The 57,671-nt window shown below is 60.1% G+C and carries 51 protein-coding genes, 2 tRNA genes and 1 pseudogene (1 of these 54 running past the window's edge); 34 read left to right on the top strand and 20 right to left on the bottom strand.

Features of this window, described 5'->3' with window-relative positions; all coding sequences use genetic code 11:
* Positions 1-770 carry the 3' end of a peptide ABC transporter substrate-binding protein gene (locus tag OXG98_02290; GenBank protein ID MCY3770843.1) on the top strand. 940 nt of this gene lie to the left of the window's left edge, so the window shows 770 of its 1,710 coding nt (coding positions 941-1,710); its start codon lies off the left edge, out of view; the stop codon is at positions 768-770.
* A 21-nt stretch (positions 771-791) separates the two neighbouring features.
* Complete coding sequence (locus OXG98_02285) at positions 792-2,174, top strand: MBL fold metallo-hydrolase (GenBank protein ID MCY3770842.1); 1,383 nt, start codon at positions 792-794, stop codon at positions 2,172-2,174.
* A gap of 5 nt (positions 2,175-2,179) precedes the next feature.
* Here OXG98_02285 and rnz read toward each other — a convergent pair whose 3' ends face one another.
* The 7 genes from rnz to OXG98_02250 all read right to left on the bottom strand — a co-directional run bounded on the left by rnz (position 2,180) and on the right by OXG98_02250 (position 9,612).
* A complete protein-coding gene (gene rnz, locus OXG98_02280) occupies positions 2,180-3,097 on the bottom strand; it encodes a ribonuclease Z (protein MCY3770841.1) in 918 nt (305 codons plus the stop codon).
* Positions 3,098-3,230: 133 nt separating this feature from the next.
* Positions 3,231-4,082, bottom strand: a complete 852-nt coding sequence (locus OXG98_02275) for a bile acid:sodium symporter family protein (protein ID MCY3770840.1) — start codon at positions 4,080-4,082, stop codon at positions 3,231-3,233.
* A 141-nt stretch (positions 4,083-4,223) separates the two neighbouring features.
* Positions 4,224-5,078 (bottom strand): dihydropteroate synthase, encoded by an 855-nt coding sequence (folP, locus tag OXG98_02270; GenBank protein MCY3770839.1) that lies wholly within the window; start codon positions 5,076-5,078, stop codon positions 4,224-4,226.
* 2 nt (positions 5,079-5,080) lie between these two features.
* Entirely contained in the window at positions 5,081-7,129 is a 2,049-nt protein-coding gene (gene ftsH, locus OXG98_02265) for an ATP-dependent zinc metalloprotease FtsH (protein ID MCY3770838.1), read from the bottom strand.
* Positions 7,130-7,254: 125 nt separating this feature from the next.
* Complete coding sequence (gene hpt / locus OXG98_02260) at positions 7,255-7,770, bottom strand: hypoxanthine phosphoribosyltransferase (protein MCY3770837.1); 516 nt, start codon at positions 7,768-7,770, stop codon at positions 7,255-7,257.
* Positions 7,771-7,777: 7 nt separating this feature from the next.
* Positions 7,778-9,172, bottom strand: a complete 1,395-nt coding sequence (gene tilS / locus OXG98_02255) for a tRNA lysidine(34) synthetase TilS (GenBank protein MCY3770836.1) — start codon at positions 9,170-9,172, stop codon at positions 7,778-7,780.
* Positions 9,173-9,411: 239 nt separating this feature from the next.
* The gene (locus tag OXG98_02250) at positions 9,412-9,612 is read right to left on the bottom strand and encodes a hypothetical protein (GenBank protein ID MCY3770835.1); all 201 of its coding nucleotides are present in this window, start codon (positions 9,610-9,612) and stop codon (positions 9,412-9,414) included.
* Positions 9,613-9,872: 260 nt separating this feature from the next.
* On the opposite strand from OXG98_02250, the gene OXG98_02245 reads away from it, so the two are divergent.
* The 4 genes from OXG98_02245 (at position 9,873) to OXG98_02230 (ending at position 15,092) form a co-directional block, all read left to right on the top strand.
* Positions 9,873-10,466: a hypothetical protein gene (locus OXG98_02245; GenBank protein ID MCY3770834.1), complete on the top strand. Its 594-nt coding sequence runs from the start codon at positions 9,873-9,875 to the stop codon at positions 10,464-10,466.
* Between the two features lie 545 nt (positions 10,467-11,011).
* Entirely contained in the window at positions 11,012-12,181 is a 1,170-nt protein-coding gene (locus OXG98_02240; protein ID MCY3770833.1) for a hypothetical protein, read from the top strand.
* Between the two features lie 38 nt (positions 12,182-12,219).
* On the top strand, positions 12,220-12,621 hold the full coding sequence (locus OXG98_02235) for an energy transducer TonB (GenBank protein ID MCY3770832.1): 402 nt from the start codon (positions 12,220-12,222) through the stop codon (positions 12,619-12,621).
* Positions 12,622-12,677: 56 nt separating this feature from the next.
* On the top strand, positions 12,678-15,092 hold the full coding sequence (locus OXG98_02230) for an ABC transporter permease (GenBank protein ID MCY3770831.1): 2,415 nt from the start codon (positions 12,678-12,680) through the stop codon (positions 15,090-15,092).
* Positions 15,093-15,895: 803 nt separating this feature from the next.
* Here the strand turns inward: OXG98_02230 and OXG98_02225 are convergent.
* The 4 genes from OXG98_02225 to OXG98_02210 all read right to left on the bottom strand — a co-directional run bounded on the left by OXG98_02225 (position 15,896) and on the right by OXG98_02210 (position 18,080).
* A complete protein-coding gene (locus OXG98_02225; GenBank protein MCY3770830.1) occupies positions 15,896-16,096 on the bottom strand; it encodes an AlpA family phage regulatory protein in 201 nt (66 codons plus the stop codon).
* 151 nt (positions 16,097-16,247) lie between these two features.
* Complete coding sequence (locus OXG98_02220) at positions 16,248-16,736, bottom strand: hypothetical protein (GenBank protein ID MCY3770829.1); 489 nt, start codon at positions 16,734-16,736, stop codon at positions 16,248-16,250.
* 250 nt (positions 16,737-16,986) lie between these two features.
* Positions 16,987-17,691: an integrase family protein gene (locus OXG98_02215; GenBank protein MCY3770828.1), complete on the bottom strand. Its 705-nt coding sequence runs from the start codon at positions 17,689-17,691 to the stop codon at positions 16,987-16,989.
* A 315-nt stretch (positions 17,692-18,006) separates the two neighbouring features.
* Positions 18,007-18,080 (bottom strand) — tRNA-Met (locus OXG98_02210).
* Between the two features lie 158 nt (positions 18,081-18,238).
* On the opposite strand from OXG98_02210, the gene OXG98_02205 reads away from it, so the two are divergent.
* The 16 genes and pseudogenes from OXG98_02205 (at position 18,239) to tcmP (ending at position 35,589) form a co-directional block, all read left to right on the top strand.
* The gene (locus OXG98_02205; GenBank protein ID MCY3770827.1) at positions 18,239-19,663 is read left to right on the top strand and encodes an amino acid permease; all 1,425 of its coding nucleotides are present in this window, start codon (positions 18,239-18,241) and stop codon (positions 19,661-19,663) included.
* 8 nt (positions 19,664-19,671) lie between these two features.
* The gene (locus tag OXG98_02200; GenBank protein ID MCY3770826.1) at positions 19,672-20,604 is read left to right on the top strand and encodes a hypothetical protein; all 933 of its coding nucleotides are present in this window, start codon (positions 19,672-19,674) and stop codon (positions 20,602-20,604) included.
* 25 nt (positions 20,605-20,629) lie between these two features.
* Positions 20,630-22,060: an extracellular solute-binding protein gene (locus OXG98_02195; protein MCY3770825.1), complete on the top strand. Its 1,431-nt coding sequence runs from the start codon at positions 20,630-20,632 to the stop codon at positions 22,058-22,060.
* A gap of 111 nt (positions 22,061-22,171) precedes the next feature.
* The gene (locus OXG98_02190) at positions 22,172-23,275 is read left to right on the top strand and encodes an ABC transporter ATP-binding protein (protein ID MCY3770824.1); all 1,104 of its coding nucleotides are present in this window, start codon (positions 22,172-22,174) and stop codon (positions 23,273-23,275) included.
* A gap of 22 nt (positions 23,276-23,297) precedes the next feature.
* The gene (locus OXG98_02185) at positions 23,298-24,998 is read left to right on the top strand and encodes an iron ABC transporter permease (protein MCY3770823.1); all 1,701 of its coding nucleotides are present in this window, start codon (positions 23,298-23,300) and stop codon (positions 24,996-24,998) included.
* Positions 24,999-25,137: 139 nt separating this feature from the next.
* Positions 25,138-25,827: a DUF502 domain-containing protein gene (locus tag OXG98_02180; protein MCY3770822.1), complete on the top strand. Its 690-nt coding sequence runs from the start codon at positions 25,138-25,140 to the stop codon at positions 25,825-25,827.
* A 182-nt stretch (positions 25,828-26,009) separates the two neighbouring features.
* Positions 26,010-27,578 (top strand): diadenylate cyclase CdaA, encoded by a 1,569-nt coding sequence (gene cdaA / locus OXG98_02175; GenBank protein MCY3770821.1) that lies wholly within the window; start codon positions 26,010-26,012, stop codon positions 27,576-27,578.
* A 34-nt stretch (positions 27,579-27,612) separates the two neighbouring features.
* Positions 27,613-28,626, top strand: coding sequence for a serine hydrolase (locus OXG98_02170; GenBank protein MCY3770820.1), 1,014 nt, complete (start codon positions 27,613-27,615; stop codon positions 28,624-28,626).
* 121 nt (positions 28,627-28,747) lie between these two features.
* Positions 28,748-28,963 carry a hypothetical protein gene (locus OXG98_02165; protein ID MCY3770819.1) on the top strand — a complete coding sequence of 72 codons (216 nt, stop codon included), beginning with the start codon at positions 28,748-28,750 and terminating at the stop codon, positions 28,961-28,963.
* Between the two features lie 16 nt (positions 28,964-28,979).
* Positions 28,980-29,669, top strand: a complete 690-nt coding sequence (locus OXG98_02160) for a DUF4159 domain-containing protein (GenBank protein MCY3770818.1) — start codon at positions 28,980-28,982, stop codon at positions 29,667-29,669.
* Between the two features lie 128 nt (positions 29,670-29,797).
* Positions 29,798-30,136: a hypothetical protein gene (locus OXG98_02155; protein ID MCY3770817.1), complete on the top strand. Its 339-nt coding sequence runs from the start codon at positions 29,798-29,800 to the stop codon at positions 30,134-30,136.
* A 245-nt stretch (positions 30,137-30,381) separates the two neighbouring features.
* On the top strand, positions 30,382-31,401 hold the full coding sequence (locus OXG98_02150) for an ABC transporter permease (protein ID MCY3770816.1): 1,020 nt from the start codon (positions 30,382-30,384) through the stop codon (positions 31,399-31,401).
* Between the two features lie 66 nt (positions 31,402-31,467).
* Complete coding sequence (locus tag OXG98_02145) at positions 31,468-32,505, top strand: substrate-binding domain-containing protein (protein ID MCY3770815.1); 1,038 nt, start codon at positions 31,468-31,470, stop codon at positions 32,503-32,505.
* A 74-nt stretch (positions 32,506-32,579) separates the two neighbouring features.
* A complete protein-coding gene (locus tag OXG98_02140) occupies positions 32,580-34,079 on the top strand; it encodes a sugar ABC transporter ATP-binding protein (GenBank protein MCY3770814.1) in 1,500 nt (499 codons plus the stop codon).
* A gap of 198 nt (positions 34,080-34,277) precedes the next feature.
* Positions 34,278-34,995, top strand: a pseudogene (locus OXG98_02135) (phage Gp37/Gp68 family protein).
* A 75-nt stretch (positions 34,996-35,070) separates the two neighbouring features.
* Positions 35,071-35,589: a three-Cys-motif partner protein TcmP gene (tcmP, locus tag OXG98_02130; GenBank protein ID MCY3770813.1), complete on the top strand. Its 519-nt coding sequence runs from the start codon at positions 35,071-35,073 to the stop codon at positions 35,587-35,589.
* Positions 35,590-36,083: 494 nt separating this feature from the next.
* On the opposite strand, the gene OXG98_02125 is transcribed toward tcmP, so the two are convergent.
* The 4 genes from OXG98_02125 to OXG98_02110 are packed head-to-tail and all read right to left on the bottom strand — an operon-like array spanning position 36,084 to position 40,336.
* The gene (locus OXG98_02125; GenBank protein ID MCY3770812.1) at positions 36,084-36,908 is read right to left on the bottom strand and encodes an SDR family NAD(P)-dependent oxidoreductase; all 825 of its coding nucleotides are present in this window, start codon (positions 36,906-36,908) and stop codon (positions 36,084-36,086) included.
* A gap of 13 nt (positions 36,909-36,921) precedes the next feature.
* Positions 36,922-38,673, bottom strand: coding sequence for a peptide ABC transporter substrate-binding protein (locus tag OXG98_02120; protein ID MCY3770811.1), 1,752 nt, complete (start codon positions 38,671-38,673; stop codon positions 36,922-36,924).
* 44 nt (positions 38,674-38,717) lie between these two features.
* On the bottom strand, positions 38,718-39,320 hold the full coding sequence (locus tag OXG98_02115) for an STAS domain-containing protein (GenBank protein MCY3770810.1): 603 nt from the start codon (positions 39,318-39,320) through the stop codon (positions 38,718-38,720).
* Positions 39,320-40,336 carry a SulP family inorganic anion transporter gene (locus OXG98_02110; protein ID MCY3770809.1) on the bottom strand — a complete coding sequence of 339 codons (1,017 nt, stop codon included), beginning with the start codon at positions 40,334-40,336 and terminating at the stop codon, positions 39,320-39,322. Before OXG98_02110 ends, OXG98_02115 begins: the two co-directional genes overlap by 1 nt.
* Before the next feature lie 169 nt (positions 40,337-40,505).
* On the opposite strand from OXG98_02110, the gene OXG98_02105 reads away from it, so the two are divergent.
* From OXG98_02105 to OXG98_02095, 3 genes are read left to right on the top strand one after another with little or no spacing between them, the layout of a single operon-like run.
* On the top strand, positions 40,506-41,219 hold the full coding sequence (locus OXG98_02105) for an SOS response-associated peptidase (GenBank protein MCY3770808.1): 714 nt from the start codon (positions 40,506-40,508) through the stop codon (positions 41,217-41,219).
* 27 nt (positions 41,220-41,246) lie between these two features.
* Positions 41,247-41,729: a hypothetical protein gene (locus OXG98_02100; GenBank protein MCY3770807.1), complete on the top strand. Its 483-nt coding sequence runs from the start codon at positions 41,247-41,249 to the stop codon at positions 41,727-41,729.
* On the top strand, positions 41,726-42,430 hold the full coding sequence (locus OXG98_02095; GenBank protein ID MCY3770806.1) for a helix-hairpin-helix domain-containing protein: 705 nt from the start codon (positions 41,726-41,728) through the stop codon (positions 42,428-42,430). Before OXG98_02100 ends, OXG98_02095 begins: the two co-directional genes overlap by 4 nt.
* Before the next feature lie 34 nt (positions 42,431-42,464).
* Here the strand turns inward: OXG98_02095 and OXG98_02090 are convergent.
* Positions 42,465-42,539: transfer RNA gene (locus OXG98_02090), tRNA-Pro, on the bottom strand.
* A gap of 105 nt (positions 42,540-42,644) precedes the next feature.
* Between OXG98_02090 and OXG98_02085 the strand changes: the two genes are divergently transcribed.
* From OXG98_02085 to OXG98_02065, 5 genes are read left to right on the top strand one after another with little or no spacing between them, the layout of a single operon-like run.
* A complete protein-coding gene (locus OXG98_02085) occupies positions 42,645-43,649 on the top strand; it encodes a mannonate dehydratase (protein ID MCY3770805.1) in 1,005 nt (334 codons plus the stop codon).
* Positions 43,646-43,807, top strand: coding sequence for a hypothetical protein (locus tag OXG98_02080; GenBank protein ID MCY3770804.1), 162 nt, complete (start codon positions 43,646-43,648; stop codon positions 43,805-43,807). The genes OXG98_02085 and OXG98_02080 overlap by 4 nt, the downstream gene beginning before the upstream one ends.
* Positions 43,804-45,870 (top strand): YjhG/YagF family D-xylonate dehydratase, encoded by a 2,067-nt coding sequence (locus tag OXG98_02075; protein ID MCY3770803.1) that lies wholly within the window; start codon positions 43,804-43,806, stop codon positions 45,868-45,870. The genes OXG98_02080 and OXG98_02075 overlap by 4 nt, the downstream gene beginning before the upstream one ends.
* On the top strand, positions 45,860-46,669 hold the full coding sequence (locus OXG98_02070; GenBank protein MCY3770802.1) for an isochorismatase family protein: 810 nt from the start codon (positions 45,860-45,862) through the stop codon (positions 46,667-46,669). Before OXG98_02075 ends, OXG98_02070 begins: the two co-directional genes overlap by 11 nt.
* The gene (locus OXG98_02065) at positions 46,666-47,499 is read left to right on the top strand and encodes an amidohydrolase family protein (GenBank protein MCY3770801.1); all 834 of its coding nucleotides are present in this window, start codon (positions 46,666-46,668) and stop codon (positions 47,497-47,499) included. Before OXG98_02070 ends, OXG98_02065 begins: the two co-directional genes overlap by 4 nt.
* 15 nt (positions 47,500-47,514) lie before the next feature.
* Here the strand turns inward: OXG98_02065 and OXG98_02060 are convergent, their stop codons facing one another.
* Positions 47,515-48,816: a citrate synthase gene (locus OXG98_02060; protein ID MCY3770800.1), complete on the bottom strand. Its 1,302-nt coding sequence runs from the start codon at positions 48,814-48,816 to the stop codon at positions 47,515-47,517.
* A 236-nt stretch (positions 48,817-49,052) separates the two neighbouring features.
* Between OXG98_02060 and OXG98_02055 the strand changes: the two genes are divergently transcribed.
* Positions 49,053-49,883 carry a hypothetical protein gene (locus tag OXG98_02055; GenBank protein MCY3770799.1) on the top strand — a complete coding sequence of 277 codons (831 nt, stop codon included), beginning with the start codon at positions 49,053-49,055 and terminating at the stop codon, positions 49,881-49,883.
* Here OXG98_02055 and ispG read toward each other — a convergent pair.
* The 3 genes from ispG to OXG98_02040 all read right to left on the bottom strand — a co-directional run bounded on the left by ispG (position 49,880) and on the right by OXG98_02040 (position 52,677).
* The gene (gene ispG / locus OXG98_02050) at positions 49,880-51,052 is read right to left on the bottom strand and encodes a (E)-4-hydroxy-3-methylbut-2-enyl-diphosphate synthase (GenBank protein MCY3770798.1); all 1,173 of its coding nucleotides are present in this window, start codon (positions 51,050-51,052) and stop codon (positions 49,880-49,882) included. The two genes, OXG98_02055 and ispG, sit on opposite strands and share 4 nt — an antisense overlap.
* Positions 51,053-51,280: 228 nt before the next feature.
* Positions 51,281-51,967 carry a hypothetical protein gene (locus tag OXG98_02045; GenBank protein MCY3770797.1) on the bottom strand — a complete coding sequence of 229 codons (687 nt, stop codon included), beginning with the start codon at positions 51,965-51,967 and terminating at the stop codon, positions 51,281-51,283.
* A gap of 2 nt (positions 51,968-51,969) precedes the next feature.
* Positions 51,970-52,677 carry an RNA polymerase sigma factor gene (locus OXG98_02040; GenBank protein ID MCY3770796.1) on the bottom strand — a complete coding sequence of 236 codons (708 nt, stop codon included), beginning with the start codon at positions 52,675-52,677 and terminating at the stop codon, positions 51,970-51,972.
* A gap of 706 nt (positions 52,678-53,383) precedes the next feature.
* On the opposite strand from OXG98_02040, the gene OXG98_02035 reads away from it, so the two are divergent.
* From OXG98_02035 to OXG98_02025, 3 genes are all read left to right on the top strand, one after another.
* Positions 53,384-54,565, top strand: coding sequence for an oxygenase MpaB family protein (locus OXG98_02035; protein MCY3770795.1), 1,182 nt, complete (start codon positions 53,384-53,386; stop codon positions 54,563-54,565).
* Between the two features lie 15 nt (positions 54,566-54,580).
* The gene (locus tag OXG98_02030) at positions 54,581-56,860 is read left to right on the top strand and encodes an MMPL family transporter (protein ID MCY3770794.1); all 2,280 of its coding nucleotides are present in this window, start codon (positions 54,581-54,583) and stop codon (positions 56,858-56,860) included.
* Positions 56,857-57,671 (top strand): outer membrane lipoprotein-sorting protein (locus OXG98_02025; GenBank protein MCY3770793.1); only part of this gene is annotated, 815 nt, incomplete at its 3' end. The genes OXG98_02030 and OXG98_02025, both read left to right, overlap by 4 nt.

The raw sequence follows: 57,671 nt of genomic DNA, 5'->3' as shown, positions 1-57,671 counted from the left end.
ATTTCTGGACCCATTACCTGTTTTTCGACACTAAGAAACCTCCGTTCAATGACCGGAGAATACGCCTGGCCATCAGTCTCGCGATCGACCGGGCCGCGATCTGTCGCTCCGCGCTCAAGGGCTTTGCCATACCCGGCTACACCATGCTGCCGCCCGGGTTTCCGGCTTACTCCGGCAATGCCTACGCGGAAAGCCAGCGATTCGATCCGGAGCATGCCCGGCGACTCCTCGCGGAGGCCGGTTATCCGGATGGCCGCGGATTTCCCGCACTGGACATGTGGCTGCGTAACGAGATTGCCATGCACCGGGACGCGGCCGAGGGACTGCAGGCGATGCTGAGACGCAACCTCAACATGAAAGTCGAAGTGCGCAACGTGGAGAACAAGGTCTTCATGGACGGTCTGAACAACCATACGCTTACCTTCGGGCTGGTACCCTACGAGTTCGACTTCGTGGATCCGAGCAATCTGCTGGGGCTCTGGCGGTCCAACGGCCGGCACAACTGGAACAATGCCGCCTTCGATGCTCTGATGACCGCGGCTGACGCCGAGGTAAGAGACCCGGACCGTCGTGTTGCCCTGTACAGAAAAGCGGAACGGCTCCTGGTGGAGGACGTGGCCGGCGTGTTCCTGTGGCACAGGCAGCGGGCACAGGTCTGGAAGCCCTACCTGAAAGGCTCGGCGCTGGAACCGAACGCATCGGGGTACCGGACGTGGCGGGGAGACCAGGTGATGAGTTCTTCGATTACTTTGTACGTCGCGGAACCTTGACGGGGTTTCAAGGAGCCGATCATGATACTCAAGCAATACTATCTGGGGTGCCTGGCCCATGCGTCCTATTTCCTCGGGGACGAGGCAACGGGCACTGCGGCCATCGTGGACCCGCAGCGCGACGTCGATCAGTACATCGAAGAGGCCGAAGCCCGGAACATGACGATCGGCCACGTCTTCCTGACCCACTTCCACGCCGATTTTGCCGCGGGTCACCTGGAGCTGAGGGATCGCACCGGCGGCGCGATCCACCTGGGCGCGCGGGCCGAGGCGAGCTACGCCTTCGAGCCCATGCGGGACGGCGAGGGCATGAACCTGGGGACAATCCGGCTGAAGTTCCTTGAGACCCCCGGACACTCCCCCGAATCCGTCTGCATCCTGGTGTATGACCCGGAAGCGGAAACCACGCCTTTTGCCGCGCTGACCGGGGACACCCTCTTCATCGGCGATGTGGGCCGCCCGGATCTGCGGGCTTCGGTCGGCTGGAAGGCCGAGGACCTGGCCGCCCTGTTATTCGAGTCGCTGCACGACAAACTGCTCCCGGAGACCAGCGACGAAACGCTGGTCTACCCCGCTCACGGCGCTGGGTCGCTGTGCGGAAAAAACCTGAGTACGGACACGGTTTCCACCATGGGCACCCAGAAGCGGTACAACTACGCCCTGCAGCCGATGGACCGGGAGACTTTCGTCCGTCTGATCACGGCGGATCAGCCGGAGGCACCATCGTACTTCACTTACGACGCGGCGTTCAACGCGCGGGAGCACGAGACGCTGGACCATCTGCTTGCCCGGAACCTCAATCCGCTGTCCCTGGATGATGTTCTGAAGCGGACGCAAGAAGGCGCCCAGGTTCTGGACACGCGGGACGCGGCGGACTTTGAAGGCGCGCACCTCGCGGGCAGTTACAACATCGGGCTGGGCGGTCAGTACGCCAGTTGGGCGGGTACCCTGCTTAACCGGGAAAGTCCGATCATCCTGGTCACGGAGACGGGCGCGGAGGAGGAATCGGCCCTGCGGCTCGGCCGCATCGGTTTCGACCATATCGCGGGATACCTCGAAGGGGGCATGCGCGCGCTGGCGGACCGGCCGGACCTTGTGGGACGGACCGACCGCATCACCGCGGCCGCGCTCAAGGACAGGCTGGACACGGACGATCCCCCACCCGTGATCCTCGATATCCGGTCTGAGCGGGAAAGGAAGGAGAAGCACATTCCGGGCAGCCTCCATGTCCCGTTGAATCACCTCGAAGAGCGACTGGAGGAAATAGCCGGCGGCGAGACGGTGATCGTGCAGTGCGCCGGCGGCTATCGTTCCGCCATGGCGGCCAGCATCCTGAAACGGCACGGCATCCATGACGTCATGGACCTGGTCGGCGGACTGGCGGTCTGGGAAGCCGCGAACTGACCGGCTTACTTGTACATGGGCACGTTGATTTCCATGAGGTCCCGCGCGATCCGGGAGGCGGGGAAGATCTTGCGCGCCTCGGCGGCCAGCGGGCCGTCCTGCATGTAGCGGGAGCTGATATGGGTCAGCACGAGGCTGCCGACCTTCGCGCGCCGGGCGATGCGGGCGGCCTGTACGACCGTGGAATGGTGTTTCTGCCGGGCCTGCGACCGCAGTTCGTCGCTGAACATCCCGTCATGTATGAGTACATCGGCCTCGCGGGCCAACGCGGCCACCTGGTCGCACGGGCGGGTATCCGTGGCATAGACGATTTTGCGTCCCCGCCGGGCGGGACCCAGTACCTGCCGGGGCTCGATCACCCGTTTATCCGGCAGCGTAACCGACTCACCCGCCTGAAGCCGGCCGTAAAGCGGGCCGGGAGGGATGCCCAGCCGCCTCGCCTCCTCGACCATAAACAGTCCGGGCCGTTCCCTTTCCTGAAACGAGAAGGCCAGCGTGAAGCAGCTGTGTTCCGCGGGGACGGCCTCGATGAAGACTGTATCGTCCTCCGAAACCAGCCCGCCCTTGTTCTCCGCGATTATCACCGGAAAGGGACACTGGTGACCCAGGAAGCGCCGGTTGCCTTCGACGAAGTCGGAGATGCCCGGCGGTCCGTAGATGTACAGGGCCCGTTCCCTGGGGATCTGGCCCATGGTCATCAACAGGCCGGGCAGCCCCATGACATGGTCGCCGTGCAGATGGGAGATGTAGATCCCTTCGATCTTGCTTAGCGCCAGTTTCGCCCGCACCATCTGCGTCTGGGTGCCTTCACCGCAGTCGAAAAGAAAAACACGGCCGTCGCACTGGACGGCTACGGAGGGCAGATTGCGCGTCAGGGTCGGAATGGCGCCGCCGGAGCCCAGGATAACGATATTGATAGTCATGACGGATAGAAAGATGAGGACTTATATACGATAGCAAACAAACCACGCGATTAACGGAAAATGCCTTTCAGGACCGACATTATCGACCCCGTCTTCTGGTTCTGGCCGGCATCTGATGATCCTCTGCTGCGGATCAGGCACCCCGCCGCAGCACGGCGATATAGATCAGCGCGGTGGCGAACATGATCAGGCTGTAGGTCGCCGCCGGCATGGTCGCGAGCCCGCCGCCGAACAGCGCAACCGCGACCGCGATCGCGAGCGTCCCGTTCTGGAGGCCGCATTCGATCGCAATGGCAGTCCGCTGGGTCGGTCCGGAGGCGAACATCCTGGCGAGAAACCAGGCGAGCGTCATCATCAGCAAGTTTAGGACGAGCGTGACCGCCCCGGCCTGCGCGAAATAGGGGACGATGTTGGCGCGTTGATCGTAGATCGCGCCGGCGAGTACGAGCATCAACAGCACCGCAGAGACCTTGCGGGCTGCTGGTTCGAACCGAAGTGCGAAGCCTTCCGCGAAGCGGCGGATGACAAGACCGATCAGCACCGGAACGGCGACGATCAGGAAAACGCCGAGTGCGGCGCCGGCGACCGATATGTCCTTCTCCGCCGCCTCGCCGATGAACTGCCCGTAGGCGAAGACCACGATGACCGGAATGGTGATCACGCTTGCCAGACTGATCACCGCGGTCAGCGAGATCGACAGCGCGACATCGCCGCGCGCAAACGCGGTCAGGATATTGGAGGTCGCGCCGCCCGGCGCGGCGGCGATGATCATCAGGCCCAACGCGAGCTCCGGCGCCAGCGGCCAGACGCTGGCGAGGACGAAGGCAACCGCCGGCAGCAGGACGACCTGTGAGAGGGCACCCACCGCGAAGTCGCGCGGCTGGCGCACCACCCGGGCGAAATCGTCGAAGGTGAGCCCGAGCCCAAGACCGAGCATGATGAAGGCGAGCGCCAGCGGCAGCCCGACGTCGATAATTAACCCCATGACACTTGGCCTCTGGTATTTACGTCGGTCCGACGGACATATTCGCCACCCACACGATAAGTTTGGGAATTATATACGAAAGTGCCACAGTTCGCGCACTTTCGTATATAATTCCCAAAGATGGCCCGTTTTCGCCAGGCGCTATTCCTGCCGCGCCCTGCAGATCGCGTCGGTCATGCGGACCACGCGAGCCATTTCCCTGACGTCGTGCACCCGTATGATGCTGGCGCCGTTGGCGACGCTCAGCGCCACGGCCGCCGCCGTACCCTCCAGCCGGTCGCTTTTTTCAGCGTCGAGCACGCGGCCGATGAATGATTTCCTCGACGGACCGATCAGAATGGGGCGTTTCAGTTTTCGAAAGGACGCCAGGGACCGGATCAGGAGCAGGTTGTCGCTGAGCCGTTTGCCGAAACCAATCCCCGGATCGATGACGATCTGCGATCTTCGGACGCCGTGCTCTGCGGCGTATTCGATGCGTGCTCCCAGCCACGCTACGATCTCGCCCACCGTATCTTCGTAGCCGGGATTCCGCTGCATGTCGGCCGGGGCACCCGCCGTGTGCATGATCACCGCGGGGATCCCGGTGGAGGAAACGACTTCGACCATTTCCGGATCGGCGGTCATGCCGCTGACGTCGTTCACCATCCGGGCCCCCGCGCGTATGGCCCTGCGGGCGACTTCGGCTTTCCGGGTGTCGATGGACACCGGCTGCGCGATCCGGTCCTTCAACCTTTCAATAACGGGGATGACCCGCCTTAGTTCCTCATCCGCGTCGACCGGTTCCGCGCCCGGCCGGGTGGATTCGCCTCCGACGTCGATGATGTCCGCGCCTTCGTCGGCGAGTCGCTGGCCATGCCGTACCGCGGCATCGGGACCCGCGTGCCGGCCGCCGTCGTAGAAGGAATCCGGCGTTACGTTCAGGACGCCCATGATCCGGGTGCGCTTCGAGCAATCCCAGTGGAACCCATCGCCCTCGATGACCAGTTCATCACGCACGATCAGACTCCGGGAGCGGCCAGCGGCGGTTCCTTGAAAGGAGTGGGAGCGGGCGTTTTTTCGTCTTCCCCGGTGCGGGTCTCCTCTTTTCGACTGGCGGCATCCACTTCGCTTTTCTCTGAATGGATCTCGGGCCTGGCGGGCGATTCCAGCGTTTTCCCCTCAAGCAGACGAACCACCTGGTCCCGGTGCAGCGTTTCGTGCTCGAGCAGGGCGTCAGCCATGCGGTGCAGGGCGTCAGCCCGCTCCGTGAGGATGGATTCCGCCCGCTGGCGGGAGGAATCCATGATCCGTCGTATGTCTTCGTCGACTTTCACGGCCGTCTTGTTGCTGTAATCCCGCTTCCGGGTGAGCTCGCGTCCGAGGAACACCTCCCCTTCCTGGTTTCCCAGGGCCAGCGGACCCAGTTCGCCCATCCCCCACCCGCAGACCATGTGACGCGCCAGTTCCGTCGCGCGCTTTATGTCATCGCCGGCCCCGTTGAACGTGTCGCCCATCCCGATGCGTTCCGCAACCTGGCCGGCCAGCAGGCAGGCGATCTGTCCCCGGCACCAGGCTTCCGAATACAGGTACTGGTCTTCCTCGGGAATGGCGTAGGTGATGCCGAGGGCCTGTCCACGGGGAATGATGGTAACGCTGTGCGGAGAGTCGATCTCGGGGATCAGGGCGGCGGTCATGGCGTGGCCGCTTTCGTGGTACGCGACGGTTCTGCGCTCTTCCTCCGACATGATGAGCTGGTGTTCCGAGCCCATGACGATGCGGTCCCTGGCCCGTTCCAGATCCGACATGGTGATCTGCTTGTGATCTACCCGCGCGGCGAGCAACGCCGCCTCGTTCACGATGTTCTCCAGGTCAGCGCCCGACATGCCCGGCGTAAGCCTCGCCAGTGTCTTCAGGTCGACGCATTCCGCCAGGGGCTTGTCCGTCGCCTTGATCTGCAGAATCTGTTCGCGTCCCCTGACGTCCGGGCGATCTACGGTGACGTGCCGGTCGAACCGTCCCGGCCTGAGCAGCGCCGGGTCCAGCACGTCGGGCCGGTTCGTGGCGGCGATGAGGACGACTCCGCTGTTGGGTTCGAATCCGTCCATTTCCACGAGCATCTGGTTCAGGGTCTGCTCCCGCTCGTCGTGCCCCCCGCCCAGGCCCGCGCCACGGTGACGGCCCACCGCGTCCAGTTCGTCGATGAAGATGATGCAGGGGGCGTTTTCCTTGCCCTGTTTAAACAGGTCCCGCACCCGGGACGCGCCGACGCCCACGAACATTTCCATGAAATCGGCGCCGCTCATGGTGAAGAACGGCACGCCCGCTTCACCGGCAACCGCGCGCGCCAGGAGGGTCTTGCCCGTACCCGGCGGACCCAGCAGGAGGACGCCCTTGGGCAGGCGTGCTCCGAACCGCTTGAACTTGTCGGGATGCTTGAGGAACTCCACCACCTCCTGGAGGTCGCGCTTCGCCTCTTCGACCCCGGCCACCTCGCTGAACTTTACGCCTTCGCGCTCTCCGGTAAGCCTGGCCTGGCTCTTGCCCATGGAAAAGAGCCCCTTCTGCCCGCCTTGCATCTGCCGAAAGATGAATATCCACAGTCCGATGATGAGGAACAGGGGCAGCCAGGTCAGCAGGTGGGTGTACCATGGAGCCGACTTCGGCCGGGCGGTAATCGTGACGTTCCGCCGGACCAGTTCATCTATGAGTTCGGGGTCTTCGAAGGGAATCTCGACCTTGAACCGCGTCTCCAGGGATTCCCGGCCGCCGGGGACGGGCGTACTGACCCCGTTTCTGAACTCGCCGACGATGGTCTTTTCGAGCATCGTCACGCTGAGGACGTTCCCGTTGGCCAGGTGGTTCCGGAAAACGGAATAGCCGATTTCCATCTCGTCGGAACGATTCCGGCTGAAGAATTGTACCAGTACCACCGACAGCAGGGCCAGGAGCACCCACATGACGATGGTCCGAGTCCGCCGGGGCGCGTGTTGCCGGTTTCCGCGGCTCTGGCCGGACGCATCCGGCTTCCGGGCCCGCGGCCCCTCTTTCCCCGGTCTGCTTTCCTTCATATGATCTTATCCGTCTGGTCCAGGCCGGACTGCCAGTCCCGTGAAAAGCGTCGCATCCAACCAGGAACGCCAAGAAATAAGCGTGAGGATATGCAAGGCCTTTCAGCGCCCGCATGCCCCCACGCTCATGCACCTTGTTCATCGACGACTGCGACGTGCGGCAGGTACCGATACCGTTCGCCCCAGTCGAGGCCGTAACCTACGACGAAATCGTCCGGTATGTCGAAACCCTTGTAATCAATCGTCACGGGCACCTGGTACGCCCCCGGTTTGACCAGCAAGGCGCATACCTTCAGGGACGACGGCTCCTGCTTTGCCAACGCTTCCGTAAGATAGGCCAGCGTCAGCCCGGTGTCAACGATGTCCTCCACGATCACAGCGTGGCGTGCGCGGACGTTTACATCGAAGAGATCGGCGCGGACGACGCCGGATGAAGATTGTCCCGCACCGTAGGTTGAAGTGCGTACGAAGCCGATGGCGTGAGGTATGCTGACCGCTCTCATCAGGTCGGCCAGGAAGACCACGCATCCCTTGAGACATCCGATGAGCAGCGGGTTTTTCTCCCGGTAGTCATCGGACAGCCGCGCCCCGAGGTACCGTACCTTCTCCGCGATCTGTTCTTCGGTGAGGAGGATCTTCATCTCGTCTTCAGCTTGAATCTTTCGCCATCAATTCGGCGACCATCACGCGCCGGGTCTTACCAGTAACCATGCCTTCGTTGCTCTGCCGGTGACCGGCCACCCATAGCACGCGGTCCCCGTCCGTCACCACCGGCACGCGGTCGCGCAACAGCCTGGGCACGTCCCATTCGTTAAACAGTTTCTTCAGCGACTTGTGTCCTGCCAGGCCGTAGGGCGACATGCGGTCGCCCGGTTCGCGCGAACGCACGGTCCAGTACCGCGGTACGGCCTCGGCGTCGAAAACGGCGCGGCGCGGCGTCGCGGCCGGCGCGTCCGCGACCGAACCTTCCGCGATGCGGATCGACAGGTCCGTATCCGGAACTTCCACCTGGCCGGGGACTTCAAATACCAGTCGGAAAGGAGTAAACGAACCTCGACAGGCCACCAGTTCAGCTCTCCGGCATTCCATGCGGATCCCGCCGGGCAGTCCATGGATCCGGCCGATCGCCCCCCGGCCGATCCACGCTCGGGTATCTTCCACCTGGTCGTAACTCAGCCGCTCCGCGTTGCCGCCCAAGGTCCGGACCAGATGTCGGATCAGCACCCGCTGAACGGCGGGCGCCGCATTCGGCCAGGCAGCGAGGTCCAGGTGAAGGATCCTCCCGTCCGCGAAGCGCGAATGACCGGCGAGGAAAGTCGACACCTCTTTGTCGAGGTACTCCGCCTCGCCCCGTATCACGTCGGCGAGTCGTCCGAGTCCCTGTACGATCTGCGGATTGTATTCCCGTTGCAGCAGCGGTACCAGATGGTGCCGGATCCTGTTGCGAAGCATGTCCCGCACCGCGTTGGTACGATCGACACGAAAGGACAACCCGTGACTTCGCGCATACGCGGCGATCTCGTCGGCAGTGACGTCCAGCAGGGGACGGATGATCCAGCCGTCCCTGACGGGCCGGATGGCGGAAAGCCCCGAGCTGCCGCTTCCGCGCAACAGGCGCATCAGCACCGTCTCGGCCTGGTCGTCCGCCGTATGTCCGGTCGCCACCGAATCCGCGCGCTGGTCCAGGAGCACCCTTCGCAGGAATCCGTACCGCACCTCGCGGGCGCCCTGCTCGATGGGACAGCGCGCTTTCCGACAATAGGCGGCGACGTCCGCCCGCTCCACGACGCAGGGAAGGCCCAGGGACGCCGCGTAGTCCATGACGAAGGCGGCGTCTTCCCGTCCTTCCTGGCCGCGGAGGCCATGGTCAAGATGAGCCGCCCCCAGTTTCATGCTGAACCTGCCGCAAAGGACGTGCAGGACGTGCAGGAGGACCACGGAATCCACGCCGCCTGAGACCGCGGCGATCACGTGATCGCCCTCGCCGATCATGCGGTGGCGCAGGACCGCCGCTTCGACTTTATGCGCAACGGAGTCCGACATGGGAAGTGAACCGGGAGTCCATAACGAAAATGGCCTTCCGAAAGCAGAAAGGCCATGGAAAATAGCGGCGGTGGGTGCGGATCCAGGGCGGTTCTCGATAATCGGGATAGACGTAGACCACGGACGATCTGTAGTAGATGTACCACTCGGACACGGCTCTCCATGCCACAGGACGAAGGCCGCGGATTCCTCGGATGAACAGACTCAGCGATGTGATGTTGACCTTCACGCCGATGCGGCTACTTGCTGCCAGCCGATGTTGTCCGTTTTTCCCTCTGCATACGCTTACGGACGACCGCCAGGCCGGCCTCGAGCACCAGGCGCGTCAGGTGCGCTTCCGGCAGATCGTGCTGCACGGCTTCCGCCTCTATGCGCCGTTTCATTTCGGTCGTGACCTTCACTTGGATCAACTCGGGGAAATTGACAAGTCTCTTTCCCATCAGCCTATCTCCTTATTTAGAATGGCTCTTGTATTCAGCAGCCACCCAGCAAAGGAGCAGGTTTGATTGTGAACAGGGAATAAGATATGGGACACCAAGGATAAATCAAGGAGTTAGAGTGTCCGCCACGACGGTGACCGCCATCTTCGCGCGCTTTTTGTTGAATGTATACTTAAAATATACTTGAAATATACTTGACAGGTCGTTTTCAGTTTCACATTTTCTCGCGAACCCATCTCCCAATCAAAGGAGTCAGCTACATGCCCACGTCCTCCTCGAGCACGAACATGCGCCGATATCTGTACATCGCCGTCCTGGTCCTCATCGCCTTAAACTGCGTTTTCCTGTGGCGCGATTACCAGAAAGAACAGGGTCTACACATTCTGCAACAGACGCTATACAATGCCCAAGTGGAGATCCGAGTGCTGAAATCGGAGAAGATATTTGGCGCGCCTTTTGTTCCACAATTCCGTACGGTTGACCTGCAGGGCCAGCCGGCTTTGTTGCCGAATTTCGGTAAGGATTATCTGCTCCTCCTGTTTTTCAAACCGTCGCATTGCGCATCATGCCTCGATATGATGTCTTCATTTGAATCGGTGATCGGGGATGATGTCCCGGTAATCGGCGTTGCCCAGGCAGGGTCGGCCGAGGAGATCATGCCGGTCCTGGATGAATACGAGTACAAATTCCCAGTGTATCTGGCCGTCGATTCCCCCTTCGATTTAGCATTTTCACCTTACAGCGTTTTGATCGATGGGGGCAAGAATGTGGTACGTTTGTCACCCATCGATACCGATGTCCATTCGGTGAATGGACTTATCTCGGAGGTTGTGCAGTTTCTAGAAGGGAGGTAAGCAGTTTGTACAACCTTAGTCAGGCTACTGCTGATTTCTTCTGTTCTTATCTTTGGAGGTTAGACAAATGGCACGATCGATTCGCAGCCTCGGTTTAGTAGGAGCGGCTCTCGCGTTTCTGCTTATCGCCGGGCTTAATTTTACGGCCCTGAAAAGTCAGTGGGACGTTCCCTATATGGGATTGAAGAAGGCTCACGCTTCAGGCTTCTGCGCATTGGGATACTGTATGGTAGTTACTCCCTCGGGTTCGGGATCAAACAAGTGGGGTTGTTGGCCGGTTTACCACAACGATCCCAATTCCTGCGGTCCCGGCTGCAGCAGCTGTTAGTAACTGTTCGGGATGAAGTAATCCCTATCGCCAGAGAGGTTGCGCTATGGTATGTTGTGTTTACTGTAGCGCAGCCTCTTGTTTCTGAGTAACATAACAATAGGCAGAACCACCTTTAATCATGGCCGGGGTTGAAATGTCTACAAACGAACGAATACCAATGCGCGCGCGGAAACAACCCTGCTATTTTTCAGCAGGAACGGCCTTACGGCTATTCATGCTGTTCGAATCCGTTCTGCTTTCGGCTACATCAGCATATGCCCAGACAAACACCATTCCCGATTCATTGGCCCTTCCAGCATTCAGCGCGTTGATTCTGGATATGTCTGAACCCGAAGGCGAATTCCACACGGATAATCTAACGTCGAATGAGTCGGCATATCTGCATCCCCTGCCCATTCTGCTTAACCTTGAACTTTCTGGCGGCGTATATGTGGGCGTGGGACCGGAACAGAATTTCGCCTATATCGGCGCACTCAGGCCCGAAATGGCATTTATCGTGGATATTCGCCGGCAGAACATGCTGCAACACCTATTGTACAAAGCCCTGTTCGCTCTTTCCGACACGCGGGCCGATTTCCTGTCGAAGCTGTTAAGCAAACCTCTTTATGAAGACCTGCCGTTCTTTTCCCGGATGTTCCGATCGGCTCCCTCATGGGTTGCGATCGAACGGGAACCATCGATAGAAGAACTGATCGATTACTTCGACAGCGTAGATCCCGTGGAGTCCCTTTATAGCGACAACCTTGCTCAGATCAGATCTTTGATAGGGACGTATGGGATAGATGCCTCTGATGATATGATGGCAATTGAGCATGTCTACAATGAATTTTACCGGCGCCAACTCGATATCCAATACGATCTGCGGGGGCGCGACGGAAAACAACTCCGCCAATTCCCAGATCTTCGCGATCTACTGAGTGCGGCGACCATACAAGGGGAGACGGCGGGTTTTCTGGCGAGCGAACTCAGCTATCGCTACGTGAAAGACATGCAGAGACGTAATCTCATCGTGCCGGTCGTAGGTGATTTCAGTGGAGATAGAGCCCTGCGGGCTATTGCGGAATTCGTCAAAATGCATGAGGCGACGATCTCGGTATTCTATACGTCAAACGTGGAATACTACCTTATAGCGTGGGGATATACGGGGTTTTCCAGATTCATCGATAACGTCGATCGCTTTCCTACGGAAAAAAACAGCGTGTTTGTAAGATCCTTCGAAAACGACAGTAATCCGGTGATGCTGTCTCATCCGGACCGTATCGGCGATCATCTCTTTACCACATTGGTGCAGCCTATTTCTTCCCTCCTGGAGGACGGGTCCTGGCGAGAACTACGAGGAAATGATCTGTATCGCCATATCGTCACAGTCGGGAATCTGGATTGACAAATGTGCATCACTTAAGAAAGAACAGGAGACGGTACGTGATCGAGATACGAAAAGTGATGTTGGTATTGCTAATCCTTGTTCAGACTGCCTGTGGCGGGAACGATCAGCCCCAGAGTGAGAACCGAAGCGACATCTCCTCCACACAATGGGATGTCCCTGCCAAGGTCGTTTACACCCCTCCGTATCCAGAGGGTGTCGAGGTTAAGGACGAAGGCAACGTGGTGGTCCGCGTTACAATCAACACAGATGGATTCGTCGATACCGCACGGATACAACAGTCGTCCAAACACGCGTATCTGGACAGCCTGGCTGTGGAGATGATTCGCAAAACGGTCTGGTCGCCGGCATTAAAAGACGGCAGTCCCGTAGCAATGCAAGTGTCTATTCCGTACCTGTTCAGGATACGTCCCGATACGGCCAGCGACCAGGAAGAGTAAGGTACTCCGGACACCTCGCCGGACGAGCGGGGCATACCGCAGACAGCACTCCCCATATGCCTTCCCATTATCTCAGAATCGCCGTCAGAACCTTCCTCAAACACAGATCCCACACGGCGTTGAACGTCAGCGGCCTGGCCGTGGCCATGGCGGCCTGTGTGTTGACCCTGTTGTACATAAAAGACGAGTGGACGTACGACGGTCACCATCGATACGCCCCTCATATCTTCCGCTTGATCAATAGCAACAACGCGCGCACGCCGGGCGCTCCGGCCACGATTCTGAAACGGAACTACCCGGAAGTCGCTAACGTAGTCCGAATGCGGGCGACCAGGGCCGTCTGGCTTGTGTCCTATGGGAATATAGAGTCCTATGAAGACCGGATATATTGGACGGAGAGTCCGCTGTTCGACGTATTCACCGTGCCGCTAGTCAAGGGCAATCCCGCAACCGCGTTAGAGGGACGATTCAAGGCCGTGCTTTCGGAGTCGATGGCCGGGAAGTACTTCGGCGAGGAAGACCCTATGGGAAAGATAATGCGCCTGGATGATACATTCGATTTCACGATAACGGGCGTTATGGAGGACTTCCCGCGTAACTCCCATTTCACCGCGGACATGTTACTGGCTTTTGATGCCAACGAAATTGATCGAATGGCAAACAACTGGTGGGAAGGAAACTATTACACGTATTTGCGGCTATACGATGGGAGCGCGGCGCCCGGGTTGACCTCCAAGTTTCAGTACTTCGTCGACGCCGAGATCAAATCCACCATACAACAAGATATCCAGGACTTTCGATTCGACCTGCAGCCGATGTCCTCGATTCATCTGCATTCCAACCTGCTCAACGAACTCGAGTCGAACAGCAGCGTCGCGTACGTCTATACCCTGATAACGGGTGCCGGGTTTCTGCTGCTGATCGCCTGCGTCAACTTCATCAATCTGTCCATGGTCCACGCGACGGCCCGCGTAAAGGAGGCGGGCCTTATGAACGTATTCGGCGCGGGTCGCTGGCGGATTGTAATGCAACACCTGGCGGGATCCGTGCTGATTTCAGGGCTGAACCTAGTACTGGCCGTTCTACTGGTCCTTTTTATGTTGCCCGCGTTCAATGCGATAATCGGGAAAATGCTAACCCTCGACCTCGCGGGACAGGGCGATATCTGGCTGGGAATGATAGCTGTAGCCGCTCTGACCGGGGTTGTGTCGGGCGGGGGAGTCGCCCTGGTTCTTTCGGGATCCAAACCGACGAATGCTCTGGGCAATCGTTTAAGCGCAACGATCGATTTTCCATCCATAAAGCGCATACTGATTACGACGCAGTTCTCCATGTCCATCATACTGATCGTCAGCACGGGCGTGGTTTATGGGCAGTTGCGCTACATGTTGGACCAATCGGTGGGTTTCGACAAATCCAACGTGGTCGTGATTCCGCTGACCCTGGACTTTGGCTTCGCCGACGGCCAGAGGAGATCTTCGGCAGCGTTCAAAGACGAGTTGCTGCGGTCGCCGAACATCGCGGGCGTGTCCACCGCGTTCTACGTGCCGGGACTGCCACCGGCGAGAGGGATCCTCGTGGACAGCATGGTTCGCGGCGTGGATGAACGTAACGTTTCCGGCTCCACGTTCATGCGTGTGTTGACCATTGATCATGACTTCTTTCAAACGCTGGGCATGAACCTGGTTATCGGGTCGCATCCACGGCCCCTAGATATGAGAACCTACAACCGTTACGACGAAAGGGACGTTTATCTGAACGAAACGGCTGTCCGGCATTTGGGGTGGCCGGCGCCGGAGGCCTCCCTGGACCGGGCTATTGATATTGTCTGGCCCAATATGACTCTGCCGGGAAGGGTGGCCGGCGTCGTCGAAGACTCCCATTTCCGGGCACTGTTTCATCCGGTGGAACCCATGTTGTATATGCTAGGCGGCGGTGAATACATGGTGGTGCGTTTTCAACCCGGAAACTCGGAGTCCGCTCTTGAAGACCTGGGAAGCATCTGGCAGTCCTATTATCCTGATATTCCCCTGGTCCATACCTTCCTGGAAGACAATATCGATCGGTTGTACGAGCCGGTGGAACGTCTTGGTGCCATTCTTGTGCTATGTGCTTCGCTTGCAACCCTGCTCACCTTTTTAGGGCTGTTCAATCTGGTCTCCCTGACTCTACGCCAGCGGTCGAAGGAAATCGGCGTCCGCAAGATACTGGGCGCGAACGTCTCTCAGGTCGTCTGGTTGTTGTCGAAGGAGTTCGCGGCCATGGCGGGCGCGGCCGTCTTGATCGCCTGTCCGATCGCCTACCTGGTCATGACGAGTTGGTTGCAGGATTTTGCCTATCGCACGTCGCCGTCGCCTGGCCTCTTCCTGTCGGTAGGCCTAGGTGTCGTGGTTATCGCGACGACCGCTGTGGGGGCTCACGTCTTGAAAGGGGCCCGATCGAATCCGGTCGACGCGCTGAGGTACGAATAGCACTGAGGCGGGGTGTACTCAAGGTATCCTTCCGGCTGCGGTTTTCGGTCCCGACGTCTCATGCCTTGACCGGTGCGACCTGCGGTTTTGCCAAACTATCAAGTCTCCCGCAGAGGAGTTGCAAGTTGCCTACGTGGTCCGTCCCGCCTTGACTACGGGCTGTGATGTGGTCAACGGTCAGGTTCAGCGGCTGGATTCGAGGTAGAGCCTGCCTTCGTTTTTGAGTTGTTCCATCTTTTCTTCAACAACACGCCACGGTTTCGTAATACCGTTAAACTCGTAAACAGGCCCTAGGTCACCTGATCGCGATATGGGCAATGCCCATGTGTTAGCAGGATCCCGATCAGGCGCGACCTACGGGCGTTTACGGGCGTCGTTCGAGCCGGAGGCGTCTCAGATTTATCATCACCGGACTTGACCGCTTCCGGGCTATCGTTTATCTTACTCTCCGTTCACAATCAAACCTGCTCCTTTGCCGGGTGGCTGCTGAATACAAGAGCCATTCTGAATACGGGTATCCTTACCCGTATGGCAAATAAGCAGAACTTCCACAAGCAGGTTATGGTTGTGAACACCGCCCGGCACCAAACATCGAGCGGTGTCCCTTTTGAAAGTCGATATTCACAAATCCCGTCGAAGTCCGATGGGGTTTTCTTTTTGACCGCTTTCATAGTCCTCCCGGGCGCACCTAACAAAAAGCCGTTTCCGGAACGGTATCAAAAGGCATTTACGCCACAATTTTAACTTCGCATTATGCACAAAATGGTTCGGATGGATTGTAACTCCCTTGAGAATCTGCACTGTTACTCCAACTCGCCGACAGCGCGAGGCCGGTTCGCCAGGTATTCGTCGATCTCGCTTTCCTTCCACCTGACCGCGCGCAGTCCTATGCGAATCGGCTCCGGAAACCTACCCTGCCTCATCAGCCTGTATGTCAAAAACCGGCCAATTCTGCACTTCTCCTGGACTTCCTTGCGCGTCAGCAGTCTTTCCTGAACAGCCATAGCATCCTCCCGGGTTGATCTGACGCTGCCGTCAAGTTTGTGCCGTGAAGATACCACGTATTCCTAAGAAGACCAGACCCTACAATGAGATGGATTTTAGGGGGCAAAAGGGGAGTAGCGGTGTTTAGTATGCGAGGTTTCGGAACGGACGTCAGTCGGGTGGGGAACCTGTCCTGATCCTCGTTTTGCGCCAGATCGTGCGCACTCTGCCGTACTTCATGCCGAGGCAGTCGGCGACCTCGTGACACGCCGAATAACGCTCGTCGGATTCATACGGCAGCCTCATTGCGTCGTGTGCTATTTCTATCATGTGGGCAATCTGGATGTCTCGCCTAAGATTCGTGATTCGGCTTCTGCCGACCGACTTTGGCTCAACGCATTCACCCGTCGCCACGTCCAATATCCATGTGATCGTGAAATCGGGCAGATTGTCGAGCATCGTCCTGTCGTCCTGCTTATCGTCGGACCTTAGATCTTTAAGGATTTCCTTCAACATCCTGTGAGCATTCCGGTCCCGCCTGGCCACGTAGACTTCTATTTCGTTGTTCAGTGCTGATTTGTTACATTCCGCGGCGTATTTGGCGATAGCGTCCAACCCTGCGGACAGGGACTCGATCTGTTGCCTGTAGTATTCAAGCAATTCGACGAGCAGAGGCGGCCAATCGCTGCGGTCCGGATACCGCCGCTTTCGGTCCTCGATGATACCGACGTGGATTCATTGCTAATGTCTTTTGATGCTCCGAATCTAGGTAATCGGCCCACCTTTGCAGCAGGTCGCGTCGCTTCTGCAGCGGGTCCCCGCGGGCGTAGCTGCGCTCTACCATGTTGCCGACCTCTTGGGCCAGCGCGGCCTCGCAGACTTCGCGCGGAAAATCCGTCTGTTCACCCGCCTAGGTCCGAAACGATGATCGGAACCCGTACGCCACGGTTTTCTTGCCAAGACCGATCTGCTTCAATGCCTTCATGGGCGTCGCGGAAGTCATGGGCGAGTGCGGCCTTGTCGTGGAAGGGAACACCAGACCGGATCTGTTGCGTAGCAGCATCGCCTCTTCAAGCACCTCGAGCGCCAAGCTCGAGAACGGGACGCGGTGGGTCTTGCCGCCCTTCATTCTGCGGCCGGGGATTTCCCACGTGGCGGCATCCAGGTCGATTTCGCTCCACGTAGCGCCCCGGGCTTCGTTGGACCGCGATGCGGTAAGTATCAGGAACAGCAGGCACAGCGTGGCCGAAAGCGACGACACGCCGGTGCGGATTATCCGGACGGCCTCCGGCATTTCCCAGTAGTCCAGCGCACGGAAATGATCCCTTGCCTTCGACATGGAAGGCAGGGCGCCGAGATAGGGCATGGCGTGGCGGTTTAAGACCTGCATCCAGACTTCGGCGTGCTTCTCGCTGGTCCACGTGGGCCTAAGCCCCTCGTGCGTCCTGCGGGCCGCCTCCCGGAACGTCGGTATTTTTGCCCTGCGCTTGATCGACCGCGGGTCCCTTCCATCGGCGATCGTGGCGCGGTTCTTAAAGGCTTTCTGCCATGCCTTTGCGAGCGGGACCACCGGATAGGCACCCAGGCCCATGTCGACGCGGCGGCCGTCGATCACGACCGCTGGATCCAGTTCTTTCTGCCGCCGGGCTTCACCGAGAGGTACAGCGTATCGTCTGCGCGGTAGAATCTCGGCTTGGAAATGGTCTTGCATTGCGTCGCGTTGAGTTTCCTCCTAATGTACAAACCCCCTTTTTGTACAAATTGAAACAGGGAGGGAATCTCATCCCCAGCCCCACATTTAGACCAACGGAATATGTTGGTATACAAGGGATTTCACGGGAACGCGCAAGAAAAAAGTAAACCCCCCGAAATCCTTGCGTATCGGGGGGTTTAGGGGAATTGGAAGGACCTGAAAAGAAGGGGGAGAATATAGCGGCGCAGGGATTCGAACCCCGGACACTCGGATTATGATTCCGATGCTCTGACCAACTGAGCTACGCCGCCTCGAATCGAGCATTCAAATATAGTGTTGGACGGAAAGTCTGTCAAGGTATTAACACGGAACCGACGCGGACTCAAACGCGATTGTTGTTGACCTGTAATTCCCGTTGCATTACACATGTTTGTGCTCTATTTCACAGGCATTTACGCCGAGGTGGGACTTGGCTGAAACAGAAGCACACTCCGCCGCCGCTCCGGCAGCCGAGGGCGCCGACGAAGGGCTGGTCCGGGGGCTGGGGCCCCTTGAAGCCACGACCATAATCGTGGGCGGGGTGATCGGTTCCGGCATCTTCCAGGCGCCGAGCGCCATCGCCTCCAACGTAGGCTCGCCGGGCATGAGCCTCCTCGTCTGGCTGGTCTGCGGACTTCTCGCCCTGTGCGGCGGGCTCTGCATCGCCGAACTGGGCGCCATGCTGCCCCGGACCGGAGGGCAGTACGTCTACATCCGCGAAGCCTACCGCAGACGCTGGGTCACCTTCATCTACGGATGGTCCGCCTTCTGGCTCGTGTGGCCGGTTTCCATTGCCGCCGTCGCCAACGTATTCGCCAATTACCTGGCCAGCGTGGTAAACATCATCACCGCCGACACGGGCGGGCAGGGGATCGTCCTGGGCGACGGCGCCCGGACGGTGATCGCCTCGGCCTGCGTGCTGGTCCTGATGACGATCAACGTGATCGGCGTCCGATGGAGCGGCAGGGTCACCAACCTCTTCACCTTCATCAAGATCGCCGCCCTGGGGGGACTGATCCTCCTGGGACTGTTCATGGCCGAAAAAGGGTCCATGGCCCATTTCTCGCCGCTGTTTGGCGGCGGCGGGGCAGCCGTGGGCGGATTCGCGCTGGGCGCCTTCGGCGCGGCCATGGTCACCGGCCTGTTCTCCTACGAAGGGTGGACCTTTTCCAGCTACGTTGCCGGGGAGATGCGCGATCCGCGCCGCAATCTCCCGCTGTCGATCATCGTCGGCATCCTCTTCGTAATCGTGATTTACATCGCGGCGAATTTCGTGTACATACTGGTTCTGCCTTTCGAGCAGGTGCAGACCTCGCAGTGGATCGCGGCCGACGTGATGAAGGTGCTGGTGGGCGACTGGGGCGCGCTTTTCATCTCGATGGGCGTCATGTGTTCCACTTTCGGAGGGGTCAACGTGCATATGCTTGTCGCTCCCCGCCTGTTTTTCGCTCAAAGCAGGGACGGACTTTTCTTCAAGGGGCTCAGCCGTGCGCACCCGAGGTTCCGCACACCGGCGGCATCCATTCTCGCCCAGGGCATTCTGGCCGCCCTGATCGCGCTGACGCCCAGCTTCGAGGAGATCATCTCCTACGGTTCCTTCACGTCGTATGCCTTTTCCATCCTCGCCATCGCCGCGGTCATCGTGCTGCGGTTCACCCGGCCCGATGCCCGGCGGCCCTACAGGACCTGGGGCTATCCGGTAACGCCGCTGCTCTTCCTTGCCGTGATCACCGGCTACCTGGTGTCGCTGCTGACCAACGTGGAGTTCATTTACAATACCCTTATCGGCCTGGCCATCGTCGCCGCCGGCTTTCCCTTCTACTTCTACTGGGAAAAGAAAAACCAAGGAAACTGAGGGATTTCATGCGGGATTTGCTTATCGTAGAACAAAACAGCGTCATTCGCTACGATGACGTGTCGCTCTCCCATCTGCAGGAAACCCTGGAAGCGTCCAGGGGCCTTTTCTGGCTGGACCTCGAGCAGATCACGGACGAAGACGCCGCGTTTCTGAGCGATTTCAAGGAGTTCGGCGCCCATCCCCTGTCGGTGAAGGCCTGCCGGGAAGTTTCGACGCGGCCCTACTCGGCGATGTTTCCGGGGTACCTGTTCGTAGTCGTACACGCGCAGGAGCGTCTGGACGCGCCGCCGGTCAAGCTGGGGTTCTTTCTGGCGCCCGACTATCTGGTTACCGTTCATTCCACCCCGCTGGCCTTTTTACAGAACGTCAAGGACCGGATTCAGCAGGATGCCCAGTTGATGCGGTCAACGGATCAGGCCGTCGCCCTGATCATGCAGGCGATCGCAGATCTCCAGGATCCGCTGGTATCCGAACTTGCCGCGGAGACGATCGTGCCGGACCGGGACCTGGAAGCCCGGTGGATTTACGACACCCAGCGCCGCCTCATCGACATGATTCATCTCATCAAACCCCAGTGCGAAATCGTACATTCCCTTTACAGCGGCGAGAAACTCTCCCTGCAGACGGATACGGTCGCCCAGCTGCAGGACGCGTACCACAGGTTCAGGAACATGGTCGATGTGCTGACGCGTCATTGGGAAATGCTGAACGACGCGGCCACGGCCGCCCAGACGAAAGCCCTCAGGAGAATCGACGCTTCCTCCCGGCGGCTGACCTTCCTGGTCGCCCTCTTGCTTCCCGTGCTCGTTTTATCTGTCGCGCTGGGGATCGACGATCCCCTGATGGGCAACGTGGGCAAACCGGCGGCCGCGGGTATCGGCCTGACGGTTTCGTTGCTGGTCGCCATCGTGCTGGTCCTCACAGCGAGAAAGCGATAAAGGATATCAACTCCCCGAGGTATCGTTGAATCGTCGGCCAGTCATCCGTTCCCTCATACGATGCTTCCTCTTCGCGGGCGTCTTCCTGCCTGCCGGCGTTCCGGACGCCGCTTCGGCACAGGACCGGCTGGTCATCGTCTCCCCTCACTGGGAAGGCATCCGTTACGAGTTCACCCGCGGGTTCGACGCCTTTTACCGGGCGGAGACCGGCCGCACGGCCGAGATCGAGTGGATGGACGTGGGCGGGACCTCCGAGATCATCCGTTTTATCAAATCCGAATATACCGGCAGGCCGGAAGGCATCGGCATCGACATGATGTTCGGCGGAGGCAGCGATCCGTTCATGGAACTGTCCCGTCTCGACCTGCTGGCGCCGTACAGACTTCCCGAGGCCCTGCTTTCCAAACTGCCCGCCGAGGTGGGCGGCTACCCGGTTTACGACGCGGGATACCGATGGTACGGTGCGACGATGGCGGGATTCGGCATCGTGTACAACAAGCGGGTGGCGCAACTCGTGGAACTGCCTCTGCCGGAAACCTGGGAAGACCTGACCGATCCGCGGCTGTATACGTGGGTCGGCGCCGCCGATCCCAGGAAGAGCGGCAGCGCGCATGTGCCCTTCGAGATCATCCTGCAGGTCTACGGTTGGAAAAGGGGCTGGCAGATCATTACCGCCCTGGGCGCGAACGCCCGGGGCTTCGCCGGTACGGGAAGCCAGGTGCCCAAGGACGTGACTTCGGGCGAAGTGGCCTACGGTATGGCCATTGATTTTTACGCCTGGGCCCAGATCAACGCCGTGGGACCAGACATGATCGGCTACACCATGCCGGACAACCTCACGATCCTGAATCCCGATGGCATATCCATTCTGAAGGGCGCGCCCAACATGGCCGTGGCGCAGTCGTTCCTGCGCTACATCCTGTCGGAGGCCGGCCAGCGCCTGTGGATGCAGAAACCCGACACGCCGGGCGGACCGGAGAGGTTCCAGCTGAACCGGTTCACCGTCCTGCCCGACCTGTACCAGCGCATCGATCCGGCCCATACCTCGGTCACCTTCAATCCCTTTACCTGGAGGTCGTCCTTCGTGTACGACGCCGGGAAAGGCGCGGCAAGGCGCCATATCGTCGATGATATGATCGGCGTCTTCGTCATCGACGCCCACGCGGCCTTGCAGCGCAGGTGGCGGCGCGCCATGGAAGAGGAGGATCTGGAGCGCGTCCTGCCCGCGCTGGGGGCCATGCCCATTACGGAGGAGGAATCCCTGGCCCTGGGCGACCGTTGGCGGGACCAGGCCTTCAGAAACCGTACCTTGCTCGCGTGGAGCAGGCTGGCGGCGGAGAAGTACGGCGCGGGCGCGGGATGGGCCGGCGCCAGGTACGTGCTTTTCTCCGGCAGCGGACTGGTTCTGGCGGGTATGGTTCTGTACCTTTGGAGGTTGAAGCGGCGAGGCGGGTGAAGACCCGGGATCCGCCCCGTCGAACGGTCCGGTTTCGTCCGTCGCAGACCGCGCGGCGGATGCGTGTTTTTTCATACCCTGAATGCTTTTTCATATCTTGGGATACCGAATATGGTGAGACTGACTCTGCAGGGAATAACCCGGAAATTCGGCGAAGTGACGGCGGTTGACGACGTATCGCTGAAGATCGCGAGAGGCGAGCTGTTCTTTCTCCTGGGTCCTTCCGGCTGTGGCAAGACCACTGTCCTGCGACTGATCGCCGGGTTCTATGCGCCCGATACGGGAAGCATCCTGTTCGACGACCAGGACGTAACCCGCACGCCTCCCCACAGGCGGAACACGGGAATGGTCTTCCAGAACTACGCCCTCTGGCCGCACATGTCCGTCTGGGAGAACGTGGCCTATGGACTCGGCCTGCGGAAGGTGCCGTCTTCAGAACAGAAGGACCGCGTCTCGGAGGCGCTCAGGATGGTGCGGATGGAAGCCTACGGGGAGCGGTCGCCGAACCAGTTGTCCGGCGGGCAGCAGCAGCGCGTGGCCCTTGCCCGGGCCCTCGTGATCCAACCCGGCGTGGTGCTGCTCGACGAGCCTCTGTCCAACCTGGACGCCAGGCTCCGGCTGGAAATGCGCGACGAGATCCGGCGTATTCACGACGAGACCGGCATGACGATGATCTATGTGACCCACGACCAGAAGGAAGCGCTTTCCATGGCGGACCGCATGGCCGTCATGGATATGGGGGCCGTTGCGCAGACCGGTGACCCGCGTTCGATCTACACCCGGCCGGCGAGTGCTTTCGTAGCCGACTTCATCGGGGAGACGAACTTCGTGGCCGGCAAATTGACGCGCGCGGAAACGCCCCTGGCGGTGGAGACGGCCGTGGGAGTGATTCACTCGACGGCGGAACCCGCCGAAAGTCTGTCGCCGGGTGACGAAGTCGTCTGTTCCATCCGGCCCGAGACGATACGGATCCTGAAACCGGACGGCACGGACGGCGATGACGGCGCGGACGGCGGAGACGAGAACATCCTGGCCGGGGTCGTCCAGCAGACCATGTACCTCGGTGAACACGAGCAGTATTCGGTCCGGCTGGATGACGGCACGCTGGTCAAAATGGTGGATCATCAGCCCGGCCGGCGACGTGCCGGGGCCGGTGCGTCCATCCGTCTGAAGTACGACGCCGCGCAGGTCGTCGTACTCGGGAAACCCGGATAGGGATACCGTGAAGCATACCCCCATGCCCCGTAACCGATTCGATCTGTCGGACCTGACCCCCGGCGTCATCGCCGTCCTGGGCATTCTCGTCCTGTTCTTCGGCCTATTCCTGTTCTATCCGCTTCTCCACGTCCTGTTGAACGCCTTCTACACGGACGAACGGTTCTCCATGGAGTTCTTCGGACTGATGCTGCAGAGCCCGGTCCAGCAGCGCGCCCTGTTGAACAGTTTCGAGCTGGGCATCGTCACCACCGCCCTGACGACGATCATCAGCCTGCCTATGGCCGTCGCTCTCGTACGGTACGATTTCATCGGCAAGGGGCTCCTGGGCGGACTCGCCCTCGTGCCCATGATCATGCCGCCCTTCGTGGGCGCCATCGGAATGAAGCAGATGTTCGCCCGGTTCGGCTCGATCAACCTGTTCCTCCTCGAAACGGGCCTCATCGACGCGCCCATCGACTGGTTCGGAGGCGGCGGATTCTGGGGCGTCGTCATCCTCGAGGCGCTGCACCTCTACCCCATCATGTACCTGAACATCGCCGCCGGGCTGGCCAACGTGGACCCCAGTCTGGAAGAGTCGGCGCGTAACGTGGGCGCGGGCGGCTTCCGCCTGTTTCGCACCATCACATTCCCGCTTATGCTGCCCGGATATTTCGCCGGCGCGATCATCGTATTCATCTGGGCCTTCACGGATCTGGGCACGCCGCTGATCTTCGAGTTCCGCGAGGTCGTGGCGGTCCAGATCTTCAACATGTCCACCGACATCCACGGGAATCCCCTGGGATACGCCCTGGTCGTCTTCGTCGTCCTGGTCACCCTGGCCCTGTTCTACCTGTCCAAGAAGTTCTTCGGCGGCCGCCACTACGAAATGGTCGCCCGAGGACACGTGATGTCGGCCTCGCGGCGCGCGACGAGCCTCGAGACCGTGCTGATATGGGGCATGCTCCTGTCCATCACCGGCATTGCGCTGATTCCCCACCTGAGCGTGGTCCTCACTTCCGTCACCGAGCGATGGTTCATGACCGTGCTTCCCTCCGACTACACCACGGCCTACTACGGTCAGATCTTCGAGCATGACCTGACTCTGCTCTCCATCAAGAACAGCCTCTGGCTGAGTGTGATGAGCACAATGATCGACATCCTGCTGGGGGTCGCCATCGCCTATCTGCTCACGCGCCGGCGCTTTCCGTTCCGGGACGCGCTGGACGCCGTGGCCATGCTGCCCCTCGCCCTGCCGGGCCTGGTACTCGCCTTCGGATACATCTCCGGTTTTTCGGGTACGGTGCTGGACGTCCGTGTTTCCCCCATACCCCTGCTGATCATCGCGTACGCCGTGCGGCGCCTGCCCTACATGGTCCGGGCGGCCTATGCCGGTTTCCAGCAGATGAGCATCACCCTGGAAGAGGCCTCCATGAACATGGGGGCCGGCCCCTTGCGGACGCTCTGGAAGATCACCATGCCCCTCGTGCTCGCCAACGTGGCCGCCGGCGCCATCCTTTCCTTTTCCTTCGCCATGCTGGAAGTGAGCGACAGCCTGATCCTGGCCATCAAGGAACAGTACTATCCCATTACCAAGGCCATATACAGTCTTATGGGCCGCATCGCGGACGGACCCTACATGGCCAGTGCCATGGGCATGCTGGGCATGGTCCTTTTGGCATGCAGTTTGCTAATTACAAGTAAAGTATTGGGGAAGAGAATGGGGCAACTGTTCAAGGTGTAGAACCAACGAACCGGAAAACGCGTACTATATGGGAGAGCAGAAGTGGCCGGAACCGCATCGCTGGCTGGCTGGATAGTCACGCAGTCACAAGATCGCCGCCGGCTGCACCGAGTGAACACTCCGAGTGGCGGTGCGTATCATGTCCACCTTCAATCTGGATCCCAAGCCCAGGCGTCAGTCCGCGTTAGCCCGCATCCGCCAGAACATAAAGCGTACGATGGTATCGGGCCTTATCGCGCTGGTTCCCCTGACGGCCACGGTGGCTGTGCTGAGCTGGCTGCTGACCTGGCTCGATTCCTTCGTGGCGCCGGTCATTCGCGGGCTGCTGGGCCTGGACACGCGCATACCCGGACTCGGGATCCTGCTCATGCTGGTCGTGATCTACCTGGCCGGCTTCGTGGCGTCCAACGTGTTGGGCAGGCGGGTGATCGCCTGGTTCGAGGACCAGGTGATGCGGCTGCCGGTCGCGCGGAGGGTGTACCACACGGTCAAGAAGCTGCTGGACACCTTCACCATGGCGGGGGAGACGCGGATCTGGAAGACGGTGCTGGTGGAGTATCCGCGGCGCGGCGCATGGATGGTCGCTTTCATTGTCGGCGAGATCCCGAGTGAAGACAACCGGAAGGAACTGGTCAGCGTATTCGTGCCCAACACCCCGAATCCCGCGGCAGGGCGTGTTGTGATCGTGCCGCGGCGGGACGTGATACCCGTGGATCTGCCCGTCGAGGAAGCCCTGGAATTCGTTGTTTCGGGCGGAACGGCGTTCAGCAACGTACTGACCCTGCCTTCGCTGCGGCCCGGTGAGCGGGCGGCACCTCCTTCCCGGTGAGCGGGCGGCACCTTCTTCCCGGAGCAGGCAGCCCGTTTGACGGAGGCCTGGACCGGAAATCGTTTTATTGGCAAAAGTTCCATATGCTCTTATCTTTATATGAATGAGCTCCTGATATGGATGAACGCCTGTCAACACGTGTTGTTGCATGACATGACCATCAATCCGGGGGATCCCCTTCGATGTTTGAACTGATCAACCTGATCAACCTGATCAGCCTGCTGGACATATTCATCATAGCGGCCCTGATCTACTTTCTCTACATGTGGCTGAAGGGCACGCGGGCTTATCATATCCTGATCGGCCTGGGCGGCCTGGGCATCCTTTACAGCATCGCGAATTGGAGCGGACTGCTCCTGACCAGCCAGATTCTGCAGTACCTCCTCGGTGTTATCCTGATCCTGATCATTGTCGTCTTCCAGCCGGAAATCAGGCAGTTGCTGGAGCGGGTCAGCCCCCTGGTCATTTTCAGACTTCAATCCAGTCCCATCTCCCGGCGCATTCTGAAGGAGATAACCGAGGCCTGTTTCGAATTGTCGGAGAAACGCATCGGCGGCCTGCTGGTCTTCCCCCGGGCGACCGGAATCTCCGGAGTCGTTCAGCATGGCGTCAAGCTCGACAGCCTTGTGAGCCAGGAATTGATCGTCAGCATCTTTCATCCGTCTTCGCCGATTCACGACGGCGCGATTATCGTGGAGAAGGATCGTGTGGTCGAAGCCGCCACCTATCTGCCGCTTTCGACCAGGGACCATCTTCCCCCCCGGTACGGCACGCGGCACCGGGCAGCCCTGGGCGTGTCGGAACTCGGCGATACGTTCTGCGTCGTGGTGTCCGAAGAAAGCGGCGAAGTGTCCGTGGCTTCCGGCGGCGATATATCGGCCGTGGCCGACCGGGAAAAACTATGGCAGATGCTGGAAAAATCGTTGCTGCCGATCGAGATTCCCCGGAGCAGGCCGTCGCTGCGGGAAGCAATAGATAAAATCGTCACCCTCCGGTCGGGATACCGGTTCAATCGCAACAACCTTACCGCCAAACTGGCGTCCATCGGATTAGCCTGCCTGCTCTGGTTTGTCCTGATCGGACAGCAACGCTCCGAAGTACCCATAACCGCCGCGCTGGAGTTTCAGAACATCCCGGCGAACATCGAGTTGATCAGCATTTCGCCCAACGAGGTGAACGTATGGGTTCGGGGTCCCCAGGGCAGTATATCCACGCTTACGGCGGATCAGGTACGCGTAATGGTCGATCTGGACGATATCGAGCCCCGGACCCATACCATGCCCCTCACGGAAGCGAACGTCGAATTGCCTTTCGGTTTCGAAGCCACCTCGATCGATCCGAGAATCCTCACCGTCAACTCCGATCGCATCGTGAGCAGGCGAATCATGATCGATCACGAACTGTCGGGTAAACTCCCGGAGGGTCTGGAAATCCTGCGTGTCACCGTTGAACCGCCCTCGGTGCCTATAACGGGCCGGGAAATGGAACTCGACCAGATCGAGCGGGTGGTGACTTCGCCCTCGATCGAGCTTTCCGAACTTACCGCCAGCCGGATCTTCGATTGCCGGCTGAAAATCCTGCCGCCGGATCTGTCCTTTACGTCGTTCAGTATCGAGAACCGCGAGGTCAGGGTCCATATCGATCTGCAACCCGTCGGAGCGGGTCAGTCGGTCTCGGAAGGGGCAGATGGCCCGAATCAGGTTGCGTCTTCCCTGCGGGCGCGCCGGGACAACCGGCTTGATTCACCTTGACTTAGAGATATCCCCCGTCCTATAATCACAACCTATGAACAGAGCCGCATCGATCTGGCCCGGGGCGTCATGGGTATCCTGCGCCTTGCTGCTTTCTGCCGTTTCAGCCGTTTCAGCCTTTACGAACACGGGACCCGCCTTCGGGCTTACCCCGGGGAGCGTATCGAACGGGGTTGAAGTCCCGGCCGAAGAGATACATGCGTCCGTGCCGGCTGCCGGTGAAACTTCCCCCGACAGGGCCGAGGCGCCGGCCGCCAGATCAACCGCGCGGCGGGCGGAAATCCGCGTACGTGCCCGGGCCGCGCTTGTCATCGACATCCAGAAGGGCGAGGTGATCTACCAGAAGAATGCCACATCGCCGTTCCCGGTCGCGAGTATCACGAAGCTGATGACCGCGGTGACCTACATGCGGATGAATCCGGATCTTGAAAAGCGCGTGAGTATTAGGCGAAAGGACGTATACCGGGCGAACTGGACGAAACTCAGGTACAGGGAACAGGTCTCGGCGACGGATCTGCTCTACGCCACCCTGATCGCTTCGGACAACGCGGCGGCGCGCGCGCTGGCACGTGCATCGGGCCTGACCATGGAAGTATTTGTGGACCGCATGAATGAGACGGCGGCCTCGCTTGGCCTGTCAAACTCCCGTTTTACCGAACCCACGGGGCTGGACGCGGGCAATGTATCTACGGCAGTGGATTGCGTGGCCCTCCTGTGGACCGCGCTGCAGGACGAACTGCTGGCGGAAATCCTGTTGGCCCGGGAGTACAGGTTCGGAACGAACAGGCGCACGCATACCATCCGGACCACCAATCGGCTGGTGCGCGATACGGCGTCCGAAAGGCAGTGGGAGGGTGTCGGGAGCAAAACCGGTTATATCCGCAGGGCCGGATACTGTCTCGTCATGCGGGCGCTTGGCGACTCGGGCGATGACATTTACGCCGTTATTCTTGGCGGGCCGACCAGCCGGACCCGGTTCACGGACATGAGGCGCCTGCTGGACTGGAGCATGAAGGACACCGAACGGCCCGCGAGGGTCGACGGGTAGCCGGTATCGCAACGAAGACGAGTGAGCGGCTTCCGACCGGACGCGGTTTAAGCAACGGACGTTGGAGCGGCGCACGTTAGAGTAATATGGTTTAAGCAGCGCACGGTTTGTTTACGTACGTTTGAGCAGCGGAACATACAAGCGGCACGAAGGAGAAAGTATGCTGGCGACGATTGGTTTCAGCGTGATTGGTACCATCATCCTGGGCCTTGTGGCGATCGGCCTGGTCTACCTCATGGCCCTCGCGGGGGGCGGCCAGCGCGTACGCGCACCCGGGCGCCGCCCGGGCGGCCGAGCGCGGCCGGGGCGGACCACCGGAACCGGCGGTCGCAGATGATCGGAGGTTTTTCGCAATGACCTCCTTTCAAAGATGGATGACCGCCCTCCTGCTCTGCGGCCTCGCCTCGGGGTGGACGCATTCCGAAGGGGGAGCGGCTGAAAGCGAAAACGGCAGGCTGACTATTGCGCGGATGAAGTACGACGGCGGGGGCGACTGGTACAACGACCCCGAGGCGATTCCCAACCTGGCCCGGGAACTGCAACTGCGCGCGGGCATCGAGACGAACCTGGATCAGCGCGTCGTTACCCTGACCGACGACCGGCTGTTCTCTTCACCCGTCCTCTTCATGACCGGCCACGGCGAAGTGAAGTGGACCGGGCCGGAAGTCCGGAACCTGCGCAAGTATCTCACGCACGGCGGATTCCTCTATGCCGATGACGACTACGGCATGGACAGGGCATTCCGCAGGGAGATGAAGCGAGTCTTTCCCGACCAGGAATTCGTCGAGTTGCCCTTCACCCACCCGATCTATCACATCATCTACGATTTCCCGGCCGGCCCGCCCAAACATCATGAGCACGACGGAAAGCCGCCCCAGGGGTTCGGGCTCTTCCACGACGGACGCCTGGTGGTGTATTACACGTACGAAAGCAATGTGAGCGACGGCTGGGCCGACGAAAAGACCCACAACGATCCGCCTGCGAAACGGGAGACCGCCTTCAGAATGGGGATCAACATCATCGCATACGCGCTCTATCGTTGACGGGGAAGCTCCGGGTCGGTATACTGAAACCCGGAAGGCGAAATGGGCGTCTAAGCCTGTAGAAGACCTTTCATCCGGCAAACCGCAGATCAAAGATCCACGAAGGATCCAGATAAAGGAGCACCGTTATGAACCTCTGGCAAACGATTAAGTCGGAATTGGACGGGCCGATCGAAACCGTCCGCAAAAGTCTGTCCGGCGCGCTGGACATGGCGGAAGATCTCACGCGTAAGGGGCGGGTCAAGCTGGAGATCCAGTCGGCCCGGGCCGATATCCGCAACCAGCTGACCGAACTGGGCGGCCGTGTCCACCAGATGGTAGTCGAGGACGGTATCACCGATGTGTCGGGAGACACGGAGGTGACGGGCATTCTGGACCGCATCAAGGAGTTGCAGGGGAACATAGCGGACCGGGAAGAGGAACTGCGCCGCGAGGATACGGAACAGACGGAGAAGAAAGCCTCCTGACACGGCGTTTTTCGCCGTGTACCAACCTGGTTTGCAGGCAGCCCCGACATGACGCAGCATTGTGCCGGGGCTTTTTATTTGTGTTTTCATTTGTGACGGTTCGGCTGGCTTCCGGCATGTCAGCCGCCTCTCGCCTTTCCTCCCTCCTTCAGGTTTTCCTTGATTTTGACCGCCACTCCCGTACCATTCAGGACATCGGATACAGCACCAGAACCTGTCGAACCCCTGGAAAACCGGCCCCGTCCATGCTTCGTATCCTGCTCGGCTCCCAGCAAACGGGACTGATCCTCGTTATCCTCCTGCTCGGCGCGGTACTCTCCGTTTTCGCGGGGTATCACGCGGACCGAACGACGGGCGAACTCGTCAACAACTTCCTGAATTCGCGCACCCTGATGCAGACGGCCACCGACGCCAGTTTCTTCGTGATCATGGCGGTCGGTGCGACCATGGTCATCATATCCGGCGGAATCGATCTTTCGGTCGGTTCCATCTACGCCCTCTCCGGGGTAATGACCGCCATGGTGTTGCGGTCCGTGGCGCCGGAGAGTCCCGTCGCGGTAGTCACGCTGGCCGTCCTGGTCTGTGTTTGCCTCGGCCTGCTGTGCGGCCTGCTGAACGGCGTCATGGTGGTCGGACTTCGCGTCCATCCCTTTATCGTCACTCTGGGCACCATGTGGGTCTTCCGGGGCATTGCCTTCGTGATCAGCGAAGCGGAGAGCATACTCGTGCCGCAGCCCCTGACCGACGCGATCAAGCTGTCCTTCGGTTCCGACGCGCTCTATCCCATGCCCATGATCATCATGCTCCTGATCACCGCCGCCGGCGCGGTTTACCTGTCCCGCACGGTCATGGGACGCCACATATTCGCCGTGGGCGGCAACCTGGAGGCCAGCCGGTATGCCGGCCTGAGGATCGACCGTATCCTGGTCGGTGTGTACGTGGTTTCAGGACTCACCGCGGGGATCGCGGCGCTGGTGGGCAGCAGCTACTACGGGTCGGCCTCCTGTGCCGACGCCACGGGATACGAACTTTACGTCATCGCCTCGGCGGTCGTCGGCGGCGCCAGCCTGCGTGGGGGCAGGGGCAGCGCGGTCAACGCCATGCTGGGGGCCATGCTGATCGTCCTGATTCGACAATCCATCCGCACCCTGCACCTGGACCAGAACTACGAATGGGTCGTAATCGGTTGCGCGATCATCATCGCGGTGGTCCTCGACCAGGTGAACCGGCGCCTCACGGCGCGCAAGCTGGCCGGAGCGGGCTAGGTTCATGACCGGTCATATCTATCAGAGTCCATGTCAAGTCGGATCTATCAGAAAGGAACGGGATCGATGATGGTATGCAAAAGACGGCTGAAGACCCTGGTCCTGTCGGCCCTCGGCATATTCGCTTTCGGCACGGGTTGCGGGGGAACCGCGCCGCCTGACGACAACCGGCTCGTGATCTCCATGATCGCCAAGAGCACGACGAATCCCGTGTTCCTTTCCTCCCGTACCGGCGCGGAGGCCGCGGCCGGCGAGTTGTCGGCCGAGCACGGCATCGACATCGTGATCGACTGGCGCACGCCGCCGACGGAGGACGGCCAGGTCCAGGCGCAGCGTATCGCGCAGGCCGTAAACGAAGGGGCCGACGTGGTCCTGATCTCCTGTTCGGACGCCGCCAAGGTCACGGGCGCCATCAATGACGCGGTGGATCGGGGCGTGCCGGTCATGACCTTCGACAGCGATGCCCCCGAATCCAGGCGGTTCGCCTTCTTCGGCGTGGACGACATCAAGACCGGCGGACTGATCATGGAAGAGCTGGCCCTGGCGATGAACGGCAAGGGCCGCGTGGCCATCCTCGCGGGCAACCAGAACGCGCCGAACCTGCGCAAGCGCGTGGAAGGCGTCCTGCAGAAGGCCGCGGAGTACCCGGAGATCTCGATCGTGGGCACCTTCTACCACATAGAAACCCCCCAGGACGCCGCCGCCGAGGTGGTGCGCGTAAACAATGCCTACCCCGACATCGACGGATGGGCCATGGTCGGCGGATGGGCGCTGTTCACCCAGTCTCTGCTGACCGACCTCGACCCCGAGCGCATGAAGATCATCTCAGTGGACGCGCTGCCGCCCCAACTGACCTACATCGAGCAGGGCATCGTACCCGTGCTATGGGGACAGCCCACCTACCTGTGGGGTTACGAATCCGTCCGGCTGATCGTCGAGAAGATCTACCTGAAGCAGGACGTGCCTGTCATCAACCCGCTCGAACTGGTCCACGTATCACAGAATAACCTGGGCGAATGGGCGAAGATGCTCCAGGGATGGGGGTTTACGGACGTACCCGAGCGGTACCTGCAGACGGAGGAACCGCCTTCCTCGGACGACTGATCCGGACGCTTCAGTCGGATCTCGCGGGAAACCCCGGACAGCTTCCTCGCGGGCGAGAGACCCCGGATAGCTCCATGGACCGCAACACGCCTGATGCATACATCGCTTTCGAACGAGTCACCAAGCGGTTTCCGGGTGTGACGGCGCTCGACGGCGTCACCTTCGGTGTAGAAGCGGGTTCCTGTCACGCCGTGGTGGGCGAAAACGGCGCCGGCAAGAGTACGCTGGGACGGATCCTGACCGGTATCTACGGGATGGACGGCGGCCAGATACGCATTGACGGCCGGCCCGTTCAGTTTTACGAACCACGGGACGCACTTGACCTGGGTATCGGCATGGTCCACCAGGAACTCGCATTCTGCGAGAACCTGTCCGTCGCCGAGAACCTCTGTCTCGGCGCCCTGCCCGGCAGGGGAGGGTTCGTCTCCGATCGAAGGATGGAAGAGCGGGCCCGGCAAATGCTAGCAGCGGTTGAAGCCGACATGGACGTGGGAACGCCCATCGGCGATCTGCCCGTCGCCCAGCAGCAACTCGTGCAGATCGCGGCGGCCCTGGGCAGCGGCGCCCGCGTGATCGTCTTCGATGAACCGACCAGCAGCCTGTCCCACGTGGAAGCCGAACGGTTACGGGAGCATATCCGGCATCTCAAGGCGAAGGGCGTAACGTCGATCTACATCTCCCACGACCTGGACGAGATCTTCCGCCTGTGCGACGTCGTGACGGTGCTTCGCGACGGCCGGCACGTGGCTACCCGCCCGGTCGCCGACCTCGACCGACCTACGCTGATCAATCTGATGATCGGGCGTACCTTCGAGGCCTATTTCCCTTCCCACGTGCAGGCCGAACCCGGTAACGAGATGCTGGGCGTGGACGGACTCTCCAGTCCCGGGAAGTTCGAGCGCGTGCCATTCTCCGTGCGGGCCGGGGAAGTACTCGCCCTGGCCGGCCTGGTGGGCGCGGGCCGGACCGAAGTGCTGCAGGCCATATTCGGGCTGGATCCCATGGCCACGGGGCAGATACGTGTCCGGGGCCGGCCGGTGAGCATCCGGCGTCCGATCGACGCGATGCGGACGGGCATCGGGCTCGTGCCCGAAGACCGCAAGCGATTCGGTCTCGTCCTTTCGCTTCGCGTGGAACAGAACATCGGCCTTCCCACCCTAAACCACCGCTCCGAATTCGGATGGATCCGCGGGAAAGGGGAAGAAGACCTGGCGCGGGAATATGTAAAACGACTATCGGTACGGCCGGACGATGTCCGGTACGACACGGCGGGTCTGTCGGGCGGGAATCAGCAGAAGGTGGTCCTGGCCAAGTGGCTGGCCGCACGGTGTCCCGTCCTCCTGATCGACGAACCCACCAGGGGTGTGGACGTGGGCGCCAAGTCGGAGATGCACGCCCTGATCGACCAACTGGCCCACGAAGGCACGGCCATTGTGCTCGTGTCGAGCGAATTGCCGGAGGTGCTCAACCTTTCAACACGGATCATGGTGCTCCGCTCGGGTCGAATCGCCGGGGAACTGTCCCGCGAGGAAGCGGATCAGGGTACGGTGATGCGGATGATGGCGGGGGTGTAGGGGAGGGTTTCTGAGTTCACTTCCTTTCGTCCGATCCCGATGCTTAAAATCAAGACCACGCAGTAGTTTTGGCTTTTACCTTCGATTGATCATGGTCTGAATATAGTCGTGACTAGACTCTAAAGTAATTTGACAAGCCGATATACTATACATAAGTTTGGTTATTGTCGTTGGGTTCAATAACGGTGAGGACTTCTAATGTCTGCCAATAGCCAAATAGAGTGGACAAATACTACCTGGAATCCAGTTACAGGATGTACGAAGGTTAGTTCTGGTTGTGATCATTGCTATGCCGAGCGGTTTTCGGAGCGATTTAGGGGTGTTGAAGGACATCCATTCGAAAACGGATTTGATCTAAAACTACGACCGGAACGCCTTGAGCAACCCATTCTATGGAAGCGGCCTCAACTTATTTTTGTCAATTCGATGAGTGATTTATTCCATAAGGATATACCAGTTGAGTTTGTTCATCGAGTTTTTGACACAATGGAGCAGGCCAACTGGCATGTCTATCAAGTGCTTACCAAGCGCAGTTCGCTCATGCGTAGGTTTGTCCAACGCCGTTTCGAAGAGAAACCTGTCCCACCACATATCTGGCTTGGTGTCTCTATCGAGGATTCATTCAACATCTGTCGTACGTCTTCGCCACCTTAAACAGACAAACGCCTCAGTACGTTTCGTTTCATTCGAGCCACTGATTGGTGCAGTTGGTGCGGTGGATCTGACAAATATCCATTGGGCGATTGCCGGTGGCGAAAGTGGGCCCGGAGCGCGGCCAGTCAAAGTAGAATGGCTACGTGAATTGCGAGATCAGTGTCAAACACAAGACGTGGCTTTTTTCTTTAAACAGTGGGGGGGTCGTACGCCAAAAGCTGGTGGCAACACGCTGGATGGACAACAATGGCAGGATTACCCTATAATTGAGAATTACAAAGTACAAGGAACTACTTTGCAGGCAGTTGGCGCACCGAAATACGACTCAAGAGAACCAATGGAAGTCGGTCCTTGGGCAAAAGAGAAACTCGACTGCCTTAGTAAGTATCTCAATGCTTACACTACTATACTTCGCAGGAGGAACTTCAAAGGTTACTTCTATATTGATGCATTCGCAGGACCAGGAACTCTCAGAGTTCGTAAAGAACAAACAGCGGTTTCATCTCAGCAGTCACTTTTTGAGATCTCTGAGTATGTTGCTGAGGATGCCGATGAAACAGAGTACATAAGTGGTTCTCCGAATGTTGCACTTGATATCAAGTACCCATTTACAGACTATGTTTTCATCGAAATAGAACCCAAAAGACTGCAACAATTAAAAGAACTGAAGGAAAGTTACAAAGACAAGATTCCTCACAGGCGTATACATATTCGCAACCTCGACTGTAACGATTACCTGACTAAACTTCTCCAGGACACCAATTGGAACAAGTGGCGAGGCGTCGTCTTTTTGGATCCATTCGGAATGCAAGTTCCTTGGAGTACTGTAGCGGAAATCGGAAAAAAAGCGCAATAGAAGTGTTCATAAACTTCCCTGTAGGTATGGCCATACAGAGGTTATTGCCAAATAGTGGTGTATTCACCCAGACGCAACGGAACAAACTTAACCAATACTTCGGAACAGAAGAGTGGTTTGATGTACTTTATAGCTCTAAGCAGAATCTGTTTGGTCAGCAAACCCAGAAAGTACAATATGCTGGGGATCTTCTTGTGAGGTGGTATCGTAAAAGACTCAAACAGGTTTTTGGACACGTTTCCGCCGCACGCGAGATTCGGAACACTCGCGGTCGACCACTTTATTATCTCATCTTTGCTGGACCTAAAAAGACAGGTACTCAGATAGCTAATGATATACTACGACAAGGTGTTAGAGTGATTCAGTAAAGTGCTCTGAGTGGATATAGTAATTTGTCCCAATCAATGGGCTGTGCCTTCAACCATGCTGCGGTTACGATAGAATGATCAGCAACACAATTCGTTTGTTTGCAAAGTTAATGTCTTCCAGATAAACTAATCCTCCGTAACCCGCCTCCCCGGCGCAGCCGCCACGCCTTCCATGCCGCCGCTCACCCGCAGGACTTCCCCGGTGATCCACCCTGCCGCCGGGCTGCACAGGAACGCCACGCCGTTCGCGATGTCTTCCGGCTCGCCCCACCTGCCCAGCGGGATGGCACTTCGAATCCGTTCGATCATCTGTTCTTCGGTCAACCCCAGGGTCCTGCTGCGCTGGGCCATGTTCGACCGGTTGAACTCGGTGTAGACCGGACCCGGACAGACGGCGTTCACGCGTACCCCGTACGCCGCGAGTTCCAGCGCCAGGGTCCGTGTGAGACTGATGACGCCTTCCTTGGCCACATTGTAGGCCGCCACCAGGGCCGCAGGATTCTGCCCGTTAATGGAGGAGATGTTTAAGATGCATCCCGACTCCTGGCGCTCCATGATCCCGCCTGCCGCCCGGCAGCAATAGAAGGTCCCGGTCAACGTGACCCGGATCACCCGGTCCCACTCCCCGTCGTCGAGTTCGACTACCGGCGTAACCTGCTGACCAACCCCTGCGTTGTTGACCAGGATGTCGAGCCTGCCATGCGCTTCGACGACCTCATCGAAGAACGCGGTTACCGACGCGCTGTCTGAAACGTCCAGATACCCGGGAACAGCCTCCAACCCCTGCCTGCGGAGTTTTCCGGCTTCTTCCTCGACTTTTTCGCGTTGCAGATCCGCCATCACCGCGGTCGCGCCGTTGCGTGCAAGCCGCTCCGCGATACCCAGTCCGAGCCCCTGTGCCGCCCCGGTCACGACCGCTATGGCCCCGTCTATACGATGTGGCTCGTCCATGCTGTAGATCCTTTCAACCGTCCAGTCTCTCCCTGCCGATGTACATCTCGGTGTATACGGTGTTGTTTTCCCAGAAGGGATAGAAACCCGCGCGGTCCTGCTTCAGTCCCTTGAGCCACGGCTTGCGGAGCTGGAAGCGGTGGTCGTGCCACAGAAACGCTCCCCCGACACCAGAAGTAAGGATCCATTCCGCCTCTTCGTAGAAATGCATCCGCCTGCCGCGATCAGGCTCCCCCCGGGCCCGGTCGATCAGGTCGTTGAACCGCGCATTACTCCAGTCGTGCCGGGTGAAACCCCTGGGCTGCGAGCGCCAGGGAACGCCGAGCAGGCTCTGCGGGTCGGAGAAGTCGGCGTCGTAACCGACCATGCCGAGCGGTATCTCCCACTCGTACATCAACTGATTGAAGGCGTTTGCCTGCATGTTTCGGATTTCAAGCCGGACTCCGAGGATTTCGAGCAGTTGTTCCTGGATCATCTGTGCGGCCTGGCCGCTCTGCGAGGAAGGAGGTGCGTCTCGCAACCAGATCTCGATGGCGGGGAATCCCTTGCCGCCGGGGTATCCTGCTTCGGCCATCAGCCGGCGCGCGGTCTCCGGATCAAACGCCTGGAGGGGCCTCTGGCGTTCGCCGGCATATCCGGGGAAATTGGGGGGTCGCATGCCGTAGGCGGGTCGGACGGCCCCCTTGAACAGCACGTCGGCGATGGTTTGCTTGTCGATGGCTCTGGCGATAGCCTGGCGTACGCGGACATCGTCAAAGGGCGGCTCCCGGGTTCGGAAAAACAGGTATACGGTGGACACGCCGTTGAACTTCCAGAGCTGGCCGCTCAGCTCCGGGTCATTTCTGATGCGATCGAGATCGGCCGGACTACCCACGCCGACCAGGTCCACCTCGTCATTCTCGTACGGCAGCAGTCCCACGCCGCCGGATGCGCTGCCGGTCCCCGCCGTTCCCGAGAAGAGGCGGACGATCTTTCTTAAATGACCCGGATTGTTTCCCTTGTAGTACGGATTGAGCCGGAAGGTCATGTACTTGCCCTGGACCCATTCGTCCAGCCTGAACGCCGAGTTGCTCACGCAGCGCCCGGCCTCCGTCCACCGCCTGCCGTATTTCTCCACCTGCCATCTCGGTACCGGCGAAGAGGCCGTGTACGAGGTCACGTATGGCATGTAGGCACAGGGTTCATCGGTTTCGATTTCGAAGGTCAGGTCGTCGATCGCCCGTACGCCGAGCAGGTCCGGGTCGTCGATCTTACGCTGGTTGTACGCCCTCGCGCCCTTGATGTCGTAATAGAAGAAGGCATACACGTTGCCGCTGTCCGGGTGGAGCAGGCGCTTGTACGTGTATTCGAAGTCGTGGGCGGTGACCGGCGTGCCGTCGCTCCACCGCGCGCCGGGATGGAGGTGGAACGTCCAGGTTCTTCCATCGGGCGAACGCTCCCACCGGTCCGCCGCGCCCGGAATAAGTGCTTCGTCCTCGTCGACCATGCAGAGGCGTTCGAACAGGAACGCACTGCCCAGGGATTCGTACAAGGCAACGCTGACGTCCAGGCTGGAGGGTTCGTTGGAGAAATAACGATACACCTGGCGTTCGGGAGGCGCCGCGTCCGCCGGGAGGGGCCTGGCCGCCGCTTCTTCCCCGGGGATGGTCTCTACGAATGGATATCCAGAAGGATCGGACGGACCGTCACTGCAGGCTGAAGTCAACAACAGGGCGACGAGACCGTACAGGCAAAAGGGGAGGTATGGTCTCCACTGTCTGAACATGTGCCCTCTTCCCGCTCTCTTATTCACCCTTTATTCAATCAGGATTACGTCCCGAGCATTTCCCTGGCGACTTCGCGTGCTTCATCCAGCGTGTTCACGATGTGTGCTTCCGGTACGCGCTGGATGATACCGAGTGCGGAAAGGGTCTCCTCGACGGATCCCGAGAGCGACATGACGATGAACGCCGTGTCTTCGCTCGTGGCGACATCCATGAGCTGTTCCACGACCATGGCCGCACTGTCATCAATGTACGTGGCGCCGGAGAAGTCGAAAATGACGATGTCGTGATCCTTGATATCCTCGCTGATCACCCCTACCAGTTTCTTGGACGAAGCGACGGTGAAACTTCCCCTGAGCGCAACCAGGCCGACCCGGGCCATGAACTGATCCATGGTGTCCGCGTTATCATCATGTGAGAAGAACTGGCGGTCCAGCAATGGTACGGAAACCACGCTGTCGAGTTCCAGATTCTCCAGTTTCCGGGCGTGGGCCATGCCTGCGACGATCAGTCCTATCGCTACCGCGGTGATCAGGTCGACAAAGACGGTCAGCCCCAGGGTGAGCAACAGGATGAAAAGGTGTTCCCTGTGCAGGCGGTGAATCCGCGTCAGGATCCGCCAGTCGACGATGTCCCAGCCTACCTTCATCAATATGCCCGCGAGTACGGCGTGGGGATCGGTTCGACGACCCAGCCCAGCCCCATGAGCAATACCAACAGGATGATGGCTCGCAGCGCGCCGGACAATCGCGTGGTGCCGCCTGCCCGTATGTTGGTCACCGTGCCCATGGTGGCGCCGGCGCCGGGAAGCCCGCCAATCAGTCCGGCTACTACATTGCCAATCCCCTGTCCCACCAGTTCCTTGTCCGCGTTGTGTCGCGTACCCGTGAGAGAGTCGGCGATCAGGGAGGTGAGCAGGCTGTCCACGGAACCAAGCAATGCGAGGATGAGCGCGGGTTCGATGGCATGGAGAACGAAGGCGGCGGTTGGCGCTATCAATACGATCTCCGGCAACCCGGTGGGTATGGCCCCGATCACCGGCACGTCGGACAGCCAGAGCACGCTTAGCGTCGTACCGGCGACCAGGGCGACCAGGGTGCCGGGCAGCAGTTTCGAAAGCCACCTGGGCCAGAGCACGCCGACGGCAAGCGTAGTGAGGGCGATCGCAAAGGCGCTGTAGTTTACGTCGCCGAGGGCATCCGACAGTGCGCGAATGGTCCCCACGGCGCCTCCGGGCGCGGCAGGCGCCCCGATGAAGGGCAGCGCCTGGATCAGCATGACGATGAGCCCGATGCCGGACATGAAACCGGAGATCACCACGTGGGGCGTGTAAGCCACGAATCGTCCGAATCGCAACGTGCCCAGCAGGATCTGCAACAGGCCGCCCATGATCACGACGGTGAGGGCATCGGTGATCGAACCCGCGTGTTCCGCGATGATGACCGCCATGACCACGGTCATGGGTGCCGTGGGGCCGGATATCTGGGAGCGCGTGCCCCCGAACACGGCGGCGAAAAAGCCTACGCCGATCGCCCCGTACAGACCGGCTGCCGCGCCCATGCCCGACGCGACGCCGAAGGCGAGCGCAACCGGCAGACCCACTATCGCGGAAGTAATCCCGCCAAACAGATCACCGCGGAAGGTGGTGTCCAGATCGTAGTTCAAGTTCTGTTCTCCTTCACACGCACGTGATTGGGCTTGCTTCGCGTGTCAAACATCATATCTTCGCTGTGTAAATGATATGTATCAGTAAGGCTATGGTCAAGTATTCCATACGCGTGGATTACTTCCCGGCAGAATTGCAGAGAGAGCACGTTTAGACGGAAAACCAGTCATGTGCGGACGCCTCTTCCAAAGCCTGGCCGAGCAACAGATATTTACGTTGTATACCTTGCCTGATTCGACTCAACGCCTCGATCCGGAGCCCAGATACAACGGCGCGCCGACGCAGGAATTCGTGGTCTGCCGTCTCGACGTACATGGAACGAGATCCGTGGCCTTGCTCCGCTGGGGACTGGTTCCGTCCTGGGCCAGGGACGCCAGGATAGGGGCACGGCTCATCAACGCCAGGGCCGAGACCGTTCACCAGAAGCCCGCCTTCCGTTCGGCGTTCCGGTCGCGCCGGTGCCTCATCCCGGCCAACGGATGGTTCGAGTGGCGCCGGACCGGGCGGTCCGGGCAGGGCGGGCGGACCGGGGGCGGCAAGCAACCCTTTTTTCTGGCACTCGAAGACGGTTCACCGGCCTCCTTTGCCGCGCTGTGGGAGCAGTGGAGCCGGGACGGTCAGCATCTCGAGACGTTCACTATCGTAACGACCGTTGCCTCCCCCGCGCTTTCCGATATCCACGACCGGCAGCCCGTGGTGGTCGATCCCGACGACTTCGCCGACTGGCTCGCCCCCGGAACGCCTATGGAGACACTTCAGGAAATCATACGGACGCCCCATGACGGCCCTTATGAAATCCGGCCCGTCAGCAACCGGGTAAACCGGGTGTCCAACGACACGCCGGATATCCTCGCACCTCTGGTGAAGAATACGCTGTTCTGATGTACCGAAGTACGCGAGGCGCATGCCATGGATAATCCGCCCCACGGGACACCGCGAGACGACGCCGCAACATTGCGACGTCTCGTCCTGATCGTTTTGACCGTCGGCATTGTGGGCGTTGGATTCGAACTCGTCTTCCTAGATCACATGGAGGACAACTGGCAATGGGCACCGATCGTTCTCCTGGCGGCCGGTCTTCCGGTTTCGATCTGGCTCATCCTCTCTCCCGGTTTTGCGATCATCCGGGCGTACCAGGTCCTTATGGGATTGTTCGTCCTGTCCGGATTCGTCGGGCAGTGGCTGCACTACCAGGGGAACGTGGAGTTCGAACTGGAAATGTATCCATCGCGGGAAGGGCTTGAACTGGTCTGGGAAGCATTGGGTGGCGCCTATCCGGCTCTTGCGCCGGGCACCATGACGTTGCTCGGTCTGCTTGGCCTGGTGGCCTGCCTTCGGCATCCGGCCTTGAATTCAAATCCTGTATCCATCAAAACCATGGAGAAATCATGAATACCTTCAAGCAACCAGGGTCCGCGCTGCTGGCATCGCTCGTTGCCTTCCTCGTTGCGGCCGGCGGATGCGGCGGCTCCGAAGTAGCCGAGCAGGCTGGCACCACCGAGACCGCAACACCGGCCGTATCGTCGGCGGCGGTGGTCGTCAATCCGAACCTCGCCGGAAGCGACGAACTCGCCATGCTGCCGGGCATGACCGCGGAACTCGCCGACATGGTGCTGGAAGCACGGCCTTATCCGGGCATGACCGAACTGGACGCGCTCATTTCAGCGCATATGAGCCGGGAGGATGCGGCCGCGCTCTACGCCCGAATGTTTATACCTTTGAACCTGAATACGGCCATTGATGAAGAAATCCGCCTGGTACCGGGTGTAGGCGACCGCATGGTCCATGAGTTCAAGGAATACCGCCCCTATCTCGCCATCGCCCAGTGGCGACGGGAAATGGGCAAGTACGTGGACGACGCAGAGGTGGCGCGCATGGAGCAGTACGTATATGTTCCCATCGATCTGAATACGGCCACCGACGAGGAGATACTCGCCATCCCCGGAGTCGGCGACCGCATGGCCCATGAATTCAAGGAATACCGCCCCTATTCCAGCATGGATCAGTTTCGTCGGGAAATCGGCAAGTACGTGGATGACGGCGAAGTGTCTCGACTGGAAAGGTATGTAGAGATTCGAAGCCAGGAGCCGTAGGATGCAAGCGTGCTCCGTACCGGGGAGATAGGAATCGGGGTGGGGGGATTTGAACCCCCGACCCCCTGCTCCCAAAGCAGGTGCGCTGACCGGACTGCGCTACACCCCGTAAACCTCGGATAATTATACGGTTCTCCGGCGTTCCTGTCAAGGTAATCCCGGTCACATCGGACCCTGACCGGGCACGGAAGCGATCGACTGTGGAAACTCAACCATGAAGCTGGCAGTCAACGGCAGGATGGACGCCGGGCACCTGGCCTTCGCCCGGCAACTGGGGGTGACGGACGTCGTAAACGGGCTGCCGGATTGCGACCTTGCAAAAGGCTATTACAGTTTTCATGATCTGTCGCTCCAAAAGGCGCGCATCGAAGACGCCGGGTTGACCTGGTCGGTGCTCGAGGGCGTTCCGCCCGAGTGGTGCGACAAGATCAAGCTGGGGCTGCCGGGGCGCGACGAGCAGATCGAGCACTGGTGCAGGACGCTGGAGAACATGGGTGCCGTGGGTATCCCCGTTCTGGGATATTTCTTCAGCCTGCGCAACGTGGGCGGCAACTACGGACTGCGCACGTCGAAATCGACCCGGAGCCGGGGCGGCGCGGTCGTCACCAGTTTCGACTACGAACAGATCAAGGGGGCTAAGCAGGATTACTGGAAACCGCCTGTTCCCCGGGACCTGGAATTGTCCGACGAAGACATGTGGAGCAACATCACCTATTTCCTGGAGGCGGCGATACCGGTGGCCGAAAAGGCCGGCGTGCGCATGAGCCTGCATCCCGACGATCCGCCCATTTCGCCCATCGGCGGAATCGCCCGTGTCTTCCGCAGCCACGAAGCGCTGAGGCGGTTCGTCGAAATCGTCCCCAGCGACTGCAACGGACTGGGCTTCTGCCAGGGGACCGTTTCGGAAATGCCGGGCGACGTGCTCGACGCCATCCGGTACTTCGGTCAGTGGAATAAGATCAACTACGTCCACTTCCGGTTCGTCTCGGGGCCTGTTCCCGCGTTTTCGGAGACCTTCATCGATCAGGGCCACGTGGATCCCATGGAATCCCTGATGGCCTATGAGGAATCCGGCGTGGACTGTCCCATGATTGACGATCACGTCCCACGGCTCGCCATAGATCCCGATGAACGGCATCATCCTTCCAGGGCCTACGCGCTGGGCTACATGAAAGCGCTCCTGGATAACGTCGGTCGATGCCGGGGAGCGGGAGCGTGATCAGCGTCGACCGGGACCGGTTCCTGGACGAGGGTTACCTGATCCTCCGCGGCATGATCCCCCCGCGGGATCTCGAAGTCCCGCCGGAACTCACCCCTGACAACTGGTACGCTTCGTGGACGACCGGGCGTATCGGCAACGGAAGAGCCCATTCATGAAACCCCCGTCCCTGCTGTCCTTCGAAGCCGTCGTCGGCCATTCCGATCCGGATATCTACGACATCAGGTCCAGTGCGCCCGGCCCGGAGGGCAGCCTGCCGCTCACCGACGACATGCTGAGGGAAAGCCCCAGCGGCGACCTGTTCGCCCTGTCCCAGAACGTGGGCATGGGATGGAGTCCCAACGCGCTGAACCGGCGGCAGTATCTGATCCTCAGCACCCAGGGGGGAATCCGCGCATCCGACGGAACGCCGGTCGCCCTGGGCTACCATACCGGCCATTGGGAGGTCGGGCTGCTCATGCAGGCGGCGGCCGAGGAGCTGACCGCCCTGGGCGGCATCCCCTTCGGCGGCTACTGCACCGATCCCTGCGACGGCCGCACGCAGGGCACGCCCGGCATGATGGACAGCCTCCCATACCGGAACGACGCGGCCATAGTCTTCCGCCGGCTGATCCGGTCTTTGCCTACGCGCCGGGGCGTGATCGGCGTGGCGACGTGCGACAAGGGCCTGCCCGCCATGATGATCGCGCTGGCGGCGACCCACGACCTGCCCTGCGTGCTGGTGCCGGGGGGTGTCACGCTGCCGGCGGAGGAGGGCGAGGATGCGGGCAAGATCCAATCCATCGGCGCCCGGTACGCCCACGGCGAAATCTCGCTGGAATACGCGGCGGACATGGGCTGCCGCACCTGCGCGTCGCCGGGGGGCGGTTGCCAGTTCCTGGGCACGGCGGCCACCTCGCAGGTCGTGGGTGAAGCCTTCGGACTTTCCCTGCCCCACAGCGCGCTGGCGCCGTCCGGCCAGCCCATCTGGACCGACATGGCCCGGCGTTCGGCCCGGGCGCTTATGCGGCTTGAAGCCGAGGGGCTGACCGTCCGGAAGATCCTGACCGAAGACGCGCTCGAGAACGCCATGACGGTCCATGCCGCCTTCGGAGGTTCGACCAACCTGCTGCTGCACATCCCCGCGGTCGCCCATGCCGCCGGGTTGCGCCGTCCCACGATAGAGGACTGGGTCAGGATAAACCGGCGAACCCCGCGGCTGGTGGACGTATTGCCGAACGGCCCGACGGGTTATCCCACGGTGATCGCCTTCCTTGCCGGGGGCGTGCCGGAAGTGATGCTGCACCTCCGCGAAGCGGGCCTGTTGAACGAAAAGGTGCGCACCGCGGCCGGGTCTACCCTGGGCGAAATCCTGGACTGGTGGCAAACATCCGAAAGACGGAGGCTGGTTCGAGCGCGATTGAAGCAGGTCGACGGAATCGATCCGGATGAGGTGATCATGTCGCCCGAACGGGCGCGGAACCGGGGACTGACGAGCACGGTAACGTTTCCCAGGGGCAATCTCGCGCCCGAAGGCGCCGTGATCAAGAGCACGGCGATCGACCCGACCGTGGTCGATCCGGACGGGGTATACCGAAAAACGGGGCCCGCGCGGGTCTTCACCCGGGAACGGGACGCCATCGCCGCCATCAAGAGCCGGAACGAGGACCGGATCAAGCCCGGTGACGTGCTGATCCTCATCTGCCGCGGCCCCATGGGCGCCGGGATGGAGGAGACGTACCAGATCACTGCCGCGCTGAGACACCTGTCCTTCGGCAAGCACGTCGCCGTGGTGACCGACGCCCGCTTTTCCGGCATTTCAACCGGTGCCTGCATAGGGCACGTCGGCCCCGAGGCCCTGGCAGGAGGCCCCATCGGCAAGGTGCTCGACGGCGACCTGGTCGAGATCGTCATAGACCGGAACGCCCTGACGGGTTCCATCAACCTGGTCGGAAACGAAACCGGCGTCTTCGGCGTCGAGGAGGGCACCAGGCAGCTCGCCGCGCGTCCGCCGCGACCCGATCTGGCGGTCGACCCGAACCTGCCTGACGACACGCGTCTCTGGGCCGCCCTGCAACAGGCCGGCGGCGGCGCTTGGGGCGGATGTGTCTACGACGTGGATGAGATCGTCCACCGTATGCGGCACGGTGGCATGGCCGGGGTCCTGGAGTCCTCGCAAAAGACGGCGGAACCTCAGAAGCAGTCAAAACCAAAGGCGAAGGCAGGGAAAAGTGGAAAATAGCCCGTCCGTACTCGATCTGAAAGTAAGATACTACCAGGACAGCACGCCGGCCGATGTGCCCTGCAGGGAAGAGCACTTCATCCGGCGGGAAATCCGGATGAAACTGCCTGTCGAACAGACGGCGCTCGTGCTGGTCGACCTGTGGAACACCCATTTCATCGACAGCTGGATAGAGCGGGCCGGCCGGGTAACGCGGGAGGCGATCGTTCCAGCCATCGAAATGAGCCGGAAGGCCGGCCTGCCCGTCATACACGCCCCGTCGCCCGAGGTGGCGCGGCAGTTTCCCCAGTCATCCCGGAATCCGTCGGCGCCCGTCACGGAGCGCGGCGGCGCGGACTGGCCGCCCCCGGCGTTTCGGAGCAGGGAAGGCGAGTACCAGGCCTATCACGGTCCCAGGAGCCAGCCGCCCGGCATCGGCCTGCACTGGGATCCCATCAGCGACGACCTGACCATCTCGCCGGCCGTGGAGGTCCGCAACGAAGACGTGGTGATCACCAGCGGCGCCGAGCTGCACGAGGTGCTGGCGGAACAGAACGTACTCCACCTGGTCTACGCCGGTTTCGCCACCAACTGGTGCGTCCTGGGCAGAGACTACGGCATCCGGTCCATGGCTCGGTACGGCTACAACATCGTTTTCCTGCGCGACTGCACGGCGGGCGTCGAGTTTCCCGATACGCTGGACGGACTCTTCGTCACGGAAATCGCAGTCCGCGAAATAGAGCAGCAGTTCGGTTTTTCGGCGTCTAACGAAGACTTCTTCGAAAGCTGCCGGAAGGTTTCGGAAAGGAACGAATCGTGATCGTCGATACCCATACCCACTTCTACGATCCCTCCCGGCCGCAGGGCGTGCCATGGCCCCGCGCCGACGATGAGTTTCTGTACAGGCGGATCATGCCGGAGGACTTCAAGCGCGAAGCGCAGGCCGAGGGCGTCACGGGTACGGTCGTCGTGGAAGCCAGCGCATGGGTGGAGGACAATCAGTGGATTCTGGATCTGGCCGGGGACGATCCCTTCCTGCTGGGCCTGGTGGGACACCTAGAGCCTCCGGACGCCCGTTTCGAATCCGACCTGGATAGATTCGCGGAGCACGATCTCTTCTACGGCATCAGGCTGGGCAAGGCGCCGGTCGACGATCCGGTCTATCTCGGGGCCATGGAGCAACTCGTCGGGCACGACCTCACGCTGGACCTGCTCGTGGGCAAAAAGTGGCTGCCTGGCGTGGCGGGCTGCGCGGCGCGTTTCCCTAATCTGAGGATCGTGCTGAACCACCTGGCCCACGTGCCGGTTACGGGGGGACAGCCGGAAGAGGAATGGGTGGCCGGCATCAAGGCTGCCTCGGCACATCCCAATGTATACTGCAAGATATCGGGTATGGTGGAACTGGCGCAGGACTCCCCGCCGCCGGAGGATCCCGCCTACTACAGACCGGTGCTTGACGTGCTCTGGAACGCCTTCGGGGAGAACAGGCTGCTGTACGCCAGCAATTGGCCGGTATCGTGGAGATATGCGTCTTACCGCCAGGTACAGTCGCTTGCCATGGCATGCCTCGAACCGAAGGGTTCGGCGGCCCTGGAAAAGATCATGGGGAAGAACAGCAGAGAAGCTTACAGGTGGGTGCCGCGCAACTGAGGCGCTGCCGGGTTGCTAGCGTTTCTCAATCGGCACGTACTGGCAGACGTCGTCGCCGGTATAAATCTGGCGGGGGCGCGCGATTTTCTGGTCCGAGTCGTCCAGCATTTCGGCCCACTGCGCCAGCCAGCCCACGGTGCGGGGTATCGCGAACAGCACGGGGAACATTTCGAGCGGAAAGCCCATGGCCTGGTAGATGAGGCCAGAGTAGAAATCGACATTGGGATAGAGTTTTCGATTGACGAAATAGTCGTCTTCGAGGGCGATGCGCTCCAGTTCCACGGCGACGTCGAGCAGGGTGTTCCTGCCGGTCACGCCCAGCACCCGGTGGGTCATCTCCTTGAGGATCCTGGCCCGCGGATCGTAGTTCTTGTACACCCTGTGGCCGAACCCCATGAGTCGTATATCACCCTGCTTCACCTTCTTGATGTAACCGGGTACGCGGTTGATGTGGCCGATTTCCTGCAGCATGTGCAGCACCTGCTCGTTTGCGCCGCCGTGCAGGGGGCCGTACAGTCCGGCCGCGGCGGCGGCAACGGATACGTAGGGATCGGGCAGGGAACTGCCGACGCTTCGCATCGCGTTGGCACTGCAGTTCTGTTCGTGGTCCACGTGCAGGATGAACACCACGTCCAGGGCCTTTTCCAACACGGGATCGGGGGTGTATTGTTCCGTCATCTTGTACATCATGGACAGGAAGTTGCCGCAGTAGCCCAGGCCGTTGTCCGGATAGGTGTAGGGAAAGCCCTGGCTGTGCCTGTACGCAAAGGCGGCGATGGTCGGTATCTTGGCGATCAGCCGGTGGATCTGTTCGTTGCGGATTTCCACGTCGCGTATCCGCTTGGCTTCCGGGTAGAAGGTGGATAACGCGGCGACCGTGCTGATCAGGATACCCATGGGATGGGCGTCATACCGGAATCCATCCATGAATTTCTTGATGTTCTCGTGGACGATCGCATGGTGGGTGATGTCGTAGGACCATTCTTCGAGCTCGGCCCTGGTCGGCAACATGCCGTGAACGATCAAAAAGGCGACTTCGAGAAAGGAACTCTTGACCGCCAGGTCTTCGATGGGATAGCCCCGGTAGCGAAGTATGCCCTTCTCGCCATCGATGTGGGTAATGCTGCTTCGGCAGGAAGCGGTATTGTTGAAGGCCGGATCGTATCCCAGCAGACCGAAATCGTCCTCGGACACCTTGATCTGACGAAAGTCCGTGGTGGGGATCGCGGCGCCGTACCTGGGATAGGTCCCGTATATAATCGGGATCTCGTACTGTTTGCCAGTCCTGTTGTCAGTGACGGTCAACGTGTCAGGCATTCAGTACAACCTCCTGATAGCGGGCTGAGAAAAGCTTAGACACCGGGGATTTGTGCGGCGTGAAAGCAACAACTTAACGATTCGAGGCAATTGGGTCAACCATATTCGGTTTCAGCCGGCCCGGATTCCAGCACAGGACGATCTATCCGGCCTTGGCGCAGACCGCACCGCGACGCCCATAACTATGAATTCCATGACAGACCCCGAAAAAGGAGACGCGCCCGCGTAGTCGATCCATGGCCAGAGTTACGATATCCGCAGGGTATTACCAGCAATTCGACGCCGATTTCTCGCTCAAGGCCCCTGGGCAGGGATACGGGGGCTGGCAACGATCGGAAATAACCATCGACACCGCGCATACCGCGTTTGTCGTCATGCACGCCTGGGACACGGGAAACCGGGCGGAATACGCGGGGTGGCACCGGGCCGTCGAGTATTTCGCCAGGGCGGACGAGATATGCCGGGTGGTATTCCCCCCGTTGCTCCAGGCAATCCGATCGAGTGAAATGGAGCTGTTCCACGTGGTGGGCGGGGGATCGTACCACTGGGATCACCCCGGATACCGGCGTGCGGTGAAACTGGCCGGCCCGGAACCCGACCCGGTGGAGCCGATCGCAGGTGATCCGGTCTACGAAGAGCTGAACAGGTTCCGCGCCGAGAAAGTTTTCCCCGGCGGACACAACACGGGCGACATCGATCGGGGATTTGCCCAGGTCGATGTCGCTCCCCAGGCCCGGCCCGGGCCGGAGGAGGGTGTCGCGGAAAACGGCCGGCAGTTGGCCGCCCTGTGCCGGGGCCACGGCATAAACCATCTGATCTACATGGGATTCGCCATCAACTGGTGCCTGCTCATGTCGCCGGGGGGTATGCTGGACATGCGACGTTACGGCGTGATCTGTTCCACAATCCGCCAGGCCGTGACCGCGGTGGAAAACAGGGAAACCGCAGGGACGGAAGCGGGAAAGGAACTCGCGTTATGGCGGGTCGCGCTGGCTTTCGGGTTCGTGTTCGAACTGGACGAAATGCTGCGGATGCTGAACCGCGACGCGCCAAAGCCAAAAGGCTAGGGATCGACCCAGCGGCCGTCCGCCTTGATCAGGCCGACCAGTTCCTCGACCCCACGTTCCTGCGGCACGCTCATCTTCACGCACTCACGCCCCCGGTAAAGCGATATGATTCCGTTCGCGCGGCCGACATACCCGTAATCCGCATCGGCCATCTCCCCGGGACCGTTGACGATGCATCCCATGACGGCAATGTCCAGGCCCGCGAGATGGTCAGTGGCCGACTTGACCTCCGCCAGCACGTTTTCCAGGTTGAACTTGGTACGTCCGCAGGAGGGACAGGCGATAAACTCCACCTTGGTCCGGCGCAGGCCCAGCGCCTGCAGGATATCGTAACAGACGGGGATTTCGTTCGCCGGGTCCTCCGCGAGGGATACCCGGATGGTGTCCCCCAGCCCCTCGGCCAGCAGGGTGCCGATTCCAGAGGTCGACTTGATCCGGGCGTACTCGCCGTCGCCGGCCTCGGTGACGCCCAGATGCAGCGGGTAGTCCATGCCTTCTTCGTCCATGCGGCTGGCCATGAGCCGGTTGGCCTGTATCATGACCGGCACGCGGGACGCCTTGAGCGAAACGATCAGATTCCGGTAGTCGTGGGCTTCGCATACGCGAATGAACTCCAGCGCGGATTCCACCATGCCCAGCGGTGTGTCTCCGTAAGTCACGGTCATGCGGTCCGAGAGGGAGCCGTGGTTCACGCCGATACGCATCGCGATGTCCCGCTCGCGACAGACCCCGATCACGGGAGCGAGGTCTTCCTCCACTTTCCGTCTTGCGGCATCGAATTCCTCCGGCGTGTATTCGATGGCATCGGACAGCCGCTGGAATACGAACAGGCCCGGGTTGATACGTACTTTATCGACCGACCTGGCGACTTCCTCGGCTATCCGGGTACCTTGGTGATGTACATCCGCTACCAGGGGAACGTCCACCCCATTCAGCACCAGGGTATGCTTGATTTCCCGAAGACTGTGCGCGTCCGCCAGCGTGGGCGTGGTTACGCGTACGACTTCGCATCCCAGTTCATGTAATCGGATGATTGCGTCCACGCAGGCTTCAACGTCCCGGGTGTTTTCCGTAATCATCGACTGCACGACGATGGGATGCCCACCGCCGATCGTGACGTTGCCGACGCGGACCTCCCGGGTTTTTCTCCGCGGATTGATCATCTCCATCTGGCCAATTCCTTCTTGATCGATGCCAGGGCCGGGATCATCCTGCCAGACTGTTTCATAATGAAAGACGCCCTGTTATCGGGGATTCGCGAATCCAGCCGCACGCGTTGTCCGGACACTTCGTAACGTACTTGCCCCCTGCCGAATGTCAATACCTTAATGCCCGGATTCCCGACCATCAAGGCCTGTCGAAGCCAGGCGACGGTATCGTAATGACGCCAATTCCGCTCACCGCAACGGGACCAGTCCCAACTCAACCCGGTCCAGATCACCCGGCGTAATGCGGGGAGGATGGTTGATGCGGAAATTCGGTCCCGATATGGTCCTGGTCCTGCTCACCAACACGCACCGGTCGAACGTCAACGCTCGAATGTGCAGGGCATGCCATTGAAACGACCGGGGCATCCGGTTCATTCGCAAGTACATCCGGTGATGCCGATCCTGTCGGATTTCCCCGCACAACGCTCCATCCCCGCTGACGAAAAAGGGTGCCGAAGCTTTTCGGGTTGCGGCCGTAATGGTGGTATCGGGGTGAACGGCGCGAGAAGTGTATAGGCCAGGTTCGCCTGAACTCCTGTCTGAAGCGGGGTACCTTGAAACTTCTACCTCGTCCGGATGGCGTACGCTAAGTACGTACCAGATCACCCGGGCGAAGGAATCGGGATAGGACGACGCCTCGGATTCTTCCAACCATCGTAGTTTGTCCCGGCAATCGAGACATATCGCCAGATGGCTGTTCAGGGTCTCTCCCTCGCAGGTGGAAAGCTGCTTCGGGTCCTCATAGAAGATCACCAGCGTTTCCGACGAGGGGCACGAAGACAGCAGCGGCCCGCTGTATTTGCGCAGGAGGTCAGCGATCTGAGTACGATCTGGCAGCCTGCCGACGTTGCCGCGCTCCGCAACTCGGTGATGCATGACTACTCCTTTTTATAGGGTTTGGGGCGTCGAATGCCTTCACATACGCAGTTTGTAAAATGTTCGTAATCCCTGAATCTACTCTGCATTTTACGTCTGAGTCGATACATGCAGTCGTAGATCATCTGGCCCATTCGTTTCACAGATACCCCGAACACTTCCGCGATGTCCTCCCTGCTCAGTTCACCTTTCAGTTCCCTGACGTACATTTTCAGGACGTCCCGGCATTTCGGACCCGTGTAGTGTTTCAGGGCTGTATGCAACAGGTAGACCTGCTCCTCTTCTTCCATCACCCTGAAAAACCGGTCCGGCCTGTTGTTGGGATCGGTGTCTTCAAGCTGCCGCCCCGACTCGCTGCTCGACGCGAACCAGTCGATATCGACGAATTTGATGCCCCTCCCCCGTGCGACGCCGAGGCGCGAAGGCATGGCGTCAAGGCACTTGATCTTCGCAATGCGGGTAATATAGGTGCTCAGCGCACTGCGGAATTCGAATTGTGGAAGGCTTTGCATGACAGCGATGTATATATCATTCAGGATATCTTCCTTTTCACCCGCCGGAATCCAGTAGGCTTTCTGGTAGACCCAGAAGTGGACAGGCTTGTCCGGTGTAAAATACAGATCGTAGAGTTGGCTCTGCGCATCCGATCGACCCTCCAGACAAGCGTGTATCAGATTTACGTCCCCCGGCCTTTTTGATTGCGTGTTCATAATTGCAACGAGAATACCTTTCCATTGAAGGCGCCTGTATGCAGAGGACTGCTCAGGCGCAACAGGTGCAACCGGCATAGTGGAATTCCCGGTCTCGGAATGTCCGATAATGGAGATCCCACTGCCCTATCCCGACAGAAGGACTGCTATGTCGAAGCCCTGCCGGTTCCGGAACAGGGTTGCCGGAAATCGACTCGTCTTTCGGGACACTGAAATCGAACGCTGCTTCATCCACGACCGGCGTGGACAAAACAGGGTTCTATCCGTGCTTCCTGAGGCGGTAGATGGTACACGCCTGAATGCATCGAAGGGCAGACCGGTAACCCGGGTGCTGCTTGTTCTTCGCAGTGCAAACCGGTGACAGCCCCGTGGCGCCTCGTCGCGGCGGACCGGTTTCAAGTTTTAGTACGGTACTTCCCGGACCAGTGAGGTGAATTGCAGATCTTCTACCTTCCGGTCGCTTTTATCAGCCGTATGTCTGATGCAAGGAATGCGCTTGCCAGGATGTTTGCTCAACCGTTAATGTACACGTGTGCATTACATTGCAAGAGTGTTGGTTTTCAGACGACTTATTGGAATAGTCGGGGAAGTGAACGGAAACCCGTATTAAATCTAAAATATTGACATTACATGGTGGGATTTTACCTTATCCTGTAGATCAATAACTCGTTGTGCCTATGAAAAATCGCTGAAACGAGAGACAAACTTGCTCAAAGTACCCTCGTCTTATGTAAAAGGTTATGAGCAGGCCAGGTCGCTGAACACGAAGTTCGCCGACAATTACATCAGGCACACCATGATCGGCGACGAAGACCTGGATCCCGTGATGGAAGACCTGTCAGGCATGCCGCCCGGCGAGATGCACCGGTATATTCACTCCGGCCTGCACCAGGACGAGGAAAGCTTGAAAGGAGCGCCTGAGTCTCTGCAGCGCTACTTCCGCGAAGTTGATTCCAGGATCCCCGAATGGGTTCAGTTCGAAGAATTTCGTCCCGCCGTGATCGGATTCCACAAGAACATGCCGGAGATTCTCGTGGCCTTCGTGACCGCGGCCCTGCTGGAAGGATTCACGACGCTCATCAGCAAGTCGTTCTACCTGACGGGACGGGTCCATTCCGACCAGGCTACCCGCCGGTTCAAGCAGAACAACCGCCACCTGCTGGAGATCTTTCTGCCCGGAGGCCTCAGAAGGGAAGGGGACGGCTACCGGCTTTCCGCCCGTATTCGTTTCGTGCACGCCATGGTGCGCCAATTGCTGAAGGACTCCGACATATGGGATACCGAGGCCTGGGGCACGCCGCTGAGCGCGGCCCATATAGCCCTGGCGGTCAGCATATTCTCCGCGCAGATCCTGAAGCATTCGATCTCGCTGGGCGCCATCTATACGCCGGAAGAAAGAGAGAGCTTCGTAAAGGTCTTTCGCTACACCGGCTATGTCATGGGCGTCCCGGAGAGCATTCTCATGAGGGACGAACATGAAGCCCGGACGAACATCGATATCGGCTTCACGTGCGAACCCCCTCCCGACGAGCACTCGATCGCGAACGCGAACGCCCTGATCAAGGCCGGCCCTGCCCTGCTGAACGTCACGGACCCTGATGAAGTGGCTGCCGCCCTTAAACTACTGTACAACATCTCCCGTGCGTTACTGGGACACGACCTGGCCGACGCGCTGCGATATCCGAAGAGCAGGACCTTCGGTGTCCTGTTCGCCCATCGCATGAAGAACCGCGTCAGTCGTATAAAGAACATGGCGCTTAAAACCAGGGGCCGGCAGACGAAACTGGACAATTTCTCGCAGATGCTCCAGCTTTCGGCGTATGACGATGTCGGCATGAGCTACCGGCTGCCTGATAACGTCAACAGCGCCGAATCCAGCAAATGGTAGCGAGATCAATTGCACTTGGATAACTACATCAACGCAATCCTGCGCCATCGCTGGCTGGTCATCTCGCTCACCTTGCTGTTCATGCTCGCCATGGCGGCCGGCGGCCGGTTCATCACCGTCTCCAACGAGCATCGCGTCATGTTCGGCGAGGGCAATCCGCAACTCGCCGCCTTCGACGCGCTGGAGGACACGTACGCCGCCTCCAATACCGCCCTGGTCGCCATCGCGCCCCGGGCCGGTTCCGTCTTCACCCGCGATGCGCTGGGAGTCGTCGAAGCACTCACCGAAACCGCCTGGCTCGCTCCTTATTCCACCCGGGTAAACTCCCTTACGAATTACTTCCACAGCGAGGCGATGGAAGACGATCTCATCGTCGGGCCGCTCGTCGAAGACGCCTCGTCGCTGAGCGATGCCGACCTGGTTCGAATCGAAGCGATCGCGCTGGGTTCCCGGGAAGTGGTCGGACGGCTCGTTTCTCCCGATGGTCGCGTGGCCGGGCTGGCGATCAACTTCGTAATGGGCGACGATCCGGACCTCGCGGTCAACGAGCTCACCAGTTACCTGGACATCATGCTGGAAGATGCACGGGCGGACAACCCGGACGTGGATTTCTACCTGACGGGCGACGTGGTCATGAACCGGGCCTTCGCCGACGCCACCAGGGACGATCTGGAAACCCTGCTGCCCATCGTATTCGTCCTCATCGTGATCACCTCGACCATACTCATGAGATCCATTCTGGGAACGGGCGTCATCGTCGTCATGATAGGCTTCGTGATCGCGACGACCATGGGGCTCGCCGGCTGGTTCCATACGGTTTTCAGCCCGGTGAATTCAGGGGTGCCCATTATCGTCATGGCGATTTCCGTCGCCCAGGCCGTTCACATCATCACCCACACGCTTTCGGGGATAAGACGCGGGGTGGACCGGAACGAGGCGGTCGCTGAATCCTTAAAAACGAATGCCTATCCGGTGTTCCTGGCCTCGATCACGACCGCGATCGGTTTTCTCAGCCTGAACTTTTCGGATTCGCCGCCGTTTCACATTCTCGGCAACTTCGTGGCCTTCGGGGTGATCATCACTTTCGTCTACGCCATGACGCTCCTGCCCGCGCTGCTTTCGGTCCTTCCGCTGCGGGCCCGTGCCGGTGGTTCCCGGCAACCCGTATTCTTCGATCGCCTGGGCGATTTCGTCGTCTCGCGTCGAAAGCCGCTGCTCTGGTCCGTGGGGCTATTGACGGTCGTCCTGATCACCGGCGTGCCCAGGAACGAGTTGACGGACAGCTGGCCGGATTACTTCGACGAACGCTACGAGTTCCGGCGGGATACTGATTTCGTCATGGAAAACCTGACGGGATTGCTGTCCCTGGAGTATACGCTGGCCGCGGAGGAAGAAGGCGGGATCACCGATCCGGATTACCTTCGGCAGGTGGAGGCTTTCGCGGAGTGGAACCGGAGTCAGCCTGAAGTGGGCCACGTGCAGGCCTTTTCAGACATCATGAAGCGGCTGAACAAGAACATGAACGGCGACGACCCGGACTTCTTCCGGATTCCCGGTGCCCAGGATCTCGCATCGCAGTACCTGTTGCTCTACGAATTGTCTCTGCCTTTCGGCAGCGATCTGAACGACCGGATCGACGTTTCCAAGTCCGCGACGCGCATGACGGTCGTGATTCGCGGCCGGTCGAGCCAGGACCTGCAGGATCTGGCCGGCCGGGGCGAAGCCTGGCTGCGCGAGAACGCGCCCGCGCTTGCGACCGAAGCCACCGGGCTGAGCGTGGTCTTCGCCCACATCTCCCAGCGCAACATCGAGTCGATGCTGCGCGGAACGGTGTTCGCCATGGCGCTCATCTCGGTCATCCTGGTCCTGGTCTTCAAAAGTCTTCGCTTCGGCCTCATCAGCCTGTTGCCGAATTTCGTACCCGCGGCCATGAGCTTCGGGCTCTGGGGACACCTGGTCGGCGAAGTGGGCATCGCCTCGTCGGTGGTCATCGTCGTCGCGTTCGGCATCGTCGTGGACGATACGGTCCACTTTCTCAGCAGGTACCTCCGAGCACGCAAAGAGGACGGTCTTTCGGCGGAAGAAGCAGTGCGCGTTACCTTCCATTCGGTGGGAAAGGCGTTGTGGACCACCACGCTGGTCCTTTCCGCGGGGTTCCTGGCCTTCGCGGGTTCCGGTTTCCAGGTGTCGTGGGCGCTCGGGCTGCTGGTCACCATCACCATCGCCTTTGCGATCATTGCCGATTTCCTGCTGCTTCCTCCCCTGCTCATGGCGCTAGACAGGAGAAAATCATGATAATCAACAAACCAGCCCGACAGGCGTACGGACTGCGCGCCGCCCGGTTCTGCCTCCTGGCGATGTTCGTTTTGCCGGTAGTGTCGCCGCGGGAGGCATGGGCAGGCGGTCCGGCCGACCAGGCGGAAGAAAAGGGGTTGCAGATCGCCCGCGACGCGCGAAAGCAGGACGAGGGTTTCGGCAATTTCACTGCCGGAATGACCATGGTCCTGCGCAACAAGAAGGGACAGGAGAGTGTCCGCGAAGTGCGCGTGAAGGTGCTCGAGGCGGAAGACGACGGGAACAAGAGTCTCTTCGTGTTCGATCAGCCCCGTGACGCCCGGGGCACCGCCCTGCTCATACACGGACACAAGGACCGGCCGGATGATCAGTGGCTCTACCTGCCGGCCCTGAAACGCGTCAAGCGCATCAGTTCGTCCAACCGTTCGGGTTCCTTCATGGGAAGCGAGTTTACCTACGAGGATATGACGGTTCAGGAAGTGGAGAAATACACCTACCGATACCTGCGCGACGAACCCTGCGGAGACGGCCTGGACTGCGTGGTCACCGAGCGCGTCCCGGTGGAAAAAGGATCGGTCTACCGCCGCCAGCTCGTCTGGCGCGACAAGACGGAACTCCGCGTCTGGAAGGTGGAGTACTTCGACCGCAAGGACGCCCATCTCAAGACGCTTACCCTGGGTGAGTACGAGCAGTATCTCGACCGTTACTGGCGGGCCGGCAGGATGGACATGGTGAACCATCTGACGGGCAAAAGCACCGACCTGGTCTGGACGGACTACCGGTTCGGGACCGACATCGACGACCGCGACTT

The organism is Gemmatimonadota bacterium, from assembly GCA_026706345.1.
In the GTDB taxonomy this organism is placed as follows: domain Bacteria; phylum JAAXHH01; class JAAXHH01; order JAAXHH01; family JAAXHH01; genus JAAXHH01.
Note: the sequence above shows the minus strand (reverse complement) of the source record. Positions and strands in the feature narration are given on the sequence as shown.

Bases quoted from the DNA above. Each gene is read 5' to 3' on its own strand.
- OXG98_02285 (MCY3770842.1), top strand. From the start codon at position 792: ATGATACTCAAGCAATACTATCTGGGGTGCCTGGCCCATGCGTCCTAT.
- rnz (MCY3770841.1), bottom strand. From the start codon at position 3,097: ATGACTATCAATATCGTTATCCTGGGCTCCGGCGGCGCCATTCCGACC.
- OXG98_02275 (MCY3770840.1), bottom strand. From the start codon at position 4,082: ATGGGGTTAATTATCGACGTCGGGCTGCCGCTGGCGCTCGCCTTCATC.
- ftsH (MCY3770838.1), bottom strand. From the start codon at position 7,129: ATGAAGGAAAGCAGACCGGGGAAAGAGGGGCCGCGGGCCCGGAAGCCG.
- hpt (MCY3770837.1), bottom strand. From the start codon at position 7,770: ATGAAGATCCTCCTCACCGAAGAACAGATCGCGGAGAAGGTACGGTAC.
- tilS (MCY3770836.1), bottom strand. From the start codon at position 9,172: ATGTCGGACTCCGTTGCGCATAAAGTCGAAGCGGCGGTCCTGCGCCAC.
- OXG98_02250 (MCY3770835.1), bottom strand. From the start codon at position 9,612: ATGGGAAAGAGACTTGTCAATTTCCCCGAGTTGATCCAAGTGAAGGTC.
- OXG98_02245 (MCY3770834.1), top strand. From the start codon at position 9,873: ATGCCCACGTCCTCCTCGAGCACGAACATGCGCCGATATCTGTACATC.
- OXG98_02240 (MCY3770833.1), top strand. From the start codon at position 11,012: ATGCTGTTCGAATCCGTTCTGCTTTCGGCTACATCAGCATATGCCCAG.
- OXG98_02230 (MCY3770831.1), top strand. From the start codon at position 12,678: ATGCCTTCCCATTATCTCAGAATCGCCGTCAGAACCTTCCTCAAACAC.
- OXG98_02225 (MCY3770830.1), bottom strand. From the start codon at position 16,096: ATGGCTGTTCAGGAAAGACTGCTGACGCGCAAGGAAGTCCAGGAGAAG.
- OXG98_02200 (MCY3770826.1), top strand. From the start codon at position 19,672: ATGCGGGATTTGCTTATCGTAGAACAAAACAGCGTCATTCGCTACGAT.
- OXG98_02190 (MCY3770824.1), top strand. From the start codon at position 22,172: ATGGTGAGACTGACTCTGCAGGGAATAACCCGGAAATTCGGCGAAGTG.
- OXG98_02185 (MCY3770823.1), top strand. From the start codon at position 23,298: ATGCCCCGTAACCGATTCGATCTGTCGGACCTGACCCCCGGCGTCATC.
- OXG98_02180 (MCY3770822.1), top strand. From the start codon at position 25,138: ATGTCCACCTTCAATCTGGATCCCAAGCCCAGGCGTCAGTCCGCGTTA.
- cdaA (MCY3770821.1), top strand. From the start codon at position 26,010: ATGTTTGAACTGATCAACCTGATCAACCTGATCAGCCTGCTGGACATA.
- OXG98_02170 (MCY3770820.1), top strand. From the start codon at position 27,613: ATGAACAGAGCCGCATCGATCTGGCCCGGGGCGTCATGGGTATCCTGC.
- OXG98_02160 (MCY3770818.1), top strand. From the start codon at position 28,980: ATGACCTCCTTTCAAAGATGGATGACCGCCCTCCTGCTCTGCGGCCTC.
- OXG98_02155 (MCY3770817.1), top strand. From the start codon at position 29,798: ATGAACCTCTGGCAAACGATTAAGTCGGAATTGGACGGGCCGATCGAA.
- OXG98_02150 (MCY3770816.1), top strand. From the start codon at position 30,382: ATGCTTCGTATCCTGCTCGGCTCCCAGCAAACGGGACTGATCCTCGTT.
- OXG98_02145 (MCY3770815.1), top strand. From the start codon at position 31,468: ATGATGGTATGCAAAAGACGGCTGAAGACCCTGGTCCTGTCGGCCCTC.
- OXG98_02140 (MCY3770814.1), top strand. From the start codon at position 32,580: ATGGACCGCAACACGCCTGATGCATACATCGCTTTCGAACGAGTCACC.
- tcmP (MCY3770813.1), top strand. From the start codon at position 35,071: ATGGAAGTCGGTCCTTGGGCAAAAGAGAAACTCGACTGCCTTAGTAAG.
- OXG98_02125 (MCY3770812.1), bottom strand. From the start codon at position 36,908: ATGGACGAGCCACATCGTATAGACGGGGCCATAGCGGTCGTGACCGGG.
- OXG98_02120 (MCY3770811.1), bottom strand. From the start codon at position 38,673: ATGTTCAGACAGTGGAGACCATACCTCCCCTTTTGCCTGTACGGTCTC.
- OXG98_02115 (MCY3770810.1), bottom strand. From the start codon at position 39,320: ATGAAGGTAGGCTGGGACATCGTCGACTGGCGGATCCTGACGCGGATT.
- OXG98_02105 (MCY3770808.1), top strand. From the start codon at position 40,506: ATGTGCGGACGCCTCTTCCAAAGCCTGGCCGAGCAACAGATATTTACG.
- OXG98_02100 (MCY3770807.1), top strand. From the start codon at position 41,247: ATGGATAATCCGCCCCACGGGACACCGCGAGACGACGCCGCAACATTG.
- OXG98_02095 (MCY3770806.1), top strand. From the start codon at position 41,726: ATGAATACCTTCAAGCAACCAGGGTCCGCGCTGCTGGCATCGCTCGTT.
- OXG98_02085 (MCY3770805.1), top strand. From the start codon at position 42,645: ATGAAGCTGGCAGTCAACGGCAGGATGGACGCCGGGCACCTGGCCTTC.
- OXG98_02075 (MCY3770803.1), top strand. From the start codon at position 43,804: ATGAAACCCCCGTCCCTGCTGTCCTTCGAAGCCGTCGTCGGCCATTCC.
- OXG98_02060 (MCY3770800.1), bottom strand. From the start codon at position 48,816: ATGCCTGACACGTTGACCGTCACTGACAACAGGACTGGCAAACAGTAC.
- OXG98_02055 (MCY3770799.1), top strand. From the start codon at position 49,053: ATGGCCAGAGTTACGATATCCGCAGGGTATTACCAGCAATTCGACGCC.
- ispG (MCY3770798.1), bottom strand. From the start codon at position 51,052: ATGGAGATGATCAATCCGCGGAGAAAAACCCGGGAGGTCCGCGTCGGC.
- OXG98_02045 (MCY3770797.1), bottom strand. From the start codon at position 51,967: ATGCATCACCGAGTTGCGGAGCGCGGCAACGTCGGCAGGCTGCCAGAT.
- OXG98_02040 (MCY3770796.1), bottom strand. From the start codon at position 52,677: ATGAACACGCAATCAAAAAGGCCGGGGGACGTAAATCTGATACACGCT.